Annotated in this window: 56 protein-coding genes and 1 rRNA gene (2 of these 57 cut by a window edge); 25 read left to right on the top strand and 32 right to left on the bottom strand. The window is 59.7% G+C overall.

Going from position 1 to position 55,661, the window contains the following annotated elements; all coding sequences use genetic code 11:
- Positions 1-214, bottom strand: the start of a protein-coding gene (locus KI614_RS13210) for a class I SAM-dependent methyltransferase (RefSeq protein ID WP_226406144.1). Its footprint begins 380 nt before the window's first position; 214 of the gene's 594 nt are visible here — the first part of the coding sequence; its start codon is at positions 212-214; the stop codon falls past the left edge of the window.
- On the bottom strand, positions 211-594 hold the full coding sequence (gene apaG / locus KI614_RS13205) for a Co2+/Mg2+ efflux protein ApaG (protein WP_226406143.1): 384 nt from the start codon (positions 592-594) through the stop codon (positions 211-213). The genes KI614_RS13210 and apaG overlap by 4 nt, the downstream gene beginning before the upstream one ends.
- Positions 595-630: 36 nt before the next feature.
- Here apaG and rpe point away from each other — a divergent pair, with 36 nt between their 5' ends.
- The 10 genes from rpe (at position 631) to KI614_RS13155 (ending at position 11,559) form a co-directional block, all read left to right on the top strand.
- Positions 631-1,332, top strand: a complete 702-nt coding sequence (gene rpe, locus KI614_RS13200; protein WP_226406142.1) for a ribulose-phosphate 3-epimerase — start codon at positions 631-633, stop codon at positions 1,330-1,332.
- Positions 1,332-2,015, top strand: a complete 684-nt coding sequence (locus KI614_RS13195) for a phosphoglycolate phosphatase (protein WP_226406141.1) — start codon at positions 1,332-1,334, stop codon at positions 2,013-2,015. Before rpe ends, KI614_RS13195 begins: the two co-directional genes overlap by 1 nt.
- 122 nt (positions 2,016-2,137) lie before the next feature.
- A complete protein-coding gene (trpE, locus tag KI614_RS13190; RefSeq protein WP_226406140.1) occupies positions 2,138-3,613 on the top strand; it encodes an anthranilate synthase component I in 1,476 nt (491 codons plus the stop codon).
- Between the two features lie 285 nt (positions 3,614-3,898).
- Entirely contained in the window at positions 3,899-4,798 is a 900-nt protein-coding gene (locus KI614_RS13185) for a glutamate/aspartate ABC transporter substrate-binding protein (protein WP_226406139.1), read from the top strand.
- 84 nt (positions 4,799-4,882) lie between these two features.
- Positions 4,883-5,947, top strand: coding sequence for an asparaginase (locus KI614_RS13180; protein ID WP_226406138.1), 1,065 nt, complete (start codon positions 4,883-4,885; stop codon positions 5,945-5,947).
- An 89-nt stretch (positions 5,948-6,036) separates the two neighbouring features.
- Positions 6,037-6,774, top strand: a complete 738-nt coding sequence (locus KI614_RS13175; RefSeq protein WP_203467485.1) for an amino acid ABC transporter permease — start codon at positions 6,037-6,039, stop codon at positions 6,772-6,774.
- Between the two features lies 1 nt (position 6,775).
- Positions 6,776-7,456, top strand: a complete 681-nt coding sequence (gltK, locus tag KI614_RS13170; protein WP_226406137.1) for a glutamate/aspartate ABC transporter permease GltK — start codon at positions 6,776-6,778, stop codon at positions 7,454-7,456.
- 24 nt (positions 7,457-7,480) lie between these two features.
- Entirely contained in the window at positions 7,481-8,209 is a 729-nt protein-coding gene (locus tag KI614_RS13165; protein ID WP_226406136.1) for an amino acid ABC transporter ATP-binding protein, read from the top strand.
- A 96-nt stretch (positions 8,210-8,305) separates the two neighbouring features.
- Positions 8,306-10,237 carry a sensor histidine kinase gene (locus KI614_RS13160; RefSeq protein WP_226406135.1) on the top strand — a complete coding sequence of 644 codons (1,932 nt, stop codon included), beginning with the start codon at positions 8,306-8,308 and terminating at the stop codon, positions 10,235-10,237.
- Complete coding sequence (locus tag KI614_RS13155; protein ID WP_226406134.1) at positions 10,237-11,559, top strand: sigma-54-dependent transcriptional regulator; 1,323 nt, start codon at positions 10,237-10,239, stop codon at positions 11,557-11,559. The genes KI614_RS13160 and KI614_RS13155 overlap by 1 nt, the downstream gene beginning before the upstream one ends.
- Here KI614_RS13155 and KI614_RS13150 read toward each other — a convergent pair.
- Genes KI614_RS13150 through KI614_RS13140 form a run of 3 tightly spaced genes read right to left on the bottom strand, consistent with a single transcriptional unit; the run spans position 11,551 to position 14,697 of the window.
- Entirely contained in the window at positions 11,551-12,240 is a 690-nt protein-coding gene (locus tag KI614_RS13150) for a phosphatase PAP2 family protein (protein WP_226406133.1), read from the bottom strand. The genes KI614_RS13155 and KI614_RS13150 overlap by 9 nt on opposite strands.
- Positions 12,221-13,690, bottom strand: coding sequence for a glycosyltransferase family 39 protein (locus KI614_RS13145; RefSeq protein WP_226406132.1), 1,470 nt, complete (start codon positions 13,688-13,690; stop codon positions 12,221-12,223). Before KI614_RS13145 ends, KI614_RS13150 begins: the two co-directional genes overlap by 20 nt.
- Complete coding sequence (locus tag KI614_RS13140; RefSeq protein WP_226406131.1) at positions 13,687-14,697, bottom strand: glycosyltransferase family 2 protein; 1,011 nt, start codon at positions 14,695-14,697, stop codon at positions 13,687-13,689. Before KI614_RS13140 ends, KI614_RS13145 begins: the two co-directional genes overlap by 4 nt.
- Positions 14,698-14,808: 111 nt before the next feature.
- On the opposite strand from KI614_RS13140, the gene KI614_RS13135 reads away from it, so the two are divergent.
- From KI614_RS13135 to KI614_RS13120, 4 genes are all read left to right on the top strand, one after another.
- Positions 14,809-15,381, top strand: a complete 573-nt coding sequence (locus tag KI614_RS13135) for an aminodeoxychorismate/anthranilate synthase component II (RefSeq protein WP_226406130.1) — start codon at positions 14,809-14,811, stop codon at positions 15,379-15,381.
- The gene (gene trpD, locus KI614_RS13130; protein ID WP_226406129.1) at positions 15,378-16,400 is read left to right on the top strand and encodes an anthranilate phosphoribosyltransferase; all 1,023 of its coding nucleotides are present in this window, start codon (positions 15,378-15,380) and stop codon (positions 16,398-16,400) included. Before KI614_RS13135 ends, trpD begins: the two co-directional genes overlap by 4 nt.
- Positions 16,397-17,185 carry an indole-3-glycerol phosphate synthase TrpC gene (gene trpC / locus KI614_RS13125; RefSeq protein WP_226406128.1) on the top strand — a complete coding sequence of 263 codons (789 nt, stop codon included), beginning with the start codon at positions 16,397-16,399 and terminating at the stop codon, positions 17,183-17,185. The genes trpD and trpC overlap by 4 nt, the downstream gene beginning before the upstream one ends.
- Positions 17,186-17,361: 176 nt before the next feature.
- Complete coding sequence (locus KI614_RS13120) at positions 17,362-18,528, top strand: porin (protein ID WP_226406127.1); 1,167 nt, start codon at positions 17,362-17,364, stop codon at positions 18,526-18,528.
- A gap of 135 nt (positions 18,529-18,663) precedes the next feature.
- Here KI614_RS13120 and KI614_RS13115 read toward each other — a convergent pair whose 3' ends face one another.
- Entirely contained in the window at positions 18,664-19,983 is a 1,320-nt protein-coding gene (locus tag KI614_RS13115; RefSeq protein WP_226404818.1) for an IS4 family transposase, read from the bottom strand.
- Between the two features lie 162 nt (positions 19,984-20,145).
- On the opposite strand from KI614_RS13115, the gene KI614_RS13110 reads away from it, so the two are divergent.
- Positions 20,146-21,389, top strand: a protein-coding gene (locus tag KI614_RS13110; RefSeq protein ID WP_226406126.1) for an IS3 family transposase whose coding sequence is annotated in 2 segments (ribosomal slippage) — positions 20,146-20,499 and positions 20,502-21,389 — 1,242 coding nt in all. Because the reading frame shifts where the segments join, the coding sequence is not laid out codon by codon here.
- A gap of 55 nt (positions 21,390-21,444) precedes the next feature.
- Here KI614_RS13110 and proB read toward each other — a convergent pair.
- From proB to rplU, 4 genes are all read right to left on the bottom strand, one after another.
- Positions 21,445-22,566, bottom strand: coding sequence for a glutamate 5-kinase (gene proB / locus KI614_RS13105; protein WP_226406125.1), 1,122 nt, complete (start codon positions 22,564-22,566; stop codon positions 21,445-21,447).
- A gap of 12 nt (positions 22,567-22,578) precedes the next feature.
- On the bottom strand, positions 22,579-23,673 hold the full coding sequence (gene cgtA, locus KI614_RS13100) for an Obg family GTPase CgtA (RefSeq protein ID WP_226406124.1): 1,095 nt from the start codon (positions 23,671-23,673) through the stop codon (positions 22,579-22,581).
- Between the two features lie 147 nt (positions 23,674-23,820).
- Positions 23,821-24,084, bottom strand: a complete 264-nt coding sequence (rpmA, locus tag KI614_RS13095; protein ID WP_203467472.1) for a 50S ribosomal protein L27 — start codon at positions 24,082-24,084, stop codon at positions 23,821-23,823.
- Positions 24,085-24,101: 17 nt separating this feature from the next.
- On the bottom strand, positions 24,102-24,413 hold the full coding sequence (rplU, locus tag KI614_RS13090) for a 50S ribosomal protein L21 (protein ID WP_117609584.1): 312 nt from the start codon (positions 24,411-24,413) through the stop codon (positions 24,102-24,104).
- Between the two features lie 128 nt (positions 24,414-24,541).
- On the opposite strand from rplU, the gene KI614_RS13085 reads away from it, so the two are divergent.
- Both KI614_RS13085 and KI614_RS13080 read left to right on the top strand, forming a co-directional pair.
- The gene (locus KI614_RS13085; protein ID WP_203467471.1) at positions 24,542-24,886 is read left to right on the top strand and encodes an FKBP-type peptidyl-prolyl cis-trans isomerase; all 345 of its coding nucleotides are present in this window, start codon (positions 24,542-24,544) and stop codon (positions 24,884-24,886) included.
- Complete coding sequence (locus KI614_RS13080; RefSeq protein WP_226406123.1) at positions 24,883-25,923, top strand: pseudouridine synthase; 1,041 nt, start codon at positions 24,883-24,885, stop codon at positions 25,921-25,923. Before KI614_RS13085 ends, KI614_RS13080 begins: the two co-directional genes overlap by 4 nt.
- A gap of 64 nt (positions 25,924-25,987) precedes the next feature.
- Here the strand turns inward: KI614_RS13080 and KI614_RS13075 are convergent, their stop codons facing one another.
- From KI614_RS13075 to KI614_RS13050, 6 genes are read right to left on the bottom strand one after another with little or no spacing between them, the layout of a single operon-like run.
- Positions 25,988-26,407 carry a MaoC family dehydratase gene (locus KI614_RS13075; protein ID WP_203467469.1) on the bottom strand — a complete coding sequence of 140 codons (420 nt, stop codon included), beginning with the start codon at positions 26,405-26,407 and terminating at the stop codon, positions 25,988-25,990.
- A gap of 47 nt (positions 26,408-26,454) precedes the next feature.
- A complete protein-coding gene (locus KI614_RS13070; protein WP_226406122.1) occupies positions 26,455-27,654 on the bottom strand; it encodes an ABC transporter permease in 1,200 nt (399 codons plus the stop codon).
- A 2-nt stretch (positions 27,655-27,656) separates the two neighbouring features.
- Positions 27,657-28,865 carry an ABC transporter permease gene (locus tag KI614_RS13065; RefSeq protein ID WP_226406121.1) on the bottom strand — a complete coding sequence of 403 codons (1,209 nt, stop codon included), beginning with the start codon at positions 28,863-28,865 and terminating at the stop codon, positions 27,657-27,659.
- Between the two features lie 2 nt (positions 28,866-28,867).
- Positions 28,868-29,551: an ABC transporter ATP-binding protein gene (locus KI614_RS13060; protein ID WP_226406120.1), complete on the bottom strand. Its 684-nt coding sequence runs from the start codon at positions 29,549-29,551 to the stop codon at positions 28,868-28,870.
- A 4-nt stretch (positions 29,552-29,555) separates the two neighbouring features.
- Entirely contained in the window at positions 29,556-30,704 is a 1,149-nt protein-coding gene (locus KI614_RS13055; RefSeq protein WP_226406119.1) for an efflux RND transporter periplasmic adaptor subunit, read from the bottom strand.
- A gap of 9 nt (positions 30,705-30,713) precedes the next feature.
- Positions 30,714-31,301 (bottom strand): hypothetical protein, encoded by a 588-nt coding sequence (locus KI614_RS13050; RefSeq protein ID WP_226406118.1) that lies wholly within the window; start codon positions 31,299-31,301, stop codon positions 30,714-30,716.
- 353 nt (positions 31,302-31,654) lie between these two features.
- Between KI614_RS13050 and KI614_RS13045 the strand changes: the two genes are divergently transcribed.
- Positions 31,655-32,008: a RidA family protein gene (locus KI614_RS13045; protein ID WP_226406117.1), complete on the top strand. Its 354-nt coding sequence runs from the start codon at positions 31,655-31,657 to the stop codon at positions 32,006-32,008.
- On the opposite strand, the gene KI614_RS13040 is transcribed toward KI614_RS13045, so the two are convergent.
- The 8 genes from KI614_RS13040 to KI614_RS13005 all read right to left on the bottom strand — a co-directional run bounded on the left by KI614_RS13040 (position 31,999) and on the right by KI614_RS13005 (position 40,879).
- Positions 31,999-32,322, bottom strand: a complete 324-nt coding sequence (locus tag KI614_RS13040) for a hypothetical protein (protein WP_226406116.1) — start codon at positions 32,320-32,322, stop codon at positions 31,999-32,001. The genes KI614_RS13045 and KI614_RS13040 overlap by 10 nt on opposite strands.
- Before the next feature lie 30 nt (positions 32,323-32,352).
- Entirely contained in the window at positions 32,353-33,198 is an 846-nt protein-coding gene (locus KI614_RS13035; RefSeq protein ID WP_226406115.1) for a peptidoglycan DD-metalloendopeptidase family protein, read from the bottom strand.
- Positions 33,168-34,025: a neutral zinc metallopeptidase gene (locus KI614_RS13030; protein WP_226406114.1), complete on the bottom strand. Its 858-nt coding sequence runs from the start codon at positions 34,023-34,025 to the stop codon at positions 33,168-33,170. The genes KI614_RS13035 and KI614_RS13030 overlap by 31 nt, the downstream gene beginning before the upstream one ends.
- Before the next feature lie 18 nt (positions 34,026-34,043).
- Positions 34,044-34,673, bottom strand: coding sequence for a flavin reductase family protein (locus KI614_RS13025; RefSeq protein WP_226406113.1), 630 nt, complete (start codon positions 34,671-34,673; stop codon positions 34,044-34,046).
- Positions 34,674-34,685: 12 nt separating this feature from the next.
- Complete coding sequence (gene pyrF, locus KI614_RS13020) at positions 34,686-35,498, bottom strand: orotidine-5'-phosphate decarboxylase (RefSeq protein ID WP_226406112.1); 813 nt, start codon at positions 35,496-35,498, stop codon at positions 34,686-34,688.
- Complete coding sequence (locus KI614_RS13015; protein ID WP_226406111.1) at positions 35,495-36,679, bottom strand: class I SAM-dependent methyltransferase; 1,185 nt, start codon at positions 36,677-36,679, stop codon at positions 35,495-35,497. The genes pyrF and KI614_RS13015 overlap by 4 nt, the downstream gene beginning before the upstream one ends.
- 22 nt (positions 36,680-36,701) lie before the next feature.
- Positions 36,702-38,528 (bottom strand): glutamine--tRNA ligase/YqeY domain fusion protein, encoded by a 1,827-nt coding sequence (locus KI614_RS13010; RefSeq protein ID WP_226406110.1) that lies wholly within the window; start codon positions 38,526-38,528, stop codon positions 36,702-36,704.
- Positions 38,529-38,599: 71 nt separating this feature from the next.
- Entirely contained in the window at positions 38,600-40,879 is a 2,280-nt protein-coding gene (locus tag KI614_RS13005) for a putative bifunctional diguanylate cyclase/phosphodiesterase (protein ID WP_226406109.1), read from the bottom strand.
- 116 nt (positions 40,880-40,995) lie between these two features.
- On the opposite strand from KI614_RS13005, the gene crcB reads away from it, so the two are divergent.
- The 5 genes from crcB (at position 40,996) to KI614_RS12980 (ending at position 47,192) form a co-directional block, all read left to right on the top strand.
- Positions 40,996-41,385, top strand: coding sequence for a fluoride efflux transporter CrcB (gene crcB, locus KI614_RS13000; RefSeq protein ID WP_226406108.1), 390 nt, complete (start codon positions 40,996-40,998; stop codon positions 41,383-41,385).
- 73 nt (positions 41,386-41,458) lie between these two features.
- Entirely contained in the window at positions 41,459-41,668 is a 210-nt protein-coding gene (locus tag KI614_RS12995) for a hypothetical protein (protein ID WP_203469434.1), read from the top strand.
- 199 nt (positions 41,669-41,867) lie between these two features.
- Complete coding sequence (gene hrpA, locus KI614_RS12990; protein ID WP_226409351.1) at positions 41,868-45,704, top strand: ATP-dependent RNA helicase HrpA; 3,837 nt, start codon at positions 41,868-41,870, stop codon at positions 45,702-45,704.
- On the top strand, positions 45,697-46,431 hold the full coding sequence (locus KI614_RS12985) for an EI24 domain-containing protein (RefSeq protein ID WP_226406107.1): 735 nt from the start codon (positions 45,697-45,699) through the stop codon (positions 46,429-46,431). The genes hrpA and KI614_RS12985 overlap by 8 nt, the downstream gene beginning before the upstream one ends.
- A complete protein-coding gene (locus KI614_RS12980; RefSeq protein ID WP_226406106.1) occupies positions 46,428-47,192 on the top strand; it encodes a competence/damage-inducible protein A in 765 nt (254 codons plus the stop codon). Before KI614_RS12985 ends, KI614_RS12980 begins: the two co-directional genes overlap by 4 nt.
- Positions 47,193-47,262: 70 nt before the next feature.
- Here the strand turns inward: KI614_RS12980 and KI614_RS12975 are convergent, their stop codons facing one another.
- The 6 genes from KI614_RS12975 to KI614_RS12950 all read right to left on the bottom strand — a co-directional run bounded on the left by KI614_RS12975 (position 47,263) and on the right by KI614_RS12950 (position 51,414).
- Positions 47,263-47,847, bottom strand: a complete 585-nt coding sequence (locus tag KI614_RS12975; protein WP_226406105.1) for a phasin family protein — start codon at positions 47,845-47,847, stop codon at positions 47,263-47,265.
- Between the two features lie 71 nt (positions 47,848-47,918).
- Complete coding sequence (locus tag KI614_RS12970) at positions 47,919-48,473, bottom strand: phasin family protein (RefSeq protein WP_203467452.1); 555 nt, start codon at positions 48,471-48,473, stop codon at positions 47,919-47,921.
- A gap of 241 nt (positions 48,474-48,714) precedes the next feature.
- Complete coding sequence (lptA, locus tag KI614_RS12965) at positions 48,715-49,320, bottom strand: lipopolysaccharide transport periplasmic protein LptA (protein WP_226406104.1); 606 nt, start codon at positions 49,318-49,320, stop codon at positions 48,715-48,717.
- Positions 49,317-49,898 (bottom strand): LPS export ABC transporter periplasmic protein LptC, encoded by a 582-nt coding sequence (gene lptC, locus KI614_RS12960; protein WP_226406103.1) that lies wholly within the window; start codon positions 49,896-49,898, stop codon positions 49,317-49,319. The genes lptA and lptC overlap by 4 nt, the downstream gene beginning before the upstream one ends.
- Positions 49,895-50,416, bottom strand: a complete 522-nt coding sequence (locus KI614_RS12955) for a KdsC family phosphatase (protein WP_226406102.1) — start codon at positions 50,414-50,416, stop codon at positions 49,895-49,897. Before KI614_RS12955 ends, lptC begins: the two co-directional genes overlap by 4 nt.
- The gene (locus KI614_RS12950) at positions 50,416-51,414 is read right to left on the bottom strand and encodes a KpsF/GutQ family sugar-phosphate isomerase (protein ID WP_226406101.1); all 999 of its coding nucleotides are present in this window, start codon (positions 51,412-51,414) and stop codon (positions 50,416-50,418) included. Before KI614_RS12950 ends, KI614_RS12955 begins: the two co-directional genes overlap by 1 nt.
- A gap of 52 nt (positions 51,415-51,466) precedes the next feature.
- On the opposite strand from KI614_RS12950, the gene KI614_RS12945 reads away from it, so the two are divergent.
- Positions 51,467-53,419, top strand: a complete 1,953-nt coding sequence (locus KI614_RS12945) for a monovalent cation:proton antiporter-2 (CPA2) family protein (protein WP_226406100.1) — start codon at positions 51,467-51,469, stop codon at positions 53,417-53,419.
- A 26-nt stretch (positions 53,420-53,445) separates the two neighbouring features.
- Here the strand turns inward: KI614_RS12945 and KI614_RS12940 are convergent, their stop codons facing one another.
- Both KI614_RS12940 and KI614_RS12935 read right to left on the bottom strand, forming a co-directional pair.
- On the bottom strand, positions 53,446-54,090 hold the full coding sequence (locus KI614_RS12940) for a prepilin-type N-terminal cleavage/methylation domain-containing protein (protein WP_226406099.1): 645 nt from the start codon (positions 54,088-54,090) through the stop codon (positions 53,446-53,448).
- A 72-nt stretch (positions 54,091-54,162) separates the two neighbouring features.
- Complete coding sequence (locus KI614_RS12935) at positions 54,163-54,504, bottom strand: hypothetical protein (RefSeq protein WP_226406098.1); 342 nt, start codon at positions 54,502-54,504, stop codon at positions 54,163-54,165.
- Positions 54,505-54,555: 51 nt separating this feature from the next.
- On the opposite strand from KI614_RS12935, the gene KI614_RS12930 reads away from it, so the two are divergent.
- Positions 54,556-55,661 (top strand): 16S ribosomal RNA (locus tag KI614_RS12930) (it continues 432 nt past the right edge of the window).

Here is a 55,661-nt window from a genome sequence, read left to right as displayed (position 1 = left end):
GGCGCAGCATTGCGTGATTCAGGTCCAGCCCGATGTATTGGTGAGCGGCTGGCAGGTGCGGCAGGTCCAGCCCGGTGCCGACCCCCGCCAGCAGAATTCGACCCGGCATCGGCGGCAGTGCGGCCAGGCTGCGTTGCCGGGCGCCCTGCGTGGCGCGGATCAATAGCGCGTCGTAGAACGGCGCGATCAGCGTGTAGCTGTGCTTCAGGCTCAATGCAGTACGCGCGGCGTGGCGAGTACGAATTCAGGAATCTCGGCCTCGAAATGGGTGCCGTCCTCGGCCACCATCTGGTAAGTCCCCTTCATCGTTCCCAGCGGCGTCGGCAAGGCCGTGCCGCTGGTGTATTCGAAACTTTCACCCGGCTTGAGCAGCGGCTGTTTGCCGATCACGCCCAGCCCACGGACCTCCTGCACCTCGTTGTTGGCGTCGGTAATGATCCAGTGGCGTGAAATCAGCTGTGCCGCAACTTCGCCGGCGTTGGTGATGGTGATGGTGTAGGTGAAAATGTAGCGCTCATTGTCCGGGTCGGACTGTTCCGGAATGAATTGCGGCACAGGATGAATCGTGATTCGGTACTTGTTGGCGTTGGGCATGGGATAATTTCGTCTGTTTTTGTTTAGGGAAGTACCATGTCTGCCAAAGATTTCGTAATCGCACCGAGCATTCTGTCCGCCAATTTCGCCAAACTGGGCGAGGAAGTGGCCAACGTCATCGCCTCGGGGGCGGACTGGATTCACTTTGACGTGATGGACAACCATTATGTTCCCAACCTGACCATCGGGCCGCTGGTTTGCGAGGCAATTCGCCCGTGTACCGCAGCACCGATCGACGTGCATCTGATGGTCAAGCCGGTCGACCGCATCATCCCCGATTTTGCCAAGGCCGGGGCCAATATCATCACTTTCCACCCGGAAGCCTCCGATCACGTTGATCGCAGCCTGTCGCTGATTCGCGATGCCGGTTGTCAGGGCGGTCTGGTTTTCAACCCGGCAACGCCGCTTGATTACATGGATTACGTGCTCGACAAGATCGACGTCATCCTGCTGATGAGTGTCAATCCCGGCTTCGGTGGCCAGAAATTCATTCCCGGCACGCTGGCCAAGGCGCGTCAGGCACGGGCCAAGCTCGACGCCTACGAGAAGGAAAGCGGTCGCCGCATTCGTCTGGAAATCGACGGTGGCGTGAATGTCGCGAATATCGCCGAGATCGCTCGCGCCGGAGTCGATGCCTTCGTCGCCGGTTCGGCCGTCTATGGTGCCGGCAAGGACAGCGACCCGCATCGCTACGACACGATCATCGGCGCGCTGCGCAGCGAACTGGGCAAGGTCTGATGTATTTCCAGTCGGTTACCTTCGATCTCGACGGCACGCTGCTCGATACCATTGCCGACCTGGCCGAAGGTTGCCGGCTGATGCTGGAGGAAATCGGTGCGCCGCCGCGTACGCCGGCTGAAGTGCACAGCTTCGTCGGCAAGGGCATGGCTGTTCTTGTCGAACGCTGCCTGACGCATGGCGGGCAGCCGCCGTCGGAAGCGCAGATGCTGACGGCCATAGATGCCTTCAAGCGGCACTATGCTGCGGTCAACGGTCGTTTGACCCGGATTTATCCCGGCGTCAGCGAAGGCCTTGAAGCCTGGAAGGCCAGTGGCCTGAAGCTGGGCGTCGTGACCAACAAACCGGCGATGTTTACCGACGCGCTGCTCGATCATGTCGGCCTGCGTCATTACTTCGAGGTCGTCGTTTCCGGCGATACGACGGCGCACAAGAAGCCGCACCCCGAACCCATCCTTTATGCCTGTCGAAAACTCGGCGTTGATCCTCGCTTCAATCTGCATATCGGTGACTCGAAACACGACCTTCATGCCGCTCGTGCGGCGGGGTGTTCGGCCTACGCCGTACCCTACGGCTACAACGAGGGTGAGCCGGTGGACAGCGCAGATTGCGATGCGCTAGTATCCGACCTGCTCGCCGCCTGCCGGCAAGCCCTTACTATCAAAGACCTCCATCACAAATGACGACTCTGCAATTCTGGAACGATTGGCATGGTTGGCGTCGCTGGCGCCCCTGATCTCCTTTCGCGCGCCGATCCGGCGCAATGCACCAGAACGCAGTACCCTGTCATTTCCGAGGCTTCCCCATGACTGAAACCGAATTCAATTCGCTTGCCGCGCAAGGCTACAACCGTATTCCTGTCACGCTGGAAACGTTTGCCGACCTTGATACGCCGCTTTCCATCTACCTCAAGCTGGCCAACGGCCCTTACACCTATCTGCTGGAATCGGTGCAGGGCGGCGAACGTTTCGGACGCTATTCGATCATCGGCCTGGCTTCGCCGACGCGCATCGTCGTGCATGGTCACCAGGTGCTGGTGCTGACCGGCAACCGCATTGCCGAGCGTGAGGACGATACCAATCCGCTCGAATTCATCGGCAAGTTCATGCAGCGTTTCCGCGCCGCACCGCAAGCCGGCCTGCCGCGTTTCTGCGGCGGTCTGGTCGGTTGCTTCGGCTACGATACCGTGCGTTATGTCGAAACGCGCCTGACCCGGACCCAAAAACCGGGCGATCTGGGAACGCCGGATATCGGCCTGCTGTTGTCGGAGGAAATCGCCGTCGTCGATAACCTGTCGGGCAAGCTGACCCTGGTTGTCTTTGCCGAGCCGGGCTTTCCCGGTGCTTACCAGAAAGCCCGCGCACGGCTGAAAGAGCTACTCGCCAAACTGCGTACGCCGGTCACCATCCCGAGCGAGCAGCCGGTGCAATCCGAAGCGGCAGTCTCTGTTTTTGGCGAGGCAGCGTTCAAGAAGGCCGTCCTCAAGGCCAAGGAATACATTACCGAAGGCGACGTGATGCAGGTCGTCCTGTCGCAGCGCATGACCAAGCCGTTCCACGCCAGTCCGCTGGCGCTGTACCGCACCCTGCGCAGCCTCAACCCGTCGCCCTACATGTTCTACTTCGATTTCGAGGATTTCCACGTCGTCGGCGCTTCGCCGGAGATTCTGGTCCGACTCGAAGGCGAGCGCGTTACCGTCCGGCCGATTGCCGGTACACGCAAACGCGGCGCCTCGCCGGAAGAAGATGCCGCACTGGCCACCGAGTTGCTGGCCGATGAGAAGGAGCGGGCCGAGCACACCCAGTTGCTCGATCTCGGGCGCAATGACTGCGGCCGTGTCGCGCGCATCGGCAGCGTCAAACTGACCGAGAACATGCTGGTTGAGCGTTACTCGCATGTGATGCACATCGTCTCCAATGTCGAAGGCCGTCTGCAACCGGGGCTGGATGCGCTCGACGTGCTCAAGGCAACCTTCCCGGCCGGTACGGTTTCCGGTGCGCCGAAAGTGCGGGCGATGGAAATCATCGATGAACTTGAACCGGTCAAGCGCGGTATTTATGCGGGTGCCGTCGGCTATCTTGGTTTTCATGGCGACATGGACTTGGCGATCGCCATTCGCACCGCCGTGGTCAAGGACAAGCAACTGCACGTCCAGGCTGGTGCCGGGATCGTCGCCGATTCCGACCCGAATTCCGAATGGCAGGAAACCCAGAACAAGGCGCGTGCCGTATTGCGCGCCGCCGAGCTGGCCGAGCAGGGGCTGGATACCCGGATCGACTGAGCGTTGCTCGGCAAGCCAGCAAAAAGCCGCCCCGATTCGGGCGGCTTTTTTATGTCGACCGTAGCGCCCGGCAAACCCTGTGGCCCAAGGAAAGTGACGGATTTCCGATGGCTTGCCTGGCCGGCTGTCGGAAATCCGACGCCTGTGCTGCAGGTGTGCTTTTAATCCTGTTTTAAATCAATGGTTTGTTCTTTGTTTTCTGTTGCGTTTGGGGTGGCACGTCTCCTGCGTAGTGATAGGCGTCGTCGCCGGCCTCCGGCCTCTTCATTTAACAGGAGACAATTCATGAAACGTATCGCTTTTGTTGCTGCTTTTGCTACCGCTTTCGGCGCGGCTGCCACCCTGCCGGCCCACGCCCAGGAATCCGCCACCCTGAAAAAAATCAAGGACACCGGCAGCATCACGCTGGGTCATCGTGAATCGTCGATTCCTTTTTCCTATTACGACGACAAGCAGCAAGTCATCGGCTACTCGCACGAACTGATGCTCAAGGTCGTTGATGGCGTCAAGGCTGAGTTGAAGCTGGCCAAGCTCGATACCAAGCTGATGCCGGTGACCTCGGCCAACCGCATCACGCTGATCCAGAATGGCACGGTCGACATCGAGTGCGGCTCGACAACCAACAATACCGAGCGCCAGAAGCAGGTTGCCTTCTCGACCAGCATTTTTGTCATCGGCACCAAGCTGATGGCCAAGAAGACCGCCGGGATCAACGATTTCGCCGATCTGGCCGGCAAGAACGTGGTGACCACCGCCGGCACGACGTCCGAGCGCCTGATCCGCAAGATGAATGAAGACAAGCAGATGAAGATGAACATCATCTCCGCCAAGGATCACGGCGAAGCCTTCCTGACGCTGGAAACCGGCCGTGCCGTTGCCTTCATGATGGATGACGCACTGCTTTACGGTGAAATGGCCAAGGCCAAGCGCCCGGCAGATTGGGTGGTGGTCGGTACCGCCCAGTCCAAGGAAGCCTACGGTTGCATGCTGCGCAAGGAAGATCCGGCCTTCAAGAAGGTGGTCGATGCTGCGCTGAGCAAGGCGATGACTTCCGGCGATGCCGACAAGATCTACAGCAAGTGGTTCATGAACCCGATTCCGCCGAAGGGCCTGAATCTTGAGATGCCGATGTCGGACGACATGAAGGCACTGTTCAAGGCGCCGAACGACAAGGCTTTCGAATAAGCCGGACGGCCTTGTGAACGGCCGGCACCGCGTGTGCGGGCCGGCCGTTCATTCCCCTGCAGAGATACCCCCTGGAGCATTGTCATGCTGAATCGTTTTCTTTCCCGCTGCCTGCTGGTTGCCGCAGCCTGTGTGGCTGCTGTTCCGGCCTTTGCCGCCAAGCCCAACGTCGTGATCCTTGCGACCGGTGGAACCATCGCCGGCGCCGGCGCGGATGCCGCCAAAAGCGCGACCTATCAGGCTGCCAAGGTGCCGGTCGACAAGTTGATTGCCGGTATTCCGACCCTGGCCGATGTGGCCGAGGTACGCGGCGAGCAGGTTTTTCAGATCGCCTCTGAAAGCTTTACCAACGAACATCTGGTCACCCTGGGCAAGCGTGTCGCCGCCCTGGTCAAGCAGGGCGATGTCGATGGCATCGTTGTGACCCATGGCACCGACACCCTGGAAGAGACAGCCTATTTCCTGAATCTGGTGGTGCGCACCGACAAGCCGATCGTCGTCGTCGGCTCGATGCGTCCGGGCACGGCGATGTCGGCCGACGGCCTGCTTAACCTGTTCAACGCCGTTGGTGTTGCCGCCAGCAAGGATGCGCGCAGCAAGGGCGTCATCGTCGCGATGAATGATGAGCTGAACAGCGGTCGCGATGTGTCCAAAATGATCAACATCCAGACCGGCGCATTCAAGAGCCCGTGGGGTCCGCTCGGCATGGTGGTCGAAGGCAAGAACTACTGGTTCCGCCTGCCGGCCAAGCGCCACACCGCCAACTCCGAGTTCGATATCGAAAAAATCGACGCCCTGGCGCCGGTCGAGATTGCCTATGGTTACGGCAATACCGGCGATACGGCCTATCGTGCTTTTGCCGACAAGGGGGCCAAGGCCATCATTCATGCCGGTACCGGCAATGGTTCGGTGAGCAACCGCGTTGTGCCAGCCTTGCGTGAATTGCGCGGCAAGGGCGTGCAGATCATCCGTTCTTCGCACGTCAATGCCGGCGGCTTTGTGTTGCGCAATGCCGAACAGCCGGATGACCAGTACGACTGGGTCGTGGCGCACGATCTCAATCCGCAGAAAGCACGCATCCTGGCGGCGGTGGCGCTGACCAAAACGAATGACAGCAAGGAACTGCAGCGCATTTTCTGGGAGTATTAAGCAGGTCACAAGGCGGTGCCGGGCTGACCCGGTACCGTCCAGAGCAATATGTCCGGCCTTGAGGCTGGCGATCAATGAGGGATTCAACGATGAATTACCAATGGAACTGGGGCGTTTTCCTGCAGCCAAGTGCGAGCGGTGATGACACCTATCTCGGCTGGATGCTGGCCGGCTTCAAAATGACCATCACGCTGTCGTTGACCGCGTGGGTCCTGGCCTTGCTGCTCGGTGCGCTGGTCGGGGTGCTGCGCACCGTGCCGAACAAGGTGCTGGCCGGTCTGGCGACTGCTTACGTCGAGCTTTTTCGCAATATTCCGCTGCTCGTCCAGCTGTTCATCTGGTATTTCGTGTTGCCCGAGTTGTTGCCGACCGCGATTGGCGATGCCTACAAGCAGTCGAATCCGGTCTTCCAGCAGTTCCTGGCAGCGATGGTCTGCCTCGGCTTGTTTACCAGCGCCCGCGTCGCCGAGCAGATTCGCTCCGGCATCAATTCGCTGCCCAAGGGGCAGAAGAATGCCGGCCTGGCGCTCGGCTTCACGTTGCCGCAAACCTATCGTTTCGTGATGCTGCCGATGGCTTTCCGCCTGGTCGTTCCGCCGCTGACTTCCGAGTTCCTCAATATTTTCAAGAATTCCGCCGTCTGCTCGACCATCGGTCTGCTTGAACTGGCTGCCCAGGGTCGCCAACTGGTCGATTACACGGCGCAGCCCTACGAATCCTTCATCGCGGTGACCATCGCCTATGTGCTGATCAACGTCACCGTGATGTTCCTGATGCGCAAGGTCGAGCACCGCATTGCCGTGCCCGGCTATATCGGAGGCAAATAACATGTACGAATTCGACTGGTCTTCGATTCCCGGCGCCTTGCCCTTCCTTTGGGACGGCATGAAAATTTCGCTGGAAATTACCGCGCTCGCCGTCGTCATCGGCATTGTCTGGGGCACCTTGCTGGCCATGATGCGTCTGTCGCCGATCAAGGCGGTTTCCTTGTTCGCCGCCGGTTACGTCAATCTGTTCCGCGCCGTGCCGCTGGTCATGGTGTTGCTCTGGTTCTTCCTGATCGTGCCCAAGGCGCTTGAGCAACTGTTCGGTTTGCCGAGCGGCACCGACATGCGCCTGACCTCGGCGATGATCGGCTTTGCGCTGTTCGAGGCGGCCTACTACTCCGAAATCATCCGGGCCGGCATCCAGAGCGTGCCGAAGGGCCAGATCGGCGCTTCCTACGCGCTCGGCATGACCTACAGCCAGGCGATGCGCCTGGTGATCCTGCCGCAGGCTTTCCGCAACATGGTGCCGCTGCTCCTGACGCAAGGGATCATCCTGTTCCAGGACACCTCGCTGGTTTATGTCTCGGCCCTGGCCGACTTCTTCGGCGCTGCCTACAAGGTGGGTGATCGCGACGGTCGACTGGTTGAAATGCTGCTTTTTGCCGGCCTCGTCTATTTCGTTATCTGCTTCTCTGCTTCGCAACTCGTGAAGCATCTCCAGAAAAAATATCATCCGGCCTGACGGCCCGCCTCAAGGAGTCATTCCATGATCAAGATTGCAAATGTCAGCAAGAATTACGGTACCTTCGATGTCCTCAAGGATTGCAGCACCACGGTCAACAAGGGCGAAGTGGTCGTTGTCTGCGGCCCGTCCGGCTCGGGCAAGTCGACGCTGATCAAGTGCGTCAACGGCCTCGAACCGTTTCAGTCCGGTGAAATCATCGTCAACGGCACCTCGGTCGGCGATCCGAAAACCAATCTCTCCAAGCTGCGCTCCCACGTCGGCATGGTCTTCCAGCATTTCGAACTCTTTCCGCACATGAGCATTACCGAGAATCTGGCGATTGCTCAGATCAAGGTGCTCAAGCGCAGCAAGGAAGAGGCGATGGACAAGGGCCTCAAACTGCTCGACCGCGTTGGCCTCAAGGCGCATGCCCACAAGTTCCCCGGCCAGTTGTCCGGTGGCCAGCAGCAGCGTGTGGCGATTGCCCGGGCGCTGGCGATGGACCCGATTTGCATGCTGTTCGATGAGCCGACCTCGGCGCTCGACCCGGAAATGATCAACGAAGTGCTCGACGTGATGACCGAGCTGGCGCAGGAAGGCATGACCATGATGTGCGTGACGCACGAAATGGGCTTCGCCAAGCGCGTCGCGCACCGCGTCATCTTCATGGATCACGGCCGTATCGTCGAAGACGACAGCAAGGATGCCTTCTTCGCCAACCCGCGCTCCGAACGCGCCCAGCAGTTCCTCGCCAAGATCCTGCAGCACTGATCATGGCCGCCGCGACCCGATTTGTTCCGGTCGCGGCAATCATCGCGGTCAACCGCGTTTCCGGGCAAAAATCCACGGTTACAATGAGGCCTTCCGATGGCCGCCCATTCCATGACTGATTCCCCGCCGAGCATTCCGGTCAGCCTGCAACGGCCACACCGCGCCCTGGGCGTGGCGGCGATGCTGGTCCTTTTCCTGCTGACTGCCTTGCTGGCCTACCAAACCTCCGAACGTCAGGGGTTTCGCCAGATGCGCGACGAAGCCAGCCACCAGCTCGATGTGCTGGCGGCGGCGATCGATAGCGAAGTGACCCGGCACGCGTCGATTCCCAGCGCCGTCGAACTGAATCCCGATGTGCTGGCCCTGTTGCGTGCGCCGGAGGAAAGGCAGGACGTGCTGCAGCCGGCGGCCAATCGTTTCCTCCAGAAACTCAATGACCATCTCGGTGGCCCGGCGATTTTCGTGCTCGATACGCGTGGTCGCGTGGTCGCATCGAGCGACTGGATTTTTTCGCGCAACATGCTTGATGCCGACCTGTCCTACATGCCTTTCTTCAAGGGGGCGGTGGCCGGCATGCCGGAGCGGCACTACGCGGTCGACAACGTGCGCAACGAAGTCGGCTATTACTTTGCTTTGCCGATTCGCGATGAGCTGAATGACTGGAAGGTGATCGGCATTGCCGTCGTCAAGTCGGGCCTGCGTGAACTTGAGCGTCGCTGGCTGGCGCAGGAGGCGCCGGCGCTGATTGTCGACAACAACGGCATCGTCCTGCTCGCTTCGCCGCCGGAATGGCGCTATGCCACGATCCAGCCCAAGTCGCCCGATGTGCTGGCCAAGGTCAGCCGCGAGCAGTTCGCCGGTCAGGCGCTGGGAACGACCTCGCTCGATATTGCGATCGATGCCGCCCAGGAGGGGACGGTAGTTCGTCTTTCAAAACACTTGAAACCGGATAACGGCCCGCTGCAGGGGGCGCGTTCCTATCTGGCGCTGAGTCGCCATCTGCCCGGCACGGCCTGGCGCATCGTGGTGTTTTCGGATTTGCGCCCGGTGATGATCCAGGCCTCGACGCATGCCGCGCTGGCCACGGCAGCCAGTGGCTGCCTGCTGCTCTGGTTGCTTTATCTCAATCAGCGACGGCGCTTGCAGCGCGGGCGGGAAGAGGCGCAAGCCATGCTTGAGCAGGCCAACCAGGAGCTGGAGCGCAATGTCGAGGCGCGCACGGCCGATCTTTCCGACGCCGTGACGCGGCTGCAGCGCGAAGTCGCCGAGCGTCAGCGCGCCGAGCAAACCCTGCGTGCCGCGCAGGACGAGCTGGTCCAGGCCGGCAAGCTCGCCGTGCTCGGCCAGATGGCGACCGGCATCACGCACGAACTCAGCCAGCCGCTCGGGGCGATTCGCACCTTGTCGGCCAATGCCGTCGAATTCATGCATCGCGGCGATATGGCGACGGCCGAAAAGAACCTCGGCATCGTCGGGCAACTGACCGAGCAGATGGGCGGCATCATCACGCCGCTCAAGACCTTTGCCCGCAAATCGCCGGCCGTGCCGGCCGCGGTGGACGTGCGGCAAGCCGTCGATAGCGCGCTCTTTTTGTTCGAGCAGCGCCTGCGCAAGCAGAATGTCGCGGTCGACCGCCAATTTGGCCCGGATTCATGGATCGCCTGGTGCGACCAGAATCGTTTGCAGCAGGTGCTGGTCAACCTGATCGGCAATGCGATCGATGCGATGGCCGACGAGCCGGAGCGACGCCTCAGCTTCTCGGTCGAGCGCGCCTCTTCCGGGCAGTTGGCGCTGGCCGTCAGTGACAGCGGCAGTGGTTTTACCGAAGCGGCGCTGGAACATCTGTTCGAGCCATTTTTCACAACCAAGCAACCCGGCGAGGGGCTGGGCCTCGGGCTGGCCATTTCACGCGATATCCTGCGCGACTTCGGGGGTGACCTGATGGCCGGTCCAGCACCTGGCGGCGGGGCGCGCTTTGTCGTTCTGTTGCCGGCGTTTTCCGGCGATTCTGTGGCTGAGGAATATTGATGAAACCGCAACTTTCCGTCCTGCTGATCGAAGATGATCCGAATGTTCGCCTGGGTTGCGAACAGGCCATGCAGTTGGCCGGCATCGCTGTCGAGGCCGTGGCTTCGGCCGAAGAAGCGCAGCGCCGGATCGATGCCGATTTTCCCGGCATCATCGTCACCGACATGCGCTTGCCCGGCATCGACGGTATGGCCTTGTTGCGCTGGGTCAACCAACTGACGCCGGATTTGCCGGTGATCATCATTACCGGTCATGGTGATGTGACCCTGGCGGTTGAGGCGATGCGCTCCGGGGCCTACGATTTCATGCAGAAGCCGTTTTCGACCGGCGATCTGGTCGAGGTGGTGCGTCGGGCGCTGGAGAAGCGCGAATTGGTGCTTGAGGTCGAGTCGCTGCGCCGCCGTCTTGATCACCGTGATGATCTCGAGGCCCGCTTGATCGGTCGCTCGCCGCAAATGGCCAAGGTTCGCCAGTTGATCCTCGATGTGGCCGATGCCGCGGTCGACGTGCTGATTTTCGGCGAAACGGGGACTGGCAAGGAAATGGTCGCCCGCTGCCTGCATGATCTGTCGCGCCCCGGCCAGGAAAACTACGTGGCCCTGAACTGCGGCGGCATGGCCGACAGCCTGCTCGACAGCGAATTGTTCGGCCATGAGCCGGGTGCGTTTACCGGCGCGCAAAAACGGCGCATCGGCAAGGTTGAATACGCCAGTGGCGGTACGCTCTTCCTTGATGAAGTCGAATCGATGCCGATGGCGATGCAGATCAAGTTGCTGCGTGTGTTGCAGGAGCGGGTCGTCGAACGTCTCGGTTCGAATCAGTTGATCCCGGTGGCTTGCCGCGTTGTGGCCGCGACCAAGGAAGATCTCAAGCTGTTGTCGGACCAGCAGAAGTTTCGCGCCGACCTGTATTACCGCCTCAACGTCGTACGCATCGAACTGCCGCCGCTGCGCGAGCGGCGCGAAGACATTCCGGCGCTCTACGATGAATTCCTGCTCCAGGCGGCCAAGCGCTATAACCGGCCGCCGCCGGAACTGACCTCGGCCCATCTACGCAAGCTGATGGCACAGGACTGGCCGGGCAATATCCGCGAATTGCGCAACGCCGCCGACTGCCATGCGCTGGGTATCGGGCGCGACAAGGTCGAACTGGGCGGCAGTGGTGCCGCGCAGTCGCTGACCGAAGCCGTGGAAAACTACGAGCGGGTGTTGATCGCCAATGAACTGACGCGCCAGGAAGGCAATATTGCGCGAACCAGCGAGGCGCTCAAGGTGGCGCGCACGACGCTGCACGACAAGCTGAAGAAATACGGCCTAATCTGAGCGCCGCGGCAGCCAGCCAAGCTTGCCGAACAGCCACTCGGTCAGCCACAGGCTGAAGTAGGTTGCAAACCAGGCAAAGAGGGTGTCGGACAGGAAATGGCCACCCGGCACCATGCGAACCAGCGCGAAGACGCCGCCGAACGCCAGGCTGGCGAGCAGCCAGCGACGCCGCACGGCCGGCGCGCTGAGCCAGCCGAAGGCCATGATGAACGAAGCCGTGGCGACGTGGCCGCTGACAAACGAACAGTTTTGCTGGCATTGGTCGGCCGGGATGAAAGCCGGCGTGAATTGCTTGTTGCCGCCGAACTGCTCGATATTGACCGGCCGCGTCCGTCCGGAATGCTCCTTGAGCGTTGCGTCGACCAGCAGGATCGGCCCGGCCAGTGCGCCGGCGAGTAAGAATCCGTAAGTCAGGCGGCGCGCCCGGATGGCCGGGAAGCGCTTTGAGAAGCCGAGCAGCCAAAGCAGCAGCAGAGACACCAGCAAGCCCTGGCCGAGCCACGGCAGCCCGCGATAGGGAATGGCCAGCCACAGATCCTCGCGATTCAGCGCCCACAGGCCGTTACCGCGATAAAACAGCGCACTGGCCGCGAGATCGATCTGCGGTACGGCGATGAAGAGCACCGCAAGCAGGCCGAATGCGGCCAGTGCGAAGCGAAGTTCAGTAGCCCTTGAAGTCACGGAGCAGGTAAACATCCATATCGCGCGTTGTCTGGCTATCGAGCGGCGCTTTCAGTGTCGCCAGCTTGTCGACCGCGGCAAAGCGGCTGGCAATCTGGTCGGCCGGGTCCTGGGTGATCAAGATGGCATTCTTGCCGATCCACGGGCGCAGATCGGTGGTCAGCTTGTAATGGTCGCTGGCGATGCCGCTCGGGTTCCAACTGGCAGCGGCCGGTTTGAGGTCGCGCAATTCGTAGAGCATGTGAGCGAGCAGGGTGCGGTTGTCGGCGATCAGCACGGCGTCGGGATTGGCCTGGAGCAGCGGATGCAACTGGCGGCCCAATTCGTCCCAGCCTTGTGCCCGGCTGAAGGGGCTCTTTTTGGCCGGATTCTGGACGTCGAATGTTGCCAGCACCTGGGGCCAGTAATAGACCAGCCCGACCACGGCAATATTGATCGCCAGGCCGATGATCAGCAGGCGTTGCCGATTGCGTTGGAGCAGCCAGGCGACGGCGGCAATCGCAGCCGGGGCGAAGGCCGGCGCGGCCCAGTTGGCGTTGGCGCTACTCTTCATGGCCTGGGCTGAAACGACGATCCACAGCGGCAGTGCGAACCAGAGCAGCAGGCGTGGCCGGTCATCGCGCCAGCTTTGGCGGACTTGCGCCAGCAGAATGAAAAATACGCTGCCGAGGATCGGGCCGAAGGAAATCCATTGTGCCGCCCAGAACTCGCCCAGTGCCTTGAAGCCGCCGCCGGCTTTCTTGTTGAGCGTGATGTCGGCGGTGTGTTTCAGTGTCGGGAAATCGTTGGCGACGTTCCAGTAAAGATTCGGCGACAGGATGGCCAGCGCCAGTCCGGCTGCCAGCCAGGGTTTGGCCGAGGCCAGGCGCGGGCGATGGAAAGCAAGCAGGTGCAGGAAGGCGGCGCCGAGCCAGGCGGCCATCGTGTATTTCGAGAGCAGGCCGAGGCCGCAGAGGGCGCCGAGTAGCAGCCAGTCGCTCCAGGCATCGCTGTCCAGCGCGCGCAGGTAGGCGAGCAGGGCCAGCGTCCAGAACAGGGTGAGCAGCGCATCGGTTGAAACGAATAGGCCGAGCCAGGAGAACATCGGCAGGGTCAGCACGGCGATGGCTGACCAGAATGCCGTGCGTTCGTCGTAGAGACGACGGGCGATGGCCCAGCAGGCGGCGGCCGCAGCCGGGTAGCAGAGCATGGCCAGCGCCTTGGTGCCGAGCAGTCCGTCGCCGAACAGGGCGGTTGAGGCGGCAATCAGTGCGGCAATGCCGGGTGGTTTGGAGAAATAGCCCCAGTCGAGGTGCTGGGCCCAGGTCCAGTATTGCGCTTCGTCAATGTACAGCGTGATGCCGAGTTGCGAGACGACCCAGAAGCGCCAGGCGATCAGGATGAGGCCGAGGCCGACGAGTAGCTTGATGCCGGATTTGTTTGCAAATCCGGCGTCGACCGCGCTATTCACGTTGCCTTGTGCCAGCCTTCGTCAGCCGCCAGTGCTCGTTCCGGGCGAGCCGAATAAGAGCGGATGGTGCCGGATTCGAAGTAGATGCGGGCCAGCAGTTCGGACAGCACACCGGTGGTGATGAAGTGCACGCCGGCAATCAGGCCGCCAATTGCGACGATCAACAGCGGACGGCCGCCGATGGCTTCGCCCAGACCAAATTTGACCCAGGCCAGCCAGGCCAGCACGAGACCGGAAAGGCCGGTCAGGCCGAGGCCGATACCGCCGAAGAAGTGGCCGGGGCGGGCGCGGAAGCGCATGAAGAAGTACACGGCGATCAAATCGAGAATGACGCGGAAAGTGCGCGAAATGCCGTATTTCGAGACGCCCGCGGTGCGAGCATGGTGTGTCGTCGGTTCTTGGGCGATGCGGCGCGGTGTCGTTACGGTAGCCAGCCAGGCCGGGATGAAACGGTGCATTTCGCCGTACAGGCGCACGCTCTTGATCACGCTGCCGCGGAAAGCCTTGAGGCTGCAGCCGTAATCGCGCAGATGCACGCCGGTCATCCGGGCGATCAGCTTGTTGGCGATCTTGGACGGAATCTTGCGCAGGAACAGGCCATCCTGACGGTTCTGGCGCCAGCCGGCGACCAGGTCGAGGTCTTCGTTGATCAGGCGGGCGACCATGCGCGGGATGTCGACCGGGTCGTTCTGCAAATCGCCGTCCATCGTCACGATCACGTCGCCGCGCGCCGCATCGATGCCGGCCTGCATGGCGGCGGTCTGCTTGAAGTTGCGCGTCAGTTCGACAATGCGCACGTGCGGACCATATTCCTTGGCCGATTGCAGGGCACGTTCGACGGTGGCATCGCTGCTGCCGTCATCGACCAGCACCAGTTCCCAAGGATGATCGTAGCCTTCCAGCGCTTCATGCACGCGCTTGACCAGCGGGGCAATGTTGTCTTCCTCGTTGTAGAACGGAACGACGATGGAAAGGCTGTGCGGGGGAATGGAAATAGCGGCGCTCATGGGACTATCCGGCGGGAAAGGCCGCATTTTAATCGAAAACCCCAGCCCCGGCTCAGTGCAGTCCTTTAATGTAGAATTCGGGGCTGACAAAACAAGCAAGGAATCAACAGCATGCTGCTGATGATCGATAACTACGACAGTTTTACCTACAACATCGTCCAGTATTTCGGCGAGCTTGGGCAGGATGTTCAGGTTTATCGCAACGATGCCATTACCGTGGCCGAGATTGCCCGGCTCAATCCCGCCTATCTGGTGATTTCGCCTGGCCCTTGCGCGCCGGCCCAGGCGGGCATTTCGCTGGCCGCGATTCGCGAGTTTTCCGGCAAGATCCCGCTGCTCGGCGTCTGCCTTGGTCATCAGTCGATTGGCGAAGCCTTCGGTGGCAAGATTGTGCACGCCAAGCAACTGATGCACGGCAAGGTTTCCCCGGTCCACCATAAAGATATGGGTGTTTTCAAAGGGCTGCCGAATCCGCTGACCTGCACCCGCTATCACTCGCTGGCCATCGAGCGCGAGAGCTTGCCGGATTGTCTTGAAATCACGGCGTGGACCGATGACGGCGAAATCATGGGCGTCCGCCACAAGACGCTGGCCGTCGAGGGGGTTCAGTTCCATCCGGAATCGATCCTGACCGAGCGTGGCCACGATCTGCTGAAAAATTTCCTTGAGGAACACAAGCAATGACCCCGCAAGCAGCGCTGCAGCGCGTCATCGAACATCGCGAAATCTTTCATGACGAAATGGTTTCGCTGATGCGCCAGATCATGGGCGGAGAAGTCTCTCCCGTCATGATCGCGGCCATCATCACCGGTTTGCGTGTCAAGAAGGAAACCATCGGCGAAATTGCGGCCGCGGCGACGGTCATGCGCGAATTGTCGACCAAGGTTGACGTGGCTGATACCAGTCGCCTGGTCGATACCTGTGGCACTGGCGGCGATGGGGCGCATACCTTCAATATTTCCACCGCCGCGATGTTCGTTGCCGCCGCAGCCGGCGCACGCATTGCGAAACACGGGGGCCGTTCGGTTTCCAGTTCGTCAGGCAGTGCCGATGTGCTGGAGGCGCTCGGCGTCAATATCAGCTTGTCGCCGGAACAAGTGGCGCAGTGTCTGGCTGAAACCGGTGTCGGATTCATGTTTGCCCCAAATCACCACAGTGCGATGAAGCATGCCGCACCGGTTCGTCGTGAGCTGGGCGTACGCACACTATTCAATATCCTTGGGCCGCTGACCAATCCGGCTAGCGCACCGCACCAGGTCATGGGGGTTTTTCACCCCGATCTGGTCGGGATTCAGGTGCGCGTATTGCAGCGCCTGGGCAGCCAGCGGGCGCTGACGGTTTTCGGGCGCGAAGGTCTGGATGAAATTTCGATTTCAGGTCGCACTCTGATTGGTGAGTTGAAAGATGGCCGCGTAACCGAATACGAGGTTCATCCGGAAGATTTCAACCTGCCGGTGCACGACCCGCGCAGTCTGCAGGTCGCCAATGTCGAAGAATCCAAGGCGATGCTGCTCGGCGCGCTGAACAATCAGCCCGGTGCGGCGCGCGACATCGTGGCCCTGAATGCCGGTGCCAGCATTTATGTCTGCGGGCAGGCTGAAACCCTGGCCGCAGGGGTGGAGCGAGCTTTTGAACTGATCGCCTCCGGGGCCGCTCGTGGCAGTCTTGAAGCATTCATCAAAACAAGCAGGCAATTTGCATGAGCGACATTCTCAACAAGATCATCGCAACGAAGCACGAAGAAATTGCTGTCGCTGCTGCGCTCAAACCCCTTGCTGTCCTTGAGTCAGAAGCCGCAGCCCAGGCTGAGCCGCGCGATTTTGTCGGGGCGATTCGCCGGAAGATTTCCTGCGGTCAACCGGCGGTTATTGCTGAAATCAAGAAAGCCAGTCCCTCCAAAGGGGTGATTCGTCCGGACTTTCATCCAGCCGATATTGCACGCAGTTATGAACAGCATGGCGCAGCCTGCTTGTCCGTGCTGACCGACAAACAGTATTTTCAGGGCGCGCCGGCGTATTTGCAGGCAGCGCGCGCCGCTTGTGCCTTGCCGGTGTTGCGCAAGGATTTCATGGTCGACGCCTATCAGGTGGTTGAGGCGCGTGCGATGGGGGCGGATTGCATCCTGCTGATTGCCGCAGCCTTGACGCTGGCTGAAATGAAATCACTCGAAGCGCTGGCGCATCGCTACGGTATGGCCGTGCTGGTCGAAGTGCATAACGGCGAAGAGCTGGATGCCGCGCTGCAACTCGAAACGCCCTTGCTGGGCATCAATAACCGCAACCTGCGAACTTTCGATGTGACGCTGGATACAACACTCGGTTTGCTTGAGCGCATTCCCGAGGGGCGTATCGTGGTTACCGAAAGCGGCATCGTCACACCGGAAGATGTGGCCCTGATGCGAGCCAATAAGGTTGACGCCTTTCTTGTCGGCGAGGCTTTCATGCGGGCACCTGAGCCTGGTGTCGAACTGGCGCGGCTCTTCTCCTGAGTGGGTGTTGCGCCGAAACAACAAAATGCCAAGTAAGCAGGCTGGCACTTCAAACAGCCGTTGCTACAGTCTTCCGCTCTTTGCGACAATCAAGCCCAACTTCTCATATCCGAGAGGTAAAGCTTAATCAGTTCGCAAGATCAGATTAAAAACTAACCACTAAGGAGATTTTCAAGATGCAAAAGAAAATTATCGCTCTGGCTGTTGCTGGCCTGGCTTCTACCGCCGCTTTCGCACAATCCAACGTCACCATCTACGGCTCCCTGGACTACGGCTACGGCTATCGTACCGATGCTCGCAAGGCTGCCGGTGCTAACCGTGGTGTTGCTGACAGCTCCAGCCGTATCGACGGTGGCCAGTCTGCTGGTAATCGCCTTGGTTTCAAGGGCACGGAAGATTTGGGCAATGGCCTGAAGGCTGTTTTCCTGATGGAGCAAGGCTTCAATGGTGATACCGGTGCTACCCCGGGTAACTCCAACACCGCTGGTGCTTCCACCAACTTGGGTGCTGCTACCGGTTTCACCCGTCAAGCTTATGTCGGCCTGACCGGCAACTTCGGTACCCTGATTGGTGGCCGTCTGTACACCCCGCATTGGTCCTTCGTTTCCTCCATCGACCCGTTCGGTGCTGGTACCGTTGGTCAGTTCGTTAACGTCTATGGCGGTGATGTAAATGCTCTGCTGCAGCCGGTTCGTGTTGATAATGCTGTTGCTTATGTTTCCCCGAACTTTGGTGGCTTCACCCTGACCGGTGCTTACTCCAACAATGCTATCGGTAACGAAAATACCGCTGACAATTCCCAGAACAACACTGTGTACGCCCTGTTGGGTCAGTATGCTAATGGCCCGATCAACGTCGGCCTGAACTACCACCTGATCCAAGCAGCTTCTGATGGTGCTGCTGCTACTGTTGAAGCAACCAAGAGCGTTCAGAACATCACCCTCGGTGGTACTTTTGATGCCAAGGTTGTAAAGATTCACGCTTTGTACTCCAACAATGTTGTTGACCAGACTGCAGCTAATGCTGACATCAAGATCGACAACTACATGGTTGGTCTGAGCGCTCCGATCGGCAAGGTTACCGTCAAGGGCTCCTACATGCTGTCTGATGGCAACTACGCTGCTGGTGGCAATGCTCAGCAATACGCTGTTGGCGCTGACTACGCCCTGTCCAAGCGTACCAACCTGTACACCGCTTACTCCATGATCGACAATGATTCTGAAGTCAAGAATGGTGTTCGCATTACCCGTGGTGCTTCCGTTAGCGATGCATCCAACAGCGGCTTTACTGGTACCACCGCGTACCAGAGCGGCTTCCAGGTTGGCGTTCGCCACCAGTTCTAATCTGACGCAAGTCAGTTAGTGCAAAGAAAGGGCGCTTCGGCGCCCTTTTCTATTGGTGGTTCTAGGTTGTGTTTGAGTCGGTGGCCTCCTGGTTGCAGGCGAAAAAAGCCCCGGTTATCCGGTAATGCAGTTCAGTTAAGGCTCTTTTAGGTGACGAACGGCGTAACGAGCCGGTCTGGCTTTGACGACACGGGGGCATTTTCGCCCCCGTCGTTTTTCCACGATAGCCATCTGCAACTGCAAACGCAGGCGCGCCAGATGGGACGGCAGTTTCCCCGGACTCATTCCCGCCGCCCAGATCAGTTCGTGCTGGATGATGTGCAGTGCGCGCAGGAAGCTCAGATCGGTCGGAGCGACGCGCGCTTCAGTGGCCGCCTTGGCGATTTCAAGTCTGATCAGGTTGTAGGCAATTAAGGCCCCCCAGATTTCCTGATTGACCCCTTCGGGCAAACGCGAGCGCAAGGTCAGCGCTTCGCCCAGCATCGATTGCTTGAGCTCGCGGTAGCTGGTTTCAATTTCCCAGCGCCGGCGATAGCAGTCCGCCAGATCCTGCGCTTTGAAGCGGCGGCGATCGAACAATGAGGTCAGCAGTACCCGGCTTTGACCATTGGCCGACTCGACTCGAATGGCACGGGCCTCCCAGGCCTCGGGCAGATCAGGGACCTTGACGCGCGCTTGAGGAGATATACGCAAACGAACCCGACAATCCTCGGGCGTTCCCGACAGGACTTCGTATTGCGTGTTGGACTTGGCGGGGATCAGGTAATGCCGCTCGGTGCCCGCAGCACTCAAGCCCAACAATATTTCCGCAGAAACAAAGCCCTTGTCGAAGACGGTCAGGGAATGGTCCTCGATCCGACCGATCAGCGCCTTGGCGTAAAGCATTTCGTTCTGGCCGTATTGGCCAAACTCGATGGCCGAGACCAGATGGGTGGGCAGTGCCGTCAGGCTGACGGCACGCACCTGAGGATAGGAGGCCACTTTGCCGCTGGCGTAGCGTTGGGCACCAAAGAATTCGCGGTTCTCGGGGCTGTCCGGCACCCGAAAGGTGGTGCCATCGACCGCCCATAGCGAAAGTCCCTTCCACTGATTCGCGACCTTCTCCTGTGCGCACCAGGCTTGGGCCGTTTGCTCGAACAACCATTGCAGCGGGGCTTGGCCAAGGCGAGCCCGCGCCTGCGTGATCGCACTCTTGCAGACCGCCTCGATTCGGGTGTCGGGCAAGGCCAGATCCAGGGTGCTGAGTACTTCTTCCATCGACTGGCGACGAAACAACGCCAGGGCGATCACCAGCCAGACCACTTGCTCCGCCGGCAAACGACGGCGGCGAACACTCGCCACCCCATGCGCGCTGAGCGCCTGCTCAATCCACTCATACGGCAAATGAGCCGCCAGACGATCGAATCCGATCGTCGGCATGACATCTGTCGTAATGGAGAGCTGGCTGGACAACATCGTTCGCCACGTTAACCATTCGGCGAACTGTCCACAAGCCCCAAAATGAAAAATGCCGCTCACCTAAGTGAACGGCATTACCGGTTATCCGGGGCTTTTTTCATTAAACTGACCCGTCCTGAATGAAGTTGACACCTTTTCTAGAACGAAAGGGGCAGTCAGATGGAGTCAGGGGTTAAGAGGACACAGCGAGACTACACGCTGGCTTTTAAACGGGCCGTTGTTGAGCAGGTAGAAAAAGGCGAACTGAGCTACAAGCAAGCCCAGCAGCGTTACGGTATCCAGGGCAGATCGACGGTCTTGGTTTGGTTACGCAAGCATGGTCGCCAGAACTGGGGGCCGATGGCATCATACGGCCGCATGAGTGAGCCAACCCGATCATCAGCGAGCAGCCAGGGCCAGACGCCGGAACAGCGGATCAAGGAGCTGGAAGTCCAACTCAAGGAAGCCCGAGAGAAATCCCAATTCTTCGAAGCGGTCATCGATGTTTTGCAGAAAGACTACGGAGTCCGCGTTGTAAAAAAGCCTGTGGGCAAGTCCTCACGCAAAGGTCCGTCGAAGGACTGAGTGTATCGAGGGCTTGCCACTATATGGGCATCAGCCGGCAGGCACATTACCAGTGGCAGCAGCGTCGAGCGCACGATGAGGTCAAGTACGAACGGGCTCTTGAGTTGGTAAAGGCCAAGCGCTTGCATCAGCCCAGACTGGGGACGCGCAAGCTACATCACCTGCTTGGCCCGACGCTAGCGGCCGAAGGGCGTGGCCTTGGGCGCGATGCCTTGTTCGATCTGTTGCGTTGGAATCGCCTGTTGGTGCCAACCAAGCGGGCGTATCACAAGACGACCGACAGCCACCACCATTTCCGGCGCCATCCCAATTTGCTGAAAGCGGGACCGGATCAGGTTAGCGCCGAGGCGAGCGAGCAGGTTTGGGTTGCCGATATCACCTATTTGCCTACCCGTGAGCGCAGTGCCTATCTGAGTCTGATTACCGATGCCTATTCACGCAAGATTGTGGGTTACCACGTCCATGACCGCCTGCACACGACTGAGGTGAGCCAGGCTTTGAAGATGGCGTTAAAGGGGCGTCAGGGAAATGGGCTGCTGATCCATCATTCAGACCGTGGAGTCCAATACTGCGCCAATGAGTACCAAGCTATTCATCAGAAACACGGGGTGATCTGCTCAATGACGGACGGCTATGATTGCTATCAGAACGCCTTGGCAGAGCGGGTTAATGGCATTCTCAAGCAGGAGTTTCTACTCCAGCAGCCCGACGATCTCGATCAGGCACGCCGCATGGTCAGTCAATCCATCGCCATCTACAACCAGGAGAGACCGCATTTCTCGCTACAATTGAAGACGCCCGATGAGGTTCATCGGGCGTCTTTGAAGGCCAGCAATTAAGCTGGCCAATCCGTCGCAACAGGTGTCAACCTAGATTAGGACGGGTCAAACCGGCTTAGTCGACGAGAATCAGATTGTCGCGATGGATAATCTCCGGCTCATCAACATAGCCCAGCAGGTCTTCTATTTCGGGCGTTGATTTGCGCGCAATGAGTCTTGCTTCACCGCTGCCGTAGTTGCTCAGGCCGCGTGCAATTTCATGGCCTTCTGGGCTGATGCAGGCGACTGCTGCGCCGCGCTCAAAGTCCCCTTCGGCGGCGATCACGCCGATTGGCAGCAAGCTTTTTCCCGATTTCAGGGCGTTGACCGCGCCATCGTCAAGTAACAGGCGTCCGGCAAGTTGCAAGTGGTCGGCCAGCCATTGTTTGCGTGCTGCAAGGGGTTGAGTCTGCGAGACGAGCAGTGTGCCAACCGGGTCGCCGTTGGCCAGGCGAATGATCGGGTTGCTTTCGCGTCCGCTGGCAATAGCGGTGTGCGCGCCGCTGCGGGCGGCGCGCTTGGCGGCGATTACCTTGGTAATCATGCCGCCTTTGCCGATTGACGTGCCGGCGCCGCCAGCCATGCTTTCGAGTGCTTCGTCGCCGGCGGTGGCTTCGCTGATCAGTGTGGCATTCGGGTCTTTGCGCGGGTCGGCGGTAAAGAGGCCGATCTGGTCGGTCAGGATGATCAAGGCTTCGGCTTCGATCAGGTTGGCGACCAGCGCGCCCAGTGTGTCGTTGTCGCCGAATTTGATCTCGTCGGTGACGACGGTATCGTTTTCGTTGATGATCGGGATGACGCCAAGCTCAAGGAGTGTGGTCAGTGTCGAGCGAGCGTTCAGGTAGCGTTTGCGATCGGCCAGGTCGTCGTGGGTAAGGAGGATCTGGGCGGTTTGCAGGCCGTATTTCGAAAATGCGCCTTCGTAGACTTGAACCAGACCCATTTGGCCAACCGCTGCGGCGGCTTGCAGTTCGTGCACTGATTTCGGGCGCTTGTTCCAGCCGAGACGCTGCATGCCGCAGGCGATTGCGCCGGAGGAAACCAGTACAACTTCCTTGCCTTGCTGGCGCAGTACGCTGATCTGGCGTGCCCAGTCATCGATGGCGGCAAGATCGAGTCCTGCGCCATTGTTGGTGACCAGGGCGGAGCCGACTTTGACGACGAGGCGTTTGGCGGAGGCGAGGCGAGTGGTGTGCATGGTGAGTCTGTGTCAGGCGTTGTCTTTGGCGGGGATGTCGTCGCTGTGCTCGTCGTTGTCGTCGAGGTCGCCGATTTCCGGGCGGGCCATTTGCTCGAGTGCTTCGCTGATTGCGTAAATCAGGGGCTTGGTTCCTTCGCCGTTGATTGCCGCGATGGGGAAATATGGGCCGTCGTATTTGGTGGCTTTCTTGTAGGCCTTGAGGAAATTCTTGACGGCTTCTTCGCGGTCTTCTTCGGGAATCAGGTCGAGTTTGTTGAGGACCAGCCAGCGCGGCTTGTTGGCCAGTTCGGGGTCGTGCTTGACCAGTTCGCCAACAATGGCCTTGGCATCGCGCACCGGATTGGAATCCGGGTCGATCGGTGCAATATCCACGAGGTGCAACAGAATGCGCGTACGCTGCAGGTGCTTGAGGAAGCGGATGCCGAGGCCGGCGCCGTCGGCGGCGCCTTCGATCAGGCCGGGGACGTCGGCCATGACGAAGCTTTTCTCGTCATCGACGCGGACAACACCAAGATTCGGGTGCAGCGTGGTGAAGGGGTAGTCGGCAACTTTTGGGCGCGCAGAGGAGATGGCGCGGATCAGCGTGCTTTTGCCGGCGTTGGGCAGGCCGAGCAGGCCGACATCGGCCAGGACGCGTAGTTCGAGGCGCAGTTCCAGTTCTTCGCCTTGTGCGCCGTTGGTTTTCTGGCGCGGTGCGCGGTTGGTCGATGATTTGAAGTGAATGTTGCCGAGGCCGCCCTTGCCGCCTTGGGCGATCAGGATCTTTTGATCGTGCTCGGCCAGGTCGGCAACGATCTCATCTGTGTGTTGGTTGTAAATGACCGTGCCAACCGGCATGCGCAGGATGATGTCGTCGCCGCCTGCGCCATATTGATCCGCGCCGCCGCCGTTTTCGCCACGCTTGCCGATGAATTTCCGGGTGTAGCGATAGTCGACCAGGGTATTGATGTTGCGGTCGGCAATGACGTAGATGCTACCGCCCCGCCCGCCGTCGCCACCGTTCGGGCCGCCCATCGGGATGTATTTTTCGCGACGGAATGTTGCCGCGCCGTTGCCGCCGTCGCCGGCTTTTACGTAGATCTTGGCTTCGTCGATGAATTTCATGTCTGTGCTTTCCGCTTTGGGCTGCCCGAGTGGTCGGGCATGAATTTTATTGCTGTGCGTACTTCGGAGGGGCGTTGCAAATACGCAGGGCAATAAACAAAAAAGCCCTATCCGGCGGATAGGGCTTTTGTTTCCGCCTGGCCGAAATTATTCGGCGGCCGGAACGATGGTCACCACGCGGCGCTTTTTCAAGCCCTTGATGGAGAACTGAATCACGCCATCCTTGAGTGCGAACAGGGTGTGATCCTTGCCGCAGCCAACGTTTTCGCCCGGGTGAAATTCGGTGCCACGCTGGCGAACAATGATGTTGCCAGCCAGGACGAATTGACCGCCGTAGCGCTTGACGCCCAGTCGTTGGGCTTGTGAGTCGCGGCCGTTACGTGAACTGCCGCCAGCTTTTTTGTGTGCCATTTATTAGCTCCTTGAACTTAGGCCGCGATCGCGTCGATGCGCAATTCGGTGTAGTTCTGACGATGGCCTTGATGCTTCTGGTAGTGCTTACGACGACGCATCTTGAAGATCTTGACCTTGTCGTGGCGGCCGTGGGAAATCACGGTTGCCTTAACGGTGGCGCCAGCAAGGAAGGGAGCGCCGATCTTTACCGACTCGCCTTCGCCTGCCATGAGGACCTGGTCAAGGGTAACTTCTGCGCCAACGTCTGCCGGTATCTGTTCTACTTTAAGTTTTAGACCGTTGGTAACGCGATACTGCTTACCGCCGGTTTTTATGACCGCATACATGGGTTGGACTCCGAAAATAATACAAAAGGTGCTACAAAGAACCGCGCATTATACGGAAAAGTGCAGCGAAGTCAAAGCCTTGTCTTTGCCTTGTGGTAGACTTTTCGTCTTTGCAAAAGGAGCTATTCATGGCTGAAATCACCACGGCCTCCGGCCTTGTTTATGAAGACACCGTTGTTGGCGAAGGTACGGAAGCCACGGTCGGCAATTACGTGACCGTCCATTACACCGGCTGGCTGACCGATGGCAGCAAGTTCGACTCCTCGAAGGATCGTGCCGATCCTTTCCAGTTTCCGCTCGGTATGCGTCACGTGATCGCCGGCTGGGACGAAGGTGTCCAGGGCATGAAAGTCGGCGGTACGCGCAAGCTGACTATCCCGTCCGAACTGGGTTACGGTCCGCGCGGCGCGGGTGGCGTTATCCCGCCGAATGCAACGCTGGTCTTCGAGGTTGAACTCCTCGCTGTCCAATGAGCGATTTCAACAAGGACGACCCGTGGGCCAAGTGGCGCAAGCCGGGTGCTGCGGTCGACGCTGGTTCTCCGGCCGAAAAGCCGGCGGAGCGTCCTGCTGCCCGGTCACGCCCTGCGCCTGAGGCCAAGGCAGAGGCGCCGCGTGTGCCGCCAACCGGTACTTTGACGGTGAATCGTTCGCCGGTGGTTCGTACGCCGTCGCGCGGGCCGGTGAAAAAAGCCCCGGCTGCGCAGTCGACCGCAAAAATCGCACCGGTCAAGGATGTCCCGGTCAAGGCGCCGCGTCCCGAGTTGCCGCCTGGCGAGGCGCCGACGGGTGTCCGCTTGTCCAAGGTAATGTCCGAGCGTGGCATGTGTTCGCGCCGTGAGGCTGATTTGTGGATCGAGCGTGGCTGGGTTTTCGTCAATGGCCAGCAGATCAGCGAACTCGGTTCGCGTATCGGGCCGGATGCTGAAATCGCCATTTCCAAGGAAGCCAAGGCTGATCAGGCCAAGCAGGTGACGATCCTGATCAACAAGCCGGTCGGTTATGTGTCCGGCCAGCCCGAGCCGGGCAGTACGCCGGCGGTGACGCTGATTTCGCTGGAAACCCAGCTTGTCCAGTCGGGCGATCCGGAATTCAAGCCGTGGATGCTGCGTGGCCTGGCGCCGGCTGGTCGTCTGGATATCGACTCGACGGGGTTGCTGGTCCTGACTCAGGATGGCCGTGTCGCCAAGAAACTGATTGGCGATGAAAGCACGGTTGAAAAGGAATATCTGGTCCGTGTCAGCGGCGAGTTGATTCCGAATGGCCTGGCGTTGCTTAATCACGGCCTGGAGCTGGATGACAAGCCCTTGCGCCCGGCGCGCGTCAAGCAACTGAATGAAGATCAGTTGCACTTCATCCTGAAGGAAGGCAAGAAGCGCCAGATTCGTCGCATGTGCGAACTGGTCGGCTTGCGTGTCATCGGCTTGAAGCGGGTGCGTATCGGCCGTGTCCGGCTGGGCGACCTGGAACAGGGGCAATGGCGTTTCCTGCGGGCTGACGAAGCTTTCTAGTCCGCCGTCAGACGAAAAAAAGCCCGGTCATCGTACCGGGCTTTTTCTTGGCCGAAAATCAGGCTCAGGCCGGCTTGTTGCCGATCATGATGGTGGCTTCGCCTTCGATCACGACGGTTTCGCCAACCTTGCAGATGGTGTCGAGAATGACGCGCTTCTTGGCAGCGATCACTTCCTTGACGGTGACCGTGGTCTTGACGGTGTCGCCGGGGCGAACCGGGGCCTTGAATTTCAGGCTCTGGGCCAGGTAAATGGTGCCGGGGCCGGGCAAATGGGCGCCGAGGACAGCGGAAATGAAGCTGGCGGACAGCATGCCGTGGGCAATGCGGCCACCGAACGGGGTGCTCTTGCCGAACTCTTCGTCCAGGTGCACGGCGTTGGTGTCGGTTGAAACGCCAGCGAACAGAACGATATCGGCGTCGGTGATCGTTTTGCCCATGGTGTGGCTCATGCCGGGTTGCAGGTCTTCGATGTAATACGTCATTGCTGTTTCCTCGGGGTTATGAAAATTATGCCCGGAACTTTACCACGTCATTCTGTCCGCAGTGCTTCAACCGGGTCGAGTCGAGCTGCGCGTCGGGCTGGGAGGACGCCGGTTGCCAGGCCGATGGCGATTGCCACGGCTTCGGCGAGCAGCACGAAGCTGAGCGGGGTGTGCACCGGCAGGGCGGGCAGGGCGAAGTGAATCGCCTGGGCCAGACCGATGCCGAGCAGTAGGCCAAAACCGCCACCAATCGCCGAGAGCGCCACGGCTTCGCCGAGAAAAAGCAGCAAGATGGTTCTTCGCCGGGCGCCGAGCGCAACCAGCAGGCCGATTTCACTTGTCCGTTCGCTGACGGCAATGGTCATGATAGTCACGATGCCGACGCCGCCGACCAGCAGCGAAATGCCGCCCAGCGCGCCGACGGCCATGGTCAGGACGTTCAGGATGTTGGACAGCGTCTTGAGCATCTCTTCCTGGGAGGTGATCGTGAAATCTTCGCGCCCATGGCGTGCCAGCAGATGCGTCTTGATGCCGCTGCCAATCCGGGCCGACGCAATGCCTTCCTCTGTAGCGATATTGATCTCGTCGACGCCTTCGCGGTTGAACAGTTCCTGGGCGCGAACGGTCGGGATGAAGGCGGTATCGTCAAGGTCGATGCCGAGAAACTGCCCTTTCGGGGCCATTACCCCGATGATGCGAAAGTGCAGGCCGCCGATGCGCAGGCGCTGGCCCAGCGGATTCTCGCTGCCGAATAATTCGTTTTTCAACTTGCTGCCGAGGACGACGAAGGCACGGGCGCTCCGTTCATCATCATCGGGCAGGAATTGGCCGCTTTGCACGGTCGACCGGAAGATTTGCGGTAATTTGGCATTGACGCCATAGACCAGCGTCCGTCGCGTTCGTCCATTGCCCACTACTTCGGCATTGCCCCGGACATTGGGCGTGACGGCCAGAATGTGCGGCAGTCGTTCGAGCGAGCGGGCATCGTCGAGGGTCAATGGCCTAGCGCTTGATGGCAAGCCGGAGGTCGATCCGCCGGTTTTCGTTTTGCCCGGCGAAATGGAAATGACATTGGTCCCGAATTGGGTGAATTCACCGAGCACGAAGCGGTGAATGCCTTCGCCGATCGAGGTGAGCAGGATCACCGCCGCAATCCCGACAGCAATGCCGAGCAAGGTCAGGAAGCTGCGCAGGCGTTGGGCGCTAATCGCGCGAACCGCCAGGTGGAGAGCGTCGGCAAATCGCATGTTCAGTGCTTCATCAGGGCTTGCACCGGGTCGAGCCGGGCAGCGCGTCGGGCCGGCAGGAAGCCGAAAAGGAGGCCGGTGCCAAGCGCCGTGAGCAGGGCTGCAATCACCGCCCAGTTGGGCGGATAGGCCGGAAAGACCGGGAAAATCTGGCGCAACGCGAAAGCGCCGGCTTCGCCGAGTGCGTAGCCCAGCAAGGCGCCGAGTGCAGACAGCATGGCTGCCTCCGTCAGGAAGGCGAGGCGTATTGTTTGCGCTGTGGCGCCGAGCGCCTTGAGCAGGCCGATTTCACCGGTTCGCTGGGTGACGGCCACCAGCATCACATTCATCACCAGAATGCCGGCAACGGCCAGGCTGATCGCGGCGATACCGGCGACGCCCAGGGTCAGGGCGCCGAGCAGTTTGTCGAAGGTGGCGAGTACGGCATCCTGGGTGATCACCGTAACGTCTTCCTCGCCGCGGTGGCGCTGCTTGAGAATATCGATGACCTGAGCCTTGGCGTCGGGGATGGCTTCGCGGTTTTTGGCTTCGACCAGAACGCGGAACAGGGTGTTGGTGTTGAACATTGCCTGCGAGAGCGCCACCGGCACGATGACCAGTTCGTCGGTGTTCATGCCCAGCCCCTGACCAACCGGCTTGAGTACGCCGATGACGCGCAGGCGACGGTCGCCGACACGAATCAGCTGACCGACGGCTGAGGCGTTGCCGAAAAGCTCCTCGCGAATCTTGGCGCCGATGACAGCCACGGCGGTGCCACGATTCCAGTCTTCATCCGGCAGGCCGACGCCTTGTGCCAGTTCGAAATTACGGATCGGAATGAATTCGCTGGTCGAGCCGGCCACCATGACCTCCCGCAACCGGCCGCCAAAACTGATTTCCGAAGTGCCGACCGCGAGCGGTGCGACGCGGCTCACTGCCGGTGCCCGGCGCAGGCTGCCGGCATCGTCGATACTCAGGTCGCGCGGCGTGGTGGTGATCGCGTTGGCCGGATTGAAGCCGCCGGTGCCGGAGCGGCCGGGCAACACGATCACCAGGTTGGTGCCAATCGAGGAAAACTGGCCGACGACGTAACGTCGAGCACCATCACCCAGCGCGGTCAGGATGACGACGGCGGCGACGCCGATCGACATGGCCAGCACCGACAGGCTGGTGCGCATCGGGTAACCGGTGGCTGCATCGCGGGCGAAGCGGAGGATGTCGGCGGGGCGCATGCTCAGGGGCGGGCGCTGTCTTGCTTCAGGCCGCCGTCCTCCATGACCAGCTGGCGTCCGGCACGGGCGCCGAGCGATGGGTCGTGGGTGACGACGATGAGCGTGACGCCGCGGCTGTTCAGGGTTTCAAGTAAATGTACGACTTCGTCGCCGGTGTGGCGGTCAAGGTTGCCGGTCGGTTCGTCGGCCAGGATCAGTGCCGGCTGCATGATGGTTGCCCGGGCGATCGCAACACGCTGGCGCTGGCCGCCGGAAAGCTGGTCAGGGCGATGGTCGGCCCGATGTTCCAGGCCGAAATCGAGCAGTGCCTGCTCAACCCGGGCGTTGCGCTCCTTGAGCGGCAGGCCGGCCAGGGTCATCGGCAGGGCGATGTTCTCTGCTGCGGTCAACCGCGGAACAAGGTGAAAACTCTGGAAAACGAAGCCGATACGCTGGCTGCGAACCTGCGCCTGTTCATCCGGCGAGAGGGTGGTGACATCGCGCCCTTCGAGTTGGTAGGTGCCGCTGCTGGGCCGGTCGAGCAGGCCCAGCAGGTTGAGCAGGGTCGATTTGCCGGAACCGGAAGGGCCCATCACGGCGACGTATTCGCCGGTCGAGATCGTCAAATCGAGGGCCGAGAGCGCGTGGACCGCGGCATCGCCGAGCTGGAAGGTGCGCTCGATATTTTTCAGTTCGATCAGGGCCATCGATTTATTTGCCCTGTGTCTTGTCATCCGGCGTCACGCTGGCCCCGGATTTGATTCCCTCTTTTTCGAGCGAGACGACAATGCGTTCTCCGGCGCTCAAGCCGTCAAGCACCTCGGTGAATTCCCAATTGGCCAGGCCCGCCTTGATCTTGCGCTCGTCGAGCTTGCCGCTTTCCGGATTGAAGACCAGCACGCGCCCTCCGCTCTGGATCGCGGCAGTCGGAATGCGCAGCACTTTGTCGCGCGCCTGCAAGATGATTTCGACGTCGGCGCTGTAACCGACGAGCAGCTTCCCGGCATTTTCCGGTTGCTGGAAGTCGACTTCGATATCGACCGTACGCGCTTGTTTCTCAACGGCCGAAACAAAGGGTGCGACGCGCCTGACTTTGCCGCTCAGTTGCTGGCCCGGCAGGGCGTCCAGCGTGACGCGAACCGGCTGGCCCTGGCTGATTTTCGGGGCGTCCACCTCATCCATCGGCGCTTTGACGTAAAGACAGCTATCGTCGATCAGGTCGATGGCCGGCGGCGTCGGAACGCCGGGGGGCGAGGGCGTCGAGTATTCGCCCAGTTCGCCGACAATCTTGGCGACCGTGCCGTCGAAGGGGGCATACAGTGCGACGCGCCCTTGTTCGACGCGGGTGGCGCGGAACTTGGCTTCGGCTTGCGTGACATCGGCCTTGGCCGTCTCGCAACTGGCCCGACGTGCCTCGGCATCGGTGCGGGCAGCCTCTTCCCGTGAAACCGAGACAAAGCCCTTGGCTCGCAAATCGGCCTGCCTTTTGGCCTCTTTTTCTGCGTTGACCGCGACAAGGCACGCCTCATCGACCCGTCGGCCGGCCAGCGCAACCTGCGTCCGGGCCAGCGTGGCCTGGGCTTGTTGGTCGTCATTCCAGAGCTTGAGCAGCAATTGGCCTTTCTTGACCTTGTCGCCTTCCTTGACGCCGAGGTATTCGATCCGGCCGCCGATGATGGTTGATAGCTTGGTGCGCAGGCAGGCTTCGACGGTGCCGGCGCGGGTATTGGCCAGCGTGGCCTCCACCTTGCCTGCGGCGACTTCCTTGAGAACGACCGGAATCGGCTTCGGTCGGCTGAGCCAGGCATAGGCTAGCCCGAGAGCGACGATCAGGGCAACGATAGTGACAATGCGGCGCATGCAATTCCTTTAGCGGAAACCGGGCAGCCAGCCGGACTGGTTCGGGTCGGCTGTCGTTTCCAGGGTGCCCTGGTAGAGGGCTTCGATGACGGGCGGTTCAACCCAGCGTTCGTTCATGAAAGTCAGGCCGACTTCCTCGACGGTCTTGCCCGACCAGTAGTATTCGGCCACTTCATCCAGCGCACTGAGCGACAGGCTGTGCGGCAGCCGCAGGTAGTCCAGCCAGCTCGCATCGTGGAAAGAGCAAATGTAAGCCCCCTTGGTCTTGGCGCAGAGCAGGTTCTTGCCAAAGACGCGTTGCGGGTGCTTGGTCCGGAATGTCATTGCGTCGGTTCGGGTCGCAAAGAGCAGCAGGGCGTGCAGGCGACTGGGGAAATGGTTGTAGCGGCGCTGGCGGAAGTATTCGAGATGGTATTCGGCGAAATAATTCTGGACGGTGATCAACTGGTCGCCGGGCGTTGGTTCGCCACCTTCCGGTGCGGCGAGGGTCGCACCGAATGGACTGCCCTTGAGGATGTCCCAGCCGGGTATGTCGGCACCGGGTTCCAGCCAGCAGGAAAGCTCCAGTGTCACGGTATCCTTGATCAGATTGTCCATGGGTCCGGTTCGGTCGACGAATCCTGCCATTTTCACCCATCCTGAACGAATGAACAAACGATCTCATTCGAAATGAATTGCCGCAGGAAATGAGCAAAAAAGACTATGGCTTTTTTCCTGCAAAGTGATAATCTGGACTCGTGTCGAAGTTAGCAGCAAGCCCGACACGCAGTGGCTGGACAAGCTGCGTTGCAGGAGATTCTATGGCCGTTGTCAAAGGAAGTTTTTCTTGAGATTACCGTGTAGTACTCCATAACGGCGTAATGCCGACTACCCCAGCCAGACGTGCCGGGGTGCAGTAACCGAAGCCCATGCCATGAAACGCATGGGCTTCCTGCTTTCAGGAACCCGAGATGACGATTCAACGTTACGGCACGACTCGCCGTTATTCCGACAGCGTGGTGCATGATCGCACCGTGTATCTGGTCGAAGTGCCTTCCAACCTGGAGGCCGATATCACGGCCCAGACCGAGAACCTGCTGGCCAGCATCGATCATCTGCTCGCCCAGGCGGGCAGCGACAAGGCCCATTTGCTGATGGTTACCATCTACCTGGCCGATATGGCCGATTACGATGCAATGAATGCCATCTGGGATGCCTGGCTACCGGAGGGCTATGCACCTGCCCGTGCCTGTGTTCAGGCCCGACTGGCCAATCCCGGATTTCGCGTTGAAATGGTGTTGACCGCAGCACTCGCTCAGAGTTGATCAAAAACCTCTGCATTGCAGTCGCAGCCTTGGCCGGCCGCAATCCAGCGCGTAAACAGGCGGCTCGCCAGGGGGGCGAAAAAGCGCGGCAACCAACTCAGGTAATGGGTCGGCTGAAGGAGCAGGCCGCAGTGATAGCGCCGTTCAGTGTCTGACCATTCCAGTGCTGGACACGGTCCCTCGACCTGCCGGAAGCGTATGCGTGCGGCCGGACAGGTTTCAAGGGCGCAGCAGATGCCGCAGCCGTTGCATGGCTGGCCTTCGTCCGGCTTGGCCGGCGCACTGCGCTGGAGGTGGATGATCCGGTTTTTCACGGTCTGCCGATTTTCCGGACCGAATCGGTTCTACGGCCGATTAAGGAAGAGTTCCGGATCGACCGGCGTATTGTTGAGGATCACGGCCCAGTGCAAATGCGGCCCGGTGACGCGCCCGGTGGCCCCCGCCGCGCCGAGTATTTCACCCTTTTTGACACGTTGACCGGGACGAACGTCGAGCCGTGAGAGGTGCATGTAGGCGCTGATCAAACCTTGGCCATGGTCGAGGAAAACCGTATTGCCGTTGAAGAAATAATCGCCGGTATTGGCCACGGTGCCATCGGCCGGTGCCTTGATTGGAGCGCCGGAGCCAACGGCAACATCAAGCCCGGCGTGCGGGTTGCGCGGCAAGCCGTTGAAAAAACGGCGCAGGCCGAAGCGGGAGGAAAGCGGGCCGCTGGCGGGCAGGGTGAAATCGGTCTGCGGCACTTCATGGCTGAAGCGGCGCTTGACCTCTTCGCTGATTTTCTTTTCCCGCTCGATCCGGATGACATCTTCCGCGGCAGGTTCGACCTTGCGTTTGTCCTTGATCGTCAGGCGCTGTTCCGGGTAGTTTTTCAGGCCGATGGCAATGCTGCGTCGGCTGCTGCTTGCGCCGCTGGTGATGCTGATTTCCAGTTCGCCCGGCAGTGTGTCGAGCGGGATGCCGAGCAACGCAAACCAGCGTCCATTGTCGCGCAGTACGGCGAGCGGTTGCTCACCCCAGCGCGCCTCGGGCGCTTGTGCGGCATGGCCCAGGTCGATCACGGCAACCCCGCCGGGGACTGCGGCGTGCTGCGGCAGTGCAAGGCTGCTGCCGGCCCAGACGAGCAGCAGCACGCCGCTCAGGCATTGGTGGTGGCGGTTCAGAGTTGTGCTGCCTTGAAGGTGTTGCACTGGTTCATGTCGCCGCTTTCAAAGCCGGCCTTGAACCAGCGAACGCGCTGGGCTGAACTGCCGTGCGTGAAACTCTCAGGGACGATGCGACCCTGGGCTTGCTGTTGCAGCCGGTCGTCACCAATCGCCGAGGCTGCATTCAGCGCGGCTTCGAGATCTCCCGGTTCGAGCACTTTTTTCATCGTGTCGGTCCGTTTGCCCCAGACGCCGGCCAGGCAATCGGCCTGCAGTTCCATGCGTACCGAGAGGGCATTGGCTTCCGCCTTGCCGGTGCGTTGCTGCGCCTGATGCACTTTGTCGGCAATGCCGAGCAGGTTTTGCACGTGATGGCCGACTTCGTGAGCGATGACGTAGGCCTGGGCAAATTCGCCGGGCGCGTGGAAGCGATCCTTCAACTCGCGATAGAACGCCAGGTCGATGTAAACCTTGCGGTCGCCCGGGCAGTAGAACGGGCCCATGGCAGACTGGCCCGTGCCGCAGGCGGTGGGCGTCGAACCGGAAAAGAGGACCAGTTTCGGTGCCTCGTACTGGCGGCCGTTCTGCCGGAAACTGTCGTTCCACACGTCTTCGGTCGAAGCGAGTACGCGCGAAACGAAACGGGCGCTTTCGTCGTTGGCCGGCGGTTTGTGGGCCGCCGGTGCGCTGTGTTGGGCGAGTGGGGTTTGTTCCATCACGCCGAGCAGGGTCATCGGGTTGATGCCGGTGAAGTAACTGACCACCAGGGCCAGCACGATGCCACCGATCCCGACGCCACCACGCCCGATGCCTCCACCGCCATCGCGGCGATCTTCAACATTGTCACTGTCGCGGTAATCATCCATGCGCATGCTGCTCTCCTCGCTGGGTTATTGGCCGATGATCGGCCGGGGCAGGGAAAAACGGGTTTCGGTGCCGGCGTAACCATCACCGCCCAGCTTGCCGATCGAGGCTAGTTTGTCGGGATCGACCATACCCTTGCTCAGTACCGCATCGTCGGCGTGCACGTGAATGACGTCGAGCAATACGACATGACTGCTGCCGGGGCCGTCGCCGAGCGGGATCAACTGGCGCAGGCGGCATTCGAAACGGACCGGCGAAGCAGCAACGCCGGGGGGCGTCACTTGCGTGCTCGGGACCGTGGCAATGCCGAGCGCCGAGATTTCGCTGATCTCGGGCGGATAGTCGCCGCAACTCTGGTTCATCGTCCCGGCGAGTGCTTCGGTCACGATATTGATGACGCATTCGCCGGTTTCCCGCAGATTGCGCAGGGTGTCTTTTTCCGGCGACAGGCCCGTACTTGACCGCCGCCAGGTGATGGTCAGGCTGAGTACCGGCGGTGCGACGCAGGCGACGGTAAAAAAGGAAAACGGTGCCAGGTTGCTGATGCCGCCGCTGCCTTGCGAGCTAACCCAGGCAATCGGCCGTGGCTGGATGGCATTGCTGGCCAGCAGGTAAAAGGCTGGCATGGGCGGTATCTGGCTCAGGTCGAATTCCATGATCTTGACCGATTAACGGTAGCGATTGATCGCGTCGCGGGTTTCTGCGGCCACCTGGCGGGCGGCGGCGGCGAAATGCTCGTCTTTGCCGGCGTAGAGGATGGCGCGTGACGAATTGATCATCAAACCGGTGCCATTGGCTGTGCGGCCGGCCTTGACCGTTGCTTCGATATCGCCGCCCTGGGCGCCGATGCCGGGCACGAGCAGCGGCATGTCGCCGACGATTTCACGGACACGGGCAATTTCGGCCGGGAAAGTGGCACCGACGACGAGGCTGATCTGGCCGCTCGTGTTCCAGGTTTCGGCCGACAGGCGGGCGACGCGCTCGTAGAGCTTTTCACCGCCAACGTCGAGGAACTGGAGGTCGGAACCCCCGGCGTTCGACGTCCGGCAGAGCAGGATGACGCCCTTGTCCGGGTAAGCCAGGTAGGGATCGACCGAATCGCGCCCCATGTAGGGGTTGACCGTGACGGCATCAGCCTTGAAGCGTTCGAAGGCTTCAACGGCGTATTGTTCGGCGGTCGAGCCGATGTCGCCGCGCTTGGCGTCAAGGATGACCGGGATGTCCGGGTGCTTTTCGTGAATGTGGGCGATCAGCGCTTCGAGCTGGTCTTCGGCGCGGCGGGCGGCGAAGTAGGCAATTTGCGGCTTGAAGGCGCAGACGAGATCCGCCGTGGCATCAACGATGGCGGCGCAAAATTCGAAAATTGCGTCATCGCGCCCTTTCAAGTGGGCGGGAAATTTGGCCGGGTCCGGGTCGAGGCCGACGCAGAGCAGGGAGTTGTTCTTTTGCCAGGCGGCGGCGAGCATTTGGGTGAAGGTCATGCGGCGTCCTTTTTCGCTTCAGACGGTAAATAACGGGAAAACTTGTCGGGCAGCAGGCAGGTTTGCAGGCTGCGCTGGGTGAAGATGAAGCGACCGTCGCAGACGAAACCGAGTTCCTGCCAGTCCACTTCCTTGTTCAGCATCATCGTGCATTCGATCAGGTCGCGCCGGGCGATGCGGGGATTTTTCGGGAACAGGGCCAGGATGGAGCCATCGTAGCTGTCGCAGTCGTGCAGGAAAAACGGCTCCGGCTTGCGCGTCCGGCCATTGACGTAGATGCGCGGCTGTTCGCTGATCGGAAAAGCGCGGCCCCATTGCCACCAGTTGCTTTCATCGAAACTGCGGACGCGGCGGGCGAGCAGTTCGGTCTTGTGCTTGTCCAGATGCGGATGTTTGATGCCGTAGAGCATGCGCCGGGTTTCGCCGGTTTCGACGGTTTTCGAGCAGACGAACTCCATGTTGCCGGCGCTGTGCGTAAACACGTGATCAGCCCCGGAAACGGCACCGACCTTGACCATGAAGACATCGGCAAAGCGCACGCGATAGTCGTCGCGCAGGAACATCAACTGGCCGTCCACTTCGGTGAAGGTTCGACCATCGGCCATTCGGCGATTGAAATTGCCTTTTTCGAAACGGAAGATGGCGCAATTCGGCGTGTGGTCGCCAAAAACGCGAACATCGCCGGTTTCGTAAAAGTGCGTGATGCTGCCCTGAGCGTAAAGCCAGGCGTTGAGCCGCTTGGCGGCAGTCAGCTTGATGAACTCGCGCGGTACGATGAAAACCAGTTCGCCGCCCGGTTTCAGGTGCCGGATGCACTTTTCGATGAAGAACAGGAACAGGTTGCTGCGCCCGTCGAACAACTCGGATTTCATCTTTTTCCGGGTGTCGACCGCGACATCCTGAAAACGGACGTAGGGCGGGTTGCCGATGATGCTGTCGAACTGCTCGCTCAGCGGGAAATCGAAAAAGTCGAGAATGCGTGCGCCTTGCGGGGCAACACGCGAGTCGATTTCGACGCCGATGCAATCAGCTTGCCGCGCTTGCAGGGCATTGAAAAATGCACCGTCGCCGGCCGACGGCTCCAACACCCGACCGGTGTTTTGACACAGGTCGAGCATGAAACTGACGACATTGGCCGGGGTGAAAACCTGGCCGAGCTGGGCGACGTCGCGAGGCGGCATGCGTTTGGCGCTGAGAGCCGGGTCAGGCCCCGGCCTTGCCCCACGAATCCTTGAGCGTCACGGCGCGGTTGAAGACCGGTTGGCCATCCTGCGAATCGACGCGGTCGGCGACGAAATAGCCGTGGCGTTCGAACTGGAAGCGCTCTTCCGGCTTGGCATCGCGCAGGCAGGGTTCAAGCTGGGCGGTGATGGTCTGGCGTGAGGCCGGATTGAGGTCGTCGAGGAAGTTGCGCTCCAGCTCGGGTGCATCACCTTCGCGTCGGCCGCCGGGGGCGGGTACCTTGAAGAGACGCTCATAGAGGCGGATTTCGGCGGCGTAGGCCTGATCCACGGAAACCCAGTGCAGATTGCCCTTGACCTTGACGCTGTCGGCGCCCGGCGTGCCGGACTTGGTTTCGGGCAAATAATTGCAGTGGACCGCGATGACCTTGCCGTTTTCATCCTTGTCGCAGCCGGTGCATTCGACGACATAACCGTAGCGCAGGCGCGCCATATTGCCCGGGAAGAGGCGGCGGAAACCCTTGCTCGGGACTTCCATGAAATCCTCGCCCTCGATCCACAGTTCGCGGCTGAACGGGATCGAACGCTGGCCGAGTTCCGGATGCAGCGGGTGATTGGGCGCGAAGCACTCCTCGACCTGGCCTTCCGGATAGTTGTCGATGATCAGCTTGACCGGGTCGAGCACGGCAATGCGGCGGAGGTCGGACTCGTTCATGACTTCGCGCATCGCATCTTCGAACAGCACGTAGTCGATCAGCGAATCGTTCTTGGTGACCCCGACGCGCTCCATGAACAGGCGGAAACCATCGGCCGAGTAACCACGGCGACGGGCACCGACCAAGGTCGGCATGCGCGGGTCGTCCCAGCCGTCGACGTGCTTTTCATCGACCAACTGGATCAGCTTGCGCTTGGAAAGGACGACGTAGGTCAGGTTGAGGCGCGAGAACTCGATTTGTTGCGGCAGCGGGCGCTGGAGCAGGCCGGCTTCAGCCAGACGGCCGAGCAGCCAGTCGTAGAACGGGCGCTGGTCTTCGAATTCGAGCGTGCAGATCGAGTGGGTGATGTTTTCCAGCGCATCCTCGATCGGGTGGGCGAAGGTGTACATCGGGTACACGCAGTACTTGTCGCCGGTGTTGTGGTGCGTCGCGTGGCGGATGCGGTAGATGGCCGGGTCGCGCAGATTGATGTTGGGCGCGGCCATGTCGATTTTGGCGCGCAGGATGTGGGCGCCGTCGGCGAATTCGCCGGCCTGCATGCGCTTGAACAGATCGATGTTCTCGGCCACCGAGCGGTCGCGGAACGGCGAGTTCTTGCCGGGCTGGGTCAGCGTGCCGCGATTGGCGCGCATTTCGTCGGCGCTCTGGCTATCGACGTAGGCATGGCCGGCGGCGATCAAGGCCTCGGCGCATTGCAGCATCCAGTCGAAATAGTTGGAGGCGTAATAGAGGTTGCATTCTGATTGATCATATGGATATGGATATGGGCTATCCCACGAGCAACCGAGCCATTTGACGGCATCGATGATCGAGTCGACGTATTCCTGATCTTCTTTTTCCGGATTGGTGTCGTCGAAGCGCAGGTGGCAGCGGCCATCGTATTGCTCGGCGAGGCCGAAGTTGAGCAGGATGGACTTGGCGTGGCCGAAATGCAGGTAGCCGTTCGGCTCGGGCGGGAAGCGGGTGCGAGTTTTTGCCGGGTCAAGCTCGCCTGCCGCATGGTCGGTCGCGAGACCGGGACGGCCGGCCCATCGGCGCCCAGCATATTTTAGGCCGACCTTGTCAGCTTCGACGATGTTCTTGATGAAATTGGCGGCCGGGGCCGGTGCAGCTTTGTCGTTGGGGGCAGTCATCTCGGGGTGGTGCTGAAGAATAATCCGCGCATTTTACCCTGTGCCGGCCGCATCGTTCGGCCAGCATGGACTTAGCGCCGCTTTTTCAGCCAGTCGATAAATTGCCCAGCCGGTAGCGGCTTGGCAAACAGGTAACCTTGCTGCAGGTGGCAGCCAAGTTGTTGCAGCGTGTTTGATTGCGCCTGGGTTTCGACGCCTTCGCCGATGGTTTTCAAGCCCAGCCCTTCCGTCAGCATGATGATGGCTTTGGCCAGTGCCAGGTCTTGCGGGCTGTTTTCCAGGCGAGCGACGAAGGAGCGGTCCACCTTGAGCGTGGTGACCGGCAGGCGGGACAGGTAGGACAGCGAGGAGTAGCCGGTGCCGAAGTCATCGATCGCCAAGCCGAGTCCCATTTCGCGCAAGGCAGCAAGATTATCGCTGGCGGTGGTGTTGGGTGTGATCAGCAGGTTTTCCGTGATTTCAAGTTCGATGCGGCTGGCCGGGATGCCGGTTTCATCCAGAATCTGTTTCACCGTCGCGACAAAATGGGGGTGAGCCAGTTGGCGCGGTGACAGATTGACCGCCAAGGCAACCGCGTGTCCGTTGCTTTCCGGCCATTGCGCTGCCTGGCGACAGGCTTCGCGCAGCACCCATTCGCCGATGGCCTCGATCTGTCCGGTACTTTCGGCCAGGGGAATGAAGCGATCCGGGCTGATCAGGCCGAGGCTGGGTTGCTGCCAGCGCAACAAGGCTTCGGCGGCAAAGACCCGGTGGCTGCGGGTGTCCATGATGGGCTGAAAAGCGAGCAGGAACTCATTGTTGGCCAGCGCGTGTTGCAGGCAGTCCTCCAGTTCCATGCGCTCGCGGATATGTCGCGCCAGGTCCTGGTCATACATGCAGGCCAGGTTGCGGCCGTTTTCCTTGGCTCGATACATGGCGGCATCTGCGCTGGCCATCAACTGGGTCGGGTCGCTGCCATCCTGCGGGAAAAGGCTGATGCCGATGCTGCTCGTGACGCGGATGTCGCGTTCGGCAAAGCGCATCGGTTCGTTGAATTGCTGGAGAATCTTGCCGGCAATGCCGCCCGCGTCTTCGACCGAGGCAACCTCGGGGAGCAGGATGGCAAACTCGTCGCCGCCGAAGCGTGACACGGTGTCGCTTTCGCGAACGCAGGCCCTGAGCCAGATGGCCGCCGTACGTAAAACCTCGTCGCCGGTTGCGTGGCCAAGCGAGTCGTTGATCCGCTTGAAATTGTCCAGATCGATGAACAGCAGGGCAAGCGATTGTTTTTTCCGTTCCGCAGCCTGCATTGCTTTGTGTAGACGGTCTTCGAAAAGAAAACGGTTGGGCAAGCCGGTGCTGGCATCGTGGCTGGCTTGCCAGGCGATACGCTCATGCAGGGCGCTCTGGTTACGTCGCTGGCGCAAGATGGCGAGCAGCAGGCCAAGGATAATCAGCAGGCCGGTGACGCCTATCGTGCCCGGAAGCCAGAGGCTACGCCGCCAGGTTGCACTGATGATTTCTTCATTGGCCGACACATTGATGACCAGCCCGTGCGTGGGCAGCGTGCGATAGGCAACGCTGCGCGGTACGCCATCAATCGAGCTGATCGCACGGTAAAAGCCGTTGGCTGCACGGGGCTGGTGCTGGCGGAACAGGTCGATGTCCGAATAGTCCTTGGCAAAGGCGTCCGGGACCAGCGGGTAGCGCGCCAGTAAACGTGCGTCAAGCCGGTAGAGTGCGGCAGCCCCGCCTTCGAAAGGGATGGCGCTACGGTAATAGTCGGTGAGTTTTTCGACATCAAGCCCCGCATAAATGGTGCCGCGAAACTCACCACGGCGATTTTCACGGCGCAGTGTGAAGGCAATGGCCCAGCGTTTTGTCTTCTTGCCAAAAATTGGGCGACCGACTCGAACCCTGTTTTCACCGATGCCGTCACGTGCATCAGTGAAGTATTCCCGGTCGCTGTAATTCGGCGGAGGCGAGGGAATGGCAAATGAGCTGGCGAGCAGTTCGCCACGCGCTCCGACGATATTAAGTGAATTGACGGCCGGGAAATCGGCGGTACGCCGGCGCAGCATGCGCGTTGCTTCTTCGACGCCGGCGGGGGTGTTGAGGTCGAGTTGCGCGAGGTCGGCTTCGATGTTGTGTAAAAGTACGTCGATCGACTGGAAGGTGCGTTCGGTGTATTCGGCCAGCGCCGTTGCCAACAGCCCCAAGTTGCGCTCGCTGTCCTGGAAGGCACGTTCGCGTCGGGCATAGGTTTCGTAGATCGTCAGCGTCACGATCAGGCTGACCAGAATCATGCCGGTCAGGAGCAGGCGGATGATGGGAGGCGGTTTGTGGAAACCGGCTTCGAGACCCTCGTTCAAGACATTTTCTCCGAATGTTTGACTTCAATATAGCAGCAAGCGGAGAAGAGCGAAGTGTCGGTGATGCAGAGGCCGTGTCATCCGCAGGTAAAATAAGGCTCTACTTCGGGGGCGCGATGACAGGTTCTGGATTTTTTGCGGTAGGTTTGGGCGCAGCATTGGGCGCGTGGTCGCGCTGGTTGCTCGGCATGGGTTTGAATCCAATCTTTGTCGCCGTTCCGCTGGGCACGCTGGCGGCCAATTTGATGGGCGGTTATCTGATCGGCGTTGCGGTGGGCGTATTCCATCTCAACTCCGGCCTGCCTCCTGCGCTGAAGCTGTTTGCAATTACCGGGTTTCTCGGTGGTCTGACGACTTTCTCCAGCTTTTCTGCCGAAGTGGTCGAACGCATGCTGGCGGGCCAGCCCGGCTGGGCGATCGGCCTGGCCTCCCTGCATCTGGCCGGTTCGCTGACGGCTACCTACCTGGGGCTGCTGACCGTTGGCGCCACGCGCATCTGGTCTTGAACTGCTGCTTGCCTTGCCGGCCAAAGGCCGGTGTTTTGATTGATTGACGAAGGATATTCGCTTGAGCGCCACCATGACCTACGAGGAACACCTCGATGAAGTTACAACCCAGATTACCGAGCGCTATGAAATAAGCGACGAAGCGGCCATTCGCATGGTCATGCAGGCGCAGGAGGATGAGTATTTTTCTCCGCACGACGATGATCCGAAAATCTGCACGCTGGAGCGTGCCGGGCGTGACGCCAAGTGGGTGTTCAAGACCTATGGCAAAAAGCGCGGCTGAGCTTTTTCCAGTAAGCCGCTCAATACATGGATTAAGCCGGAATTTTCCTGCAAAATTCGCGGCTTAACTTTTGCAGGAATTGAATGTGCCGGTGAGCGCATTCCAGGTAATGGCCAAACACAACGAGCATGGGAAAACACGGCAGGAGTCGGGCGAACGCCTGCTCTGCCTGACATCTGATTTTGGCCGCCTGCGCGGCATGCAGCGCAACATGCTGCGGTCGATGGGTGAAAAGCGCGAAAAACTGCAGGCTGACTTTGCCGCCTTGCTTGAAAAGTCGCGTGCCACCTTGCTCAAGCGCCAGGCGGCATTGCCCAAGCCGGAGTTTCAGGCCGATCTGCCGGTCAATGAACGGCGCAGCGAAATTGCCGAACTGATCAAGCAGCACCAGGTCGTGATTGTTTGCGGTGAAACCGGTTCGGGCAAGACGACGCAGTTGCCCAAGATCTGCCTTGAACTCGGGCGCGGTGCAGCCGGCCTGATCGGCCACACCCAGCCGCGCCGGCTGGCGGCGCGTTCGGTCGCAACGCGTCTGGCGCAGGAATTGAAAACCCAGGTCGGCACCGGTGTCGGCGTCAAAATCCGCTTCCAGGACCGGTCGACCGCGGAATCCTGGGTCAAGCTGATGACCGACGGCATCCTGCTCGCCGAGTCGCAGTCCGATCCCTACCTCAGTGCCTACGACACGATCATCATCGACGAGGCGCACGAACGCAGCCTGAATATCGACTTCCTGCTCGGCTACCTCAAACAGTTGCTGCCCAAGCGCCCCGACCTGAAGGTGATCATCACCTCGGCGACGATCGACGCCGAGCGTTTCTCGCAGCACTTCAGCGGAGCGCCGGTGATTGAGGTGTCGGGCCGGCTTTTCCCGGTCGACATCCGTTATCGGCCGATTTCGGATCTGGAAAAAGAAGACGACGAGCGCGATCTCTACGAGGCGATTACCGATGCGGTCGACGAACTGGCTCGGCTCGGCCCTGGCGATACGCTGGTCTTCCTGCCTGGCGAGCGCGAAATCCGCGAAGCCGCCGAGGCGTTGCGCAAGCGTCATCCGCCGCACACCGAAATCCTGCCGCTCTTCTCGCGCTTGTCGGCCGGCGATCAGGACCGGATTTTCAAGCCTTCCGGGGCGCGGCGTATCGTGCTGGCGACCAATGTGGCTGAAACCTCGCTCACCGTGCCGGGCATTCGCTACGTGGTGGATAGCGGCCTGGCCCGGGTCAAGCGTTACTCGTATCGCAACAAGGTCGAACAGTTGCAGATCGAGCGCATTTCGCAGGCTGCGGCGCGCCAGCGGGCCGGGCGTTGCGGCCGGGTGGCGGCCGGTGTTTGTATCCGCTTGTACGACGAGTTGGATTTCAACGCCCGCCCGCCGTTTACAGATCCGGAAATCCTGCGTTCCAGTCTGGCCGGCGTGATCTTGCGCATGAAGTCGCTGAAGCTGACTGAGGTCGAGAACTTTCCCTTCATCGAACCACCGCCGCCCAAGGCAATTGCCGACGGCTACGCGCTGCTGCAGGAACTGGGCGCGCTCGATGATGAAAATCGTCTGACCAAGGTCGGTGACGCGCTGGCCCGTTTGCCGCTCGATCCGCGTATCGGCCGCATGCTGGTCGCGGCGCGCGATCTCGGTTGTCTCAAGGAAGTGATGGTCATTGCTGCCGGCCTGTCGGCGCAGGACCCGCGCGAGCGACCGCAGGAGCGCCAGCAGGCGGCGGACGAGAAACACAAATTGTTTGCTGACGAGAAATCGGAATTCCTCGGCTGGTGGAAATTGTGGAACTGGTTCCAGAATGCGGTCGAGCACAAGAAATCGAACAAGCAGTTGATCGACAACTGCCACGCGCATTTCCTATCCTACTTGCGGATGCGCGAATGGCGCGAGGTGCACGGCCAGCTGCACGCCATGATCGGCGAACTGGGCTGGAAGGAAAACGAGATTCCCGGCACCTTCGAGGCCATCCACCAAGCGCTGCTTGCCGGCTTGCTCGGCAACCTCGGCTGCAAGTCCGACGAGTCCGGCTATTACCTCGGTGCACGCGGTATCCGCTACCTGATCCATCCCTCGTCGCCGCTGCAGAAAAAGGCCGGCAAGTGGATCATGGCGGCCGAGATCACCGAGACGACCAAACTCTTCGGTCGGTGCGTGGCTCGAATTGAACCGGACTGGCTGGAGAGAGTAGGCGCTCACTTGATAAAGCGCAGCTACTTCGATCCGCACTGGGAAAAGAAGTCGATGCAGGTCTCGGCCTGGGAGCGGACGACGCTGTACGGCGTGGTGATCAATCCCAAGCGGCGGGTCCATTACGGCCCGATGGCGCCGTCCGAAGGGCGTGAAATCTTCATCCGCCAGGGCCTGGTCGGTGAAGAAATCGACGATGCCTTCGCCAAGCGCTGGCCGTTCTTTCAGCATAACCAGAAACTGATCCGCGAGATCGAACATCTCGAACACAAGCAGCGGCGCCAGGATGTGCTGGTCGATGACGAGCTGATCTACGCTTTCTACGACCACCTGCTGCCCGAAGGCATTCACAACGGCGCCACCTTCGATCACTGGCGCAAGGAAGCCGAGCGCGACAATCCTAAGCTGCTGTTCCTGGCCAAGGATGATCTGATGCGTCACTCGGCGGCTGGCGTGACGACCGAAGCCTTCCCGCATCACCTCAAAGTCGGCGGGGCGGAGTATGCGCTCACCTACCATTTTGAGCCCGGTTCGCCGCGAGATGGCGTGACTTTGGCGTTGCCACTGGCGCAACTCAACCAGATTCCGGTGCTGCGCATGGAGTGGCTGGTGCCCGGCTTGCTCAAGGAAAAGCTGGTTCAGTTGATCAAGACGCTGCCGCAACGTATCCGCGCCAAGCTGGTACCGGTGCCGGAATTTGTCGAAGAATTCATGTCGACCGTGGCAAACGATGATCGCAAGATGAATCAGGGCCTGATCGCCCCGTTGATCGATTACATTTTGACGGCGCGCGGCCTGAACGCACGCGGTTGGGCGGTAACGCCGGATGCTTTCCGGCCGGATGCCTTGCCGCTGCATTTTTCGATGAACTACAAGTTGCTCGACGAGCATGGCCGGCAGCTCGACATGGGGCGCAGCCTGGTCCAGTTGCGGGCCGACTGGGGGCGTGAGGCGAAGCAGGAGTTCGCCGAGTTGCATGAAACACCCTCGGAATACACCAAGCTGACCGACTGGACCTTCGGCGAGTTGCCGGAGTTGATGGAGGTGCCGGTTGCCGGCCAGACTGTGCTCGGCTATCCGGGCCTGACCGATGATGGCGAGACGGTTAGCCTGAAAGTTTTCGATTCGGCCGAGGAGGCCGCCGAGGCGCATCGTGCCGGCCTGCTCCGCCTGTTCATGCTGCAGTTCCGTGAACAGGTGAAATACTTCGACAAAAACGTGCCGGGCCTGACCCAGATGGGTATGCAATATATGGCACTGGGCACGACTGAGGAATTGAAGCGTCAGATTGTCGATCAGACCTTCGAGCGCGCCTGCTTGAGCGAGCCTTTGCCGGCCGATGCCGCTGCCTTTAAGGCGCGCTGTGCCGAGGCCAAGGCGCGGCTCGGGCTGATCATGCAGGAAGTCTGTCGCATGGTCGGTGCCGTGCTCACTGAATGGCAGGCGGTCAGCAAAAAACTCCCGGCTTTCAAGGCGCATGCTGCTGCGACGCAGGATATCGATGCACAACTGAAACGCCTGCTCGGCAAGCGCTTCATCATCGAAACGCCATTCGAGCGGTTGCAGCACTATCCGCGTTATCTCAAGGGGATTCAGGTCCGGCTCGACAAACTGAAGGCTGATCCGGCGCGCGATGCCCGTTTGATGGCTGAATACGCACCCTTGTGGACCAATTACGAACGGCGCTTTCTGCAACTCGCCAAGCAGGGAACCAGCGATCCGCAGATCGAGCAGTTCCGCTGGTTGATGGAAGAGTTGCGGATCAGCCTGTTTGCCCAGGAGTTGCGGACGCCGGTGCCGGTGTCGACCAAGCGCCTGCAGAAACAATGGGAAGGAATTCAGCATGGCTGAGGTGATGCTCGCCTTGATGCGTACGCTGGCCAGCCTGCGTCAGGGGAAGATCTGGGCGTATGTGCTGCTGCCGGCCCTGTTTTCGCTCGTGTTGTCGATCGGTCTGGCCGTCTGGGGGCTGGGGGCGCTGGTCGAGCAGATGATGGCCTACCCGCCGATGACTTTTCTGGTCGGCTGGGGGCTGCTCTGGCTGGCGCATATCCTCGCCTATCTGGGCGGCTGGATGGCGATTTTTGCTGTCGCCTACCTGACGGCCTCGCTGCTTGCCGCCCTCCTGATCCTGCCATTGATGCTCAAGCACCTGGCGCAATCCGAATATCAGGATGTGGCGCCGATGGGGCGCGACAGTTTCGTCGCTGCCGCGGTCAACAGCATCTGGGCATCAATTTTGTTCGTCGGTGGCTGGTTGGTGACTTTGCCGCTCTGGCTGGTGCCCGGTTTTTCGCTGATCGTCCCGATGTTGCTGATGGCCTGGCTGAATCACCGGACCTTTGCCTATGACGCCTTGTCGATGCATGCGACGGATGCGGAGTGGGATGTTCTTCGGGCTCAAGGCAAGGGGCCGATGTTCATGCTCGGCTTGAGCATGGCGCTTTTGGCGCACTTGCCGGTGGTCGGCCTGCTGGTGCCGGCGTTGGCCGCACTTTCATTCATTCATTATGGTTTGGAGTCCCTGCGCCGGACGCGTGCCGGGGCATTGGTCACTATCGTTGGAGAACGGATATGAGTCGTACTTTTGGCGCGGTTATCGTCGGCGATGAAATACTGTCCGGCAAACGCCAGGACAAGCATTTCGCCAGGATTGCTGAAATGCTCGGCGCGCGTGGCCTGAGCTTGAGCTGGGTTGAGTACCTGGGCGACGATCGCCAGCGTCTGGCGGCGACCTTCCGTCGCACGATGGCCGCGGGTGATGTGGTGTTTTCCTGTGGCGGCATCGGTAATACGCCGGACGATCACACGCGTCAGGCGGTTGCGGCAGCGCTGGGCGTCGGGTTGGCGCTGCATCCCGTCGGCTTCGAGGAAATCAAGGTACGCTTCGCCAATGAAGAAATTACCGAGCAGCGCAAGCAACTGGTGACTTTCCCGGCAGGGGTTCAAATCGTGCCCAATCCGTTCAACCGGATTCCCGGCTTCATGGCCAACGACCATTATTTCGTACCGGGTTTTCCGCAAATGGCTCATCCGATGATCGAATGGGCGCTCGATACCTTCTATGCCGATCTGTTCAAGCCGGTCGACAGCAAGGTCGAAAAGGCTTTCTTGCTGACCGGCCCGAATGCCTACGAAAGTGCATTGCTCGACCTGATGGAACGTATCGTCAAGGATTACCCGACGCTGCGCCTGTTTTCACTCCCCTCCCTGATCGGCAAGGAGCGCAAGCATCTTGAACTCGGGGTGGAAGGAGCGCCGCTGTTGGTCGATCAAGCCATGCAGGAAATTCGTCAAGAAATCGAAGCGCGCAAGATTGATTGGGTCTGGCGGCCGTAGACGAATCTTGCGGTCGACGTGAAAAAGCCCGCAATTTGCGGGCTTTTCATTGTGCAGCAGAAGCGCCGGATTACTTGGCGGCGGTCTTGCGGGCTGCGGCGGTAGTTGCGCTGACGGCCTTGGCTGCCGGCTTGGCAACGACGGTCTTGCCTGCGGCTTGCAGGTTGGCTTCGGCGATGTCGGACAATTGCTTGGCCATGCCGGTCATATTGTCGAAAGCCTTGGTCGAGGCATTCAGCATCGACTGCATCGTGGCGGCAAACACGTCGCCACCGACCGGTGCGGAGGTCTTGGCCTTTTCAACTGCGCTGGTGGCGTTCTTGGTGAAGCTGCTGTACTGGGCTTCCATGACGGAAGTCACTTCCTTCTGCATTTCGGAAACCAGTTCATACACATTGCGCGAATAGTCCATCCACTTCTCTGCGCCAGGCTGGGCGAGAGTCGTGTTGAGCTTGGCGATTTCGTTAACATCCTTGGCAGCCATCAGTTGCTGGGTGCTGGCCACGGTGTTGTTGAAAAACTCGCGGGAGGCAGCCATGTTCAGGGCGGTCAGGCGCTCGACGCCGTTGAAGGCGGTGCGCAACAGGGCCATCATGACTTCGGCGTTGGCTTTTTGGGCGGCGGTCAGTTGTTCGATATTCGGATTGCTCATCATCTTCTCCAGTCTGTTTTGGTGGGTGTGGATGAAACAAAGCCCCCGCTTTCACGGGGGCTTTTTGAAGCTGATTACTTCTTCTTGGAAGCAGCGGCGGAAGCGCCAACAGCCTTGACGGTTGCGTTGGTAGCAGCAGCAACATTGGCTTCAGCGATTTCAGCAACTTGCTTGGCAGCCTTGTTCATGTTGTCGAAGGCGGAGTTGGCGGCAGCGATTGCGCTCTTGACGGCAGCAACGGCAACGTCGGAACCAGCCGGAGCGGACTTGGCAGCTTGATCCAGCAGGCCGGCAACGGTCTTCTGGAAATCGCCGAACTGGGACTCAACCATCTTGGAAACTTCTTCCTGGGTCTGAGCGGAGATTTCATACACGGAACGGGAGTAGGCGACAGCCTTCTCGACATTCGGCTGGGCCAGGGAAGCCTGGATCGACAGGGCTTCCTGAACGTCCTTGGCACCCATCAGGGCCTTGGCGCCGGAGACAGAGTCTTCGACCAGCGAACGGGCGGTGTTCAGGTTCAGGGCAGCGATGCGCTCGGCAGATGCCAGGGCGGTGTTAGCCAGGGACAGCAGGGAGTCAACGGTTGCCTTGTTGGCGGAAGCGAATTGCTCAGGGGTCTTGAACATAGTGAATCTCCTAAAATTAAAGGTCATGCAAAACAGTCAGAAAGCTGTCGCAGCGCACTTTGTTAAAGCGATGTTGCACCGCACCATGTCCATAATTATAGGCGTGAATACTACAATGTCAACCCTTGATTTGTGCACTGCACAATTTTTGCATTTCTGCCTAATAAACAACGTGCTACATTGGTTTTTAAAACTGTATTTCAGGTGTTGTTTTGCGTTGCACCACTACTGGTTTTGTTGCTCATTCGCGGATGGGGGCAGCTTGCAGTCCGCCGGCGCCTTTCAGCTCAAGGCGGTCGCCACGGCTGGTGTTTGTTTCCGGCTGGGTGCCTTTGCTTTTCGGTTGAATAACGGCGCGAACGCGAGCCGGCGGGCCTTTCGGATTGGATGATTCGCCGGCTGTCACCAAGTATTTTTCACTAACTGCGTCGTACCAGATGTAGTCGCCCTTGACCTGGTCTTCGCCGCTCCTGACCCAGGCGCGATGAAACAGTTCGGCGACTTCCTTGTTGGTGTCGTATTCGATGCGTTCGGCTTCTCCGTCGACGTACTCTTCCTTGCCTTCGCGTTTTTGGCGGAAGCGTGCGAGGCCGTCCTTGCCCGAAAAAGCGGTTCCTTTCTGGAAGCCATATTTATCTTCGGTGACGACGACGCGATCTGCTTTGAGAATCATCGTGCCTTTGGTGATGATGACGTCGCCTTCGAGAATCTGGATCTTTTTGGCGTCGTCAATCGAAATCCTGTTGGCCTCCAGTTGCATGGGTTTGTCGCGGTCGGCTCTTTCGGCAAGTGCGTGTGGCGCAACAAGGGCGCAGAGGGTGAGGGTGGTGGCGATGCGAAGGATCATTTCAAAGCCTTGGGTCGGATATAAAGGCCGGTTACCTGTGATTGCAGCACAAGAGTGGCATTATTGTTGTCAAGGTTGGCACCAATACCCTTGACCCAGGATTGGCCCTGGGTGATTTCAACGGCATTGTTCGTAAAGGCGGTACCGGCGTCCGGTTTGGCGGTCAGGTCTGGCATGCGTGCCATCATTTCCGGGCGGGTTGGTGTGGCGGCCCGGGTGAGGATGACGTCATCCCACAGGTAAACGGTTTCCCCCTTCGAGGTGACCTTGCCATTCTTGCTGGATACGGTGACCGGTGGCGCCTCGGGGCGGTAACTGGTCAAAACCGGCGATTTGAGCTCGGAGCTGTCATCGTCCGGGTAGTGCACCAGGTAGGGAGCGGTCAGGCGATATTTAACCTGTCCGTCCTCGTTGAAGCGGCGCGCAATGAAGTTTTCGGCAATGGCATCTGGGTCGTGGCGCAGCTTGCTGTCATGTCGCGGCTCTTCCTGGTCGACCGTTTTCTGCAGCCAGAAACTGAGCGCTGCCAGCAAGGCCAGCAGGATGATCGGGAAAAGTTGGCTGGGCCAGTGTTTCATGGAAGGTAGGGGGCGAAGGCGATATCGAGTTTGTCTTGCGCGGCAAGAATGAGTTCGATGGCTTCACGTACGGCGCCGTGACCACCTGCGGCCCGGGTGGTGACATGGGCGTGGCGCTGGACGATCGGGCGAGCATTGGCAGGGGCGATGGCCAGGCCCGACTGGGTCATGACTGCGAGGTCGATCAGGTCATCACCCATGAACGCGCATTCCGACCATTCGAGTGAAAGTTGCTGCCGCAGGCTGTCGACCGTGGCTTTTTTGTTCGATACGCCTTGATGGACGTGCTCGATTCCCAGGTCGGCTGCGCGGCAGGCCACTACGCCCGAGGTTCTTCCGGTCACAATGGCGACGTGAAAGCCGAGGCGCTGCAACAGCTTGATGCCCAGGCCATCCTGAACGTTGAATGTTTTGAGTTCTCCACCATGGTCGTCGTAGTGCAGGCCGCCATCGGTCATGACGCCATCAATGTCGAAAGCAATCAGCCGGATTGATGCGGCGCGGGTGTTGGCATCCATTAAATAACTTTCGCAGTAAAAAGGTCATGCATGTTGAGTGCGCCTTGCAAGCGATTTTCAGCGTCGGCGACAAGCAGTGCATTGATCCGCAGGCGTTCCATCATTTCGACGGCTTCGACGGCCAGTCGATCCGGCCCGATGGTTCTGGGGGTGCGGTGCATGATGGTCGAAATGGGCGCTTGCTGTAATTCGATGCGCTTTTCAAAGGCTCGGCGCAAATCACCATCGGTGAAAATGCCGAGAATGGTTTGCTGTTCATCGGTAATCGCCACCAGGCCGAGTCCACCGCGGGACATTGCAATGATTGCATCGGTGATGTCTGTTTCAGGTGATACCGCCGGGACTTGCTGGCCGGAACGCATGACATCGCGAACATGTGTCAGCAGGCGGCGCCCGAGAGAGCCGCCGGGGTGGGAGCGGGCAAAGTCGTCCGGGCTGAAGCCGCGCGCATCGAGAAGCGCTACGGCTAGGGCATCGCCCAGTGCAAGCGCAGCTGTCGTGCTGGCGGTGGGTGCCAGGTTGTGCGGGCAGGCTTCCTGGGTAACGCCGGCATCAAGGTGGATGTCAGCCTCGCGGGCGAGCGTCGATGTTGCTACGCCCGTCATTGAAATCAGTTTTGCGCCCTGACGCTTGATCTGGGGGACGATACGCAGCAATTCTTCCGATTCACCGGAGTTGGATAGGGCCAGCAGGACATCGTCACGCGTAATCATGCCCAAGTCGCCATGGCTGGCCTCAGCTGGGTGCACGAAGTAGGCCGGGGTGCCGGTGCTGGCCATGGTTGCTGCAATCTTGCGGGCTATATGCCCTGATTTGCCCATGCCGCTGACAATGACGCGGCCATGGCTGTTCAGAATCAATTCGACCGCCTGAGCAAAGTCGTCGTTAATTCTGTTAATTAATGCGTCGACCGCAGCAGCTTCAATGCTCAGGGTTTGCCGACCCAGAGCCAGAGCGCGTTCCGACGAAAAATGAGGGAGATTTTGGCTTGGGTTCATGAGCTGGCTGCGGTTATGATGGCCGAAGTATACCTGACTTCGTGAAACGGCCTTGAGCGCACTCTCCCTCGTCCTTCTGCTATTAGGCGCTTCGGTGCTCGCCGTGGTGATATTTCGCCGTTTTAACCTGCCGCCGGTGCTTGGCTATCTTCTTGTTGGCAGTCTGATCGGCCCGCATGCGCTGAACTTGATGGAAGATGTTACGCGGGCGCAGTACCTTGCCGAGTTCGGTGTCGTCTTTCTGATGTTCTCGATCGGCCTGGAGTTCTCGCTGCCTAAGCTTTATGCCATGAAGCGCATTGTGTTTGGCTTGGGGCTGCTGCAGGTTCTGCTCTCGGTGGCGCTGATTGGCGGCATCGTTATTTCCTTTGGTTTGAGCTGGCAGCTCGGTGTCGCGCTGGGCGGTGTCTTCGCGATGTCGTCGACGGCGGTGCTGACCAAGTTGCTGGCCGAGCGCATGCAGCTTGATTCGGCTCATGGGCGTGAAGTGATGGGGGTTCTGCTCTTTCAGGATCTTGCCGTCGTTCCCTTGTTGGTCTTGATTCCCTCTTTGAGCCAGCCGCCGGAAAAGCTGGCGATGATGCTGGGCGTTGCATTGCTCAAGGCGATTGTTGTCTTGGCGGTCATTCTGGTCTTTGGTCAGAAACTGATGCGCAAGTGGTTTCATTTTGTGGCTAGGGCAAAGTCTTCCGAAGTGTTTGTGCTGAATGTTTTGTTGATTACGCTGGGGCTGGCTTATGTAACAGAGCTGGCCGGTCTTTCCCTCGCATTGGGCGCTTTTGTGGCCGGGATGCTGATTTCGGAAACTGAATTCCGCTTGCAGGTGGAAGAGGACATCAAGTCCTTCCGCGACGTGCTGATGGGCCTCTTCTTCGTCACGATCGGCGTCAAGCTCGACTTGAGTATTCTGCTCGGTCTTTGGTGGCAAATACTCCTCGCGCTGGCCGCGCTATTGATTGTGAAGAGTTTGATGGTCGGGGTTTTGTCCTGGCGTCTTGGTGCATCTCCAGGCAATGCGATCCGCTCGGCGCTATGGCTTTGTGCGGGTGGGGAATTTGGCTTTGTGCTGCTCGGTGAAATTATGCATCTGCCCAAATCGGTCGAGCAGATTGCGCTGACTGTTCTGGTTTTGTCGATGCTGGTTGCGCCATTTATTGTTCAATACAGTGAAAAACTGGTGATGCGCTTTGTGGCCAGCGAGTGGTTATTGCGCTCGATGCAACTGACGCGAATCGCTGCTCAGTCGATGGGCGCCGAAAAGCATGCGATCTTGTGTGGGTTTGGCAGAAACGGCCAATACCTGGCCCGCTTTCTCGGGCAGGAGGGTGTCAACTATATAGCGCTCGATCTTGACCCCGATCGCGTCAGGGAAGCATCGGCTGGCGGCGAGAGTGTTGTGTTTGGTGATTCGGGACGGAAAGAGTCGCTGATGGCGGCTGGTTTGATGCGTGCGAGCGTTGTCATTATCACGATCAACGATACGCCTCTGGCGGAAAAAATCTTGCACCATGTACAGGAGTTGCGTCCCGATCTGCCTGTCGTGGTGCGCACGTCGGATGAGCGCGACCTCTCCCGGTTGTCAAAGGCCGGGGCTGCAGAGGTTGTTCCCGAGACGCTGGAGGCCAGTCTGATGTTGGCCTCACATGCCTTGGTGTTGGTTGGCGTGCCAATCAATCGGGTGCTGAAGCGTATTCGTCAGGCCAGAACCCAGCGCTATCGTTTGCTGCGCGGATTTTTCCATGGCCTCTCTGACAGTGATGAGGATGATGAGTACCAGTCCCGGCTCCATTCAGTATGGCTTGCTCCCGGCGCGGCAGGGATAGGCCAGACATTGGCGCAGCTTGATATGGAAAGTTTTGGCTGCGAGGTCAGTGCAATTCGTCGCCGGGGAATTCGTGCAGTCGAGCCGGCGCCCGAGACGCGCTTGGAGGTCGGGGATGTCGTTGTTGTTCTTGGTGATCCCGAGGCTGTTTCTGCCGCTGAGCAGCGTTTGCTGCAAAAGTAAAACCCGCCGTGGCGGGATTCGCTTTATTAAAGTGACTTGCAAACAACGTAGACCGCAGTACTGTCTTCGCTATATACGGCTGAGTCTGCCAGTTTTGTACTGAGCTCGGCAGCTTTGTCTGACCCACGAACTGCACCGGTGCCAGGTTTGCCATCGTCGAGCAGGGTGTCTATCGCCCCGGCAATTTTTCCGGATAAGCCGCTGGAACAAATGGTCAGCCCGTTATTGCCCAAGGCGCCATTCTGTACCTGCAAGAGGCCACCTGCCGAATTTTGCGGCGCAATTTTGCTGCTGGGGTCGCCGGCAACGAATCCGGAGAGGCGAAGATGCTGCCAAAGTTTGCAGTTTTCGGAGTCTTTGGCCGTGTCCGCGGCGCAATTCAGAATGGATGCCACGCTCCCATCATCCAGGGAACCATTTCCGTTGCCCTTGCCAGCCTGAGGGCTGGTCCAGCGACTATCAGCGAGATCATCGTCTCCGGGCAATTTTCTGTAACGATCCTGATAGCCATAGATTGCAACCGTGATGTTGCTGAAGTCGGCGGCTACACTTTTGATGCGTGCCTGCGTGATGAGCTCCTGCCCCTTGAGGGCGCCTCCCAGCAGTAGCCCGATGATGATCAGGACGATGGCTATTTCTACAAGCGTGAACCCGCGTTGATTTTGTGTCATTGATTTCTCCATTACAGGTTATATCGAACAACGGCAAAATTGCCGTTTGCATAATATACCCATTTATCATTTTTAGGCGGCTGGTGCTTTTTGTTGGTGTTTGGATTCGAATGGAAAAAAATCGACGAACTGCTTGACTGCGATTTTGGTGTGTATATAATTCGCCCTCTTCGCTGCTGCCGGGGTTTCCGGCGGAAGGGAAGGAGAAGTTGGTAGGAAAAAAGAAGTGAGAAAGTGCTTGACGAGATGTAGGAAGTGCTTCATAATCTCGCTTCTCTGCTGCAGACGAATCGAAAGAAACGGCGCGGTAGCGATCTTTAAAAATTTGAACAACCGATAGGTGTGGGTGCCTTGATGCGAAGCGACGCAAGTCGCAAAAAGTATTAAGGCAATCACACGGATGGAGAGATCCATCGAGGTAGGAGTAAAAATTCTACCGTCAGTGAATTGCGAGTGTTTTGGATTGAACTGAAGAGTTTGATCCTGGCTCAGATTGAACGCTGGCGGCATGCCTTACACATGCAAGTCGAACGGTAACAGGGAGCTTGCTCCGCTGACGAGTGGCGAACGGGTGAGTAATGTATCGGAACGTACCTTTCAGTGGGGGATAACGTAGCGAAAGTTACGCTAATACCGCATATTCTGTGAGCAGGAAAGCAGGGGACCTTCGGGCCTTGCGCTGATTGAGCGGCTGATATCAGATTAGCTAGTTGGTGAGGTAAAGGCTCACCAAGGCGACGATCTGTAGCGGGTCTGAGAGGATGATCCGCCACACTGGAACTGAGACACGGTCCAGACTCCTACGGGAGGCAGCAGTGGGGAATTTTGGACAATGGGGGCAACCCTGATCCAGCCATGCCGCGTGAGTGAAGAAGGCCTTCGGGTTGTAAAGCTCTTTCGGCCGGGAAAAAATCGCATGGGCTAATACCCTGTGTGGATGATGGTACCGGAATAAGAAGCACCGGCTAACTACGTGCCAGCAGCCGCGGTAATACGTAGGGTGCGAGCGTTAATCGGAATTACTGGGCGTAAAGCGTGCGCAGGCGGTTTTTTAAGACAGGCGTGAAATCCCCGGGCTCAACCTGGGAACTGCGCTTGTGACTGGAAGGCTAGAGTACGGCAGAGGGGGGTGGAATTCCACGTGTAGCAGTGAAATGCGTAGAGATGTGGAGGAACACCAATGGCGAAGGCAGCCCCCTGGGTCGATACTGACGCTCATGCACGAAAGCGTGGGGAGCAAACAGGATTAGATACCCTGGTAGTCCACGCCCTAAACGATGTCAACTAGGTGTTGGGTGGGTAAAACCATTTAGTACCGGAGCTAACGCGTGAAGTTGACCGCCTGGGGAGTACGGCCGCAAGGTTAAAACTCAAAGGAATTGACGGGGACCCGCACAAGCGGTGGATGATGTGGATTAATTCGATGCAACGCGAAAAACCTTACCTACCCTTGACATGTCCAGAAGCCCGAAGAGATTTGGGTGTGCCCGAAAGGGAGCTGGAACACAGGTGCTGCATGGCTGTCGTCAGCTCGTGTCGTGAGATGTTGGGTTAAGTCCCGCAACGAGCGC

Source organism: Dechloromonas denitrificans (genome assembly GCF_020510665.1).
In the GTDB taxonomy this organism is placed as follows: Bacteria; Pseudomonadota; Gammaproteobacteria; order Burkholderiales; family Rhodocyclaceae; genus Azonexus; species Azonexus denitrificans_B.
The sequence above is the reverse complement of the archived record's forward strand: the minus strand, read 5'-3'. Positions and strand labels throughout refer to the sequence as shown.

Excerpts from the sequence above, each read along its gene's own strand:
- KI614_RS13155 (WP_226406134.1), top strand. The coding sequence starts at position 10,237 with ATGAAACCGCAACTTTCCGTCCTGCTGATCGAAGATGATCCGAATGTT.
- apaG (WP_226406143.1), bottom strand. The coding sequence starts at position 594 with ATGCCCAACGCCAACAAGTACCGAATCACGATTCATCCTGTGCCGCAA.
- KI614_RS13030 (WP_226406114.1), bottom strand. The coding sequence starts at position 34,025 with ATGCGCATGGATGATTACCGCGACAGTGACAATGTTGAAGATCGCCGC.
- lptA (WP_226406104.1), bottom strand. The coding sequence starts at position 49,320 with ATGATCCTTCGCATCGCCACCACCCTCACCCTCTGCGCCCTTGTTGCG.
- KI614_RS13015 (WP_226406111.1), bottom strand. The coding sequence starts at position 36,679 with ATGCCGCCTCGCGACGTCGCCCAGCTCGGCCAGGTTTTCACCCCGGCC.
- hrpA (WP_226409351.1), top strand. The coding sequence starts at position 41,868 with ATGCAGCGCAACATGCTGCGGTCGATGGGTGAAAAGCGCGAAAAACTG.
- trpC (WP_226406128.1), top strand. The coding sequence starts at position 16,397 with ATGAGCGACATTCTCAACAAGATCATCGCAACGAAGCACGAAGAAATT.
- proB (WP_226406125.1), bottom strand. The coding sequence starts at position 22,566 with ATGCACACCACTCGCCTCGCCTCCGCCAAACGCCTCGTCGTCAAAGTC.
- KI614_RS12980 (WP_226406106.1), top strand. The coding sequence starts at position 46,428 with ATGAGTCGTACTTTTGGCGCGGTTATCGTCGGCGATGAAATACTGTCC.
- KI614_RS13195 (WP_226406141.1), top strand. The coding sequence starts at position 1,332 with ATGTATTTCCAGTCGGTTACCTTCGATCTCGACGGCACGCTGCTCGAT.
- rplU (WP_117609584.1), bottom strand. The coding sequence starts at position 24,413 with ATGTATGCGGTCATAAAAACCGGCGGTAAGCAGTATCGCGTTACCAAC.
- KI614_RS13050 (WP_226406118.1), bottom strand. The coding sequence starts at position 31,301 with ATGGACAATCTGATCAAGGATACCGTGACACTGGAGCTTTCCTGCTGG.
- KI614_RS13165 (WP_226406136.1), top strand. The coding sequence starts at position 7,481 with ATGATCAAGATTGCAAATGTCAGCAAGAATTACGGTACCTTCGATGTC.
- KI614_RS13120 (WP_226406127.1), top strand. The coding sequence starts at position 17,362 with ATGCAAAAGAAAATTATCGCTCTGGCTGTTGCTGGCCTGGCTTCTACC.
- KI614_RS13070 (WP_226406122.1), bottom strand. The coding sequence starts at position 27,654 with ATGCGATTTGCCGACGCTCTCCACCTGGCGGTTCGCGCGATTAGCGCC.
- KI614_RS13025 (WP_226406113.1), bottom strand. The coding sequence starts at position 34,673 with ATGGAATTCGACCTGAGCCAGATACCGCCCATGCCAGCCTTTTACCTG.
- trpD (WP_226406129.1), top strand. The coding sequence starts at position 15,378 with ATGACCCCGCAAGCAGCGCTGCAGCGCGTCATCGAACATCGCGAAATC.
- KI614_RS13160 (WP_226406135.1), top strand. The coding sequence starts at position 8,306 with ATGGCCGCCCATTCCATGACTGATTCCCCGCCGAGCATTCCGGTCAGC.
- KI614_RS13085 (WP_203467471.1), top strand. The coding sequence starts at position 24,542 with ATGGCTGAAATCACCACGGCCTCCGGCCTTGTTTATGAAGACACCGTT.
- KI614_RS12970 (WP_203467452.1), bottom strand. The coding sequence starts at position 48,473 with ATGTTCAAGACCCCTGAGCAATTCGCTTCCGCCAACAAGGCAACCGTT.
- KI614_RS12975 (WP_226406105.1), bottom strand. The coding sequence starts at position 47,847 with ATGATGAGCAATCCGAATATCGAACAACTGACCGCCGCCCAAAAAGCC.
- KI614_RS13180 (WP_226406138.1), top strand. The coding sequence starts at position 4,883 with ATGCTGAATCGTTTTCTTTCCCGCTGCCTGCTGGTTGCCGCAGCCTGT.
- KI614_RS13140 (WP_226406131.1), bottom strand. The coding sequence starts at position 14,697 with ATGAGCGCCGCTATTTCCATTCCCCCGCACAGCCTTTCCATCGTCGTT.
- KI614_RS12955 (WP_226406102.1), bottom strand. The coding sequence starts at position 50,416 with ATGGATGCCAACACCCGCGCCGCATCAATCCGGCTGATTGCTTTCGAC.
- KI614_RS13135 (WP_226406130.1), top strand. The coding sequence starts at position 14,809 with ATGCTGCTGATGATCGATAACTACGACAGTTTTACCTACAACATCGTC.
- cgtA (WP_226406124.1), bottom strand. The coding sequence starts at position 23,673 with ATGAAATTCATCGACGAAGCCAAGATCTACGTAAAAGCCGGCGACGGC.
- lptC (WP_226406103.1), bottom strand. The coding sequence starts at position 49,898 with ATGAAACACTGGCCCAGCCAACTTTTCCCGATCATCCTGCTGGCCTTG.
- crcB (WP_226406108.1), top strand. The coding sequence starts at position 40,996 with ATGACAGGTTCTGGATTTTTTGCGGTAGGTTTGGGCGCAGCATTGGGC.
- KI614_RS13185 (WP_226406139.1), top strand. The coding sequence starts at position 3,899 with ATGAAACGTATCGCTTTTGTTGCTGCTTTTGCTACCGCTTTCGGCGCG.
- KI614_RS13045 (WP_226406117.1), top strand. The coding sequence starts at position 31,655 with ATGACGATTCAACGTTACGGCACGACTCGCCGTTATTCCGACAGCGTG.
- KI614_RS13080 (WP_226406123.1), top strand. The coding sequence starts at position 24,883 with ATGAGCGATTTCAACAAGGACGACCCGTGGGCCAAGTGGCGCAAGCCG.
- KI614_RS12935 (WP_226406098.1), bottom strand. The coding sequence starts at position 54,504 with ATGGATCTCTCCATCCGTGTGATTGCCTTAATACTTTTTGCGACTTGC.
- KI614_RS12985 (WP_226406107.1), top strand. The coding sequence starts at position 45,697 with ATGGCTGAGGTGATGCTCGCCTTGATGCGTACGCTGGCCAGCCTGCGT.
- KI614_RS13175 (WP_203467485.1), top strand. The coding sequence starts at position 6,037 with ATGAATTACCAATGGAACTGGGGCGTTTTCCTGCAGCCAAGTGCGAGC.
- KI614_RS13060 (WP_226406120.1), bottom strand. The coding sequence starts at position 29,551 with ATGGCCCTGATCGAACTGAAAAATATCGAGCGCACCTTCCAGCTCGGC.
- KI614_RS12940 (WP_226406099.1), bottom strand. The coding sequence starts at position 54,090 with ATGACACAAAATCAACGCGGGTTCACGCTTGTAGAAATAGCCATCGTC.
- gltK (WP_226406137.1), top strand. The coding sequence starts at position 6,776 with ATGTACGAATTCGACTGGTCTTCGATTCCCGGCGCCTTGCCCTTCCTT.
- KI614_RS13075 (WP_203467469.1), bottom strand. The coding sequence starts at position 26,407 with ATGACGTATTACATCGAAGACCTGCAACCCGGCATGAGCCACACCATG.
- KI614_RS13055 (WP_226406119.1), bottom strand. The coding sequence starts at position 30,704 with ATGCGCCGCATTGTCACTATCGTTGCCCTGATCGTCGCTCTCGGGCTA.
- KI614_RS13010 (WP_226406110.1), bottom strand. The coding sequence starts at position 38,528 with ATGACTGCCCCCAACGACAAAGCTGCACCGGCCCCGGCCGCCAATTTC.
- pyrF (WP_226406112.1), bottom strand. The coding sequence starts at position 35,498 with ATGACCTTCACCCAAATGCTCGCCGCCGCCTGGCAAAAGAACAACTCC.
- rpe (WP_226406142.1), top strand. The coding sequence starts at position 631 with ATGTCTGCCAAAGATTTCGTAATCGCACCGAGCATTCTGTCCGCCAAT.
- KI614_RS13065 (WP_226406121.1), bottom strand. The coding sequence starts at position 28,865 with ATGCGCCCCGCCGACATCCTCCGCTTCGCCCGCGATGCAGCCACCGGT.
- KI614_RS12995 (WP_203469434.1), top strand. The coding sequence starts at position 41,459 with ATGACCTACGAGGAACACCTCGATGAAGTTACAACCCAGATTACCGAG.
- KI614_RS12950 (WP_226406101.1), bottom strand. The coding sequence starts at position 51,414 with ATGAACCCAAGCCAAAATCTCCCTCATTTTTCGTCGGAACGCGCTCTG.
- KI614_RS13115 (WP_226404818.1), bottom strand. The coding sequence starts at position 19,983 with ATGTTGTCCAGCCAGCTCTCCATTACGACAGATGTCATGCCGACGATC.
- trpE (WP_226406140.1), top strand. The coding sequence starts at position 2,138 with ATGACTGAAACCGAATTCAATTCGCTTGCCGCGCAAGGCTACAACCGT.
- rpmA (WP_203467472.1), bottom strand. The coding sequence starts at position 24,084 with ATGGCACACAAAAAAGCTGGCGGCAGTTCACGTAACGGCCGCGACTCA.